Source organism: Bacillus sp. N5-665, from assembly GCF_022637375.2.
Lineage (GTDB): Bacteria > Bacillota > Bacilli > Bacillales > Bacillaceae_G > Bacillus_A > Bacillus_A wiedmannii.
Window position 1 is genome coordinate 1038547 of sequence record NZ_CP093325.1, and the last position, 57671, is coordinate 1096217.

Below are 57671 nucleotides of genomic sequence, written 5' to 3' on the forward strand. Positions count from 1 at the left end.
CGAGGGAACATTTTAAATGGTACTATTCGTTCTTGAGCCAAAAAGCACCATTTTCTTTAAGACAATATGGAGAACAACTATGTCGACATAAAGGTTGGTCAAAAGATACAGTAAATTTCATGACACAGGTGTTTTTTGAGTTAGAATTTGTTACAATAAAAGATGGCGTCATTTTTATGGCAGACAAAAAACAAAAGCGTGATTTAATTGAATCGAACACATATCGTGAGAAAATGAACCACTTACAATTAGAAAAAGAATTGGTTTATAGCACATATCAGCAACTATATACATGGTTTGAAACGATTCGTAATCATAAAGAAGTAGAACAGTTAGGGTAAAGGATTTGTATTTACAAACCTTTTAGATCTGAGGAGGATTCAGAAATATGGATTTCAAGCAACATATCGCAATTGTACCGGATTATCCAAAAGAAGGTATTGTATTTAAAGACATTACACCGTTAATGAACGACGGTAAAGCATACAAAGCAGCAACAGATGCAATCGTTGAGTATGCAAAGAAAAGAGACATTGACGTTGTAGTAGGGCCAGAAGCACGTGGCTTTATTATCGGTTGCCCAGTTTCTTATGCGTTAGAAGTAGGTTTTGCACCAGTTCGTAAATTAGGGAAATTACCACGTGAAGTAATTACAGTTGACTACGGTAAAGAATATGGTAAAGATGTTTTAACAATCCATAAAGATGCAATTAAGCCAGGTCAACGCGTATTGATTACAGATGATCTATTAGCTACAGGTGGAACAATTGAAGCGACAATTAAGCTAGTTGAAGAACTTGGCGGAGTTGTAGCAGGAATTGCATTCTTAGTAGAGCTTACTTACTTAGATGGTCGTAAAATGTTAGATGGTTACGATGTATTAGTATTAGAAAAATACTAATCACTATATAGGTAAAACTACGGTGATAAAAAGTACCCGTGAATCTCTTGGAGAGGAGCGGGTACTTTTGTATAATTGCACAAAAAAATAAGGTGAAATGTCAGTAAAATCTTTTCCTTTTCACAATTCACAATCATTAGGTTATAATGATAGAATATAATTTATTCTACTTAATTAAGATAAAGTCAATTTTCAATAAAAGGTGATTCGATGGCAAATGAGCAGGTACTAACAGCTGAACAGGTACTCGAGAAAGCAAGTCAATATTTAGCAGATGAAGATATTGAGCTAGTGGCACGTGCCTATGAATATGCACGTGATGCGCATAGCGAACAATACAGAAAATCGGGTGAACCGTACATTATTCATCCAATTCAAGTTGCAGGTATTTTAGTTGATTTACACATGGATCCAGCTACAGTATCAGCAGGTTTCTTACATGATGTAGTGGAAGATACAGAAATTACATTAGAAGATATTGAACGGGAATTTAATAAAGAAATTGCTATGCTTGTCGATGGTGTAACAAAGCTCGGAAAGATTAAATATAAATCTCATGAGCAACAACAAGCAGAAAACCATCGCAAAATGTTTATCGCAATGGCTCAAGATATTCGAGTTATTTTAATTAAACTAGCTGATCGTCTTCATAACATGCGTACATTGAAACATTTGCCTCAAGAGAAGCAGCGTCGCATTGCAAATGAAACGTTAGAAATCTTTGCACCTTTAGCACATAGACTCGGAATTAGTACTATTAAATGGGAGTTAGAGGATACGTCACTTCGCTATTTAAATCCGCAACAATATTATCGTATTGTAAATTTAATGAAGCGTAAACGTGCAGAGCGTGAAGAGTATTTAGATGAAGTAATGACTGGTATTCGTGAGAAATTAAAAGAGGTTTCAATTCAACCAGAGATTTCTGGAAGACCAAAACATATTTACAGTATTTATCGTAAAATGGCACTGCAAAATAAACAGTTCAATGAAATTTACGATTTACTAGCTGTACGTGTCGTAGTAAATAGTATTAAAGATTGTTATGCGGTGCTTGGAATTATTCATACGTGCTGGAAGCCAATGCCAGGTCGTTTTAAAGATTATATTGCAATGCCGAAAGCAAATCTATATCAATCTCTTCATACGACTGTAATTGGGCCGAAAGGTGATCCGCTTGAAGTGCAAATTCGTACGAAAGAAATGCATGAGATTGCAGAATTCGGGATCGCGGCGCACTGGGCGTATAAAGAAGGAAAAACAGCAGAAACAACAGGTACATTAGAGAAGAAACTTACATGGTTCCGTCAAATATTAGAATGGCAAAATGAAGCTTCTAATGCAGAAGAGTTTATGGAGTCATTAAAAATTGATTTATTCTCTGACATGGTATTCGTCTTTACACCGAAAGGCGACGTAATGGAATTGCCACTTGGATCTGTTCCGATTGACTTTTCGTATCGTGTCCATTCGGAGATTGGAAATAAAACAATTGGTGCAAAAGTAAACGGGAAAATGGTGACGCTTGATTATAAATTAAAAACAGGTGACATCATTGAAATTTTAACATCGAAACATTCGTATGGGCCAAGTCAAGACTGGGTGAAACTTGCTCAAACATCTCATGCAAAAAACAAAATACGTCAATTCTTTAAGAAGCAACGTAGAGATGAAAATATTGAAAAAGGCCGTGAACTTGTTGAGAAAGAAGTGCGTAGCCTAGAGTATGAGATGAAAGAAGTGTTAGCTCCGGACAATTTAAAACGTGTTGCTGAAAAATTCAACTTTGCAAATGAAGAAGATATGTTTGCAGCAGTTGGATATAGCGGGATTACAGCGTCGCAAATTGTTACGCGACTAACGGACAAATTCCGTAAGCAACGTGAAGAAGAAGAAATCGTTGAAGTTAAAGAAGTTCGTAAACCGATGAAAATTCGAAAATGGGATTCTGGTGTTAAAGTAAGTGGTGCGGATAATTTATTAATTCGTTTATCAAAATGCTGTAACCCGGTTCCAGGTGATGATATCGTTGGGTATATTACGAAAGGCCGAGGTGTATCGATTCACCGCCGTGATTGTGTAAATGTTCATACAGAAGAAGCTATAGAACGTTTATTGGAAGTAGAGTGGGAAGGTAGTCCTGAAAAAGAAATTGAGTATAACGTTGATATTGAAATTTCAGGTTACGATCGCCGTGGCTTATTAAATGAAGTATTACAAGCTGTTACAGAGACGAAAACGTACATTTCGGCAGTTTCTGGTAGAAGTGACCGTAATAAGATGGCGACAATTAATATGTCAATCTCTATTCGTAACTTACAGCACTTGAAAAAAGTAGTAGAACGCATTAAACGTGTCCCAGAAATTTATGCAGTACGACGCATGATGCATTAATAGGGAGTGTAGAAAAGATGAGAGTTGTTTTACAGCGATCAAAAGAAGCGTCTGTCACAGTAGACGGTGAGATCGTAGGACAAATTCCGTTCGGTTTAACATTACTAGTTGGCATTACGCATGAAGATACAGAAAAAGATGCAACTTACATTGCAGAAAAAATTGCGAACTTACGTATTTTTGAAGATGAGAGTGGAAAGATGAACCATTCTGTACTTGATGTAGAAGGACAAGTTCTATCAATTTCGCAATTCACATTATACGGAGATTGCCGCAAGGGAAGACGTCCCAACTTTATGGATGCTGCCAAACCTGATTATGCAGAGTGTTTATATGATTTCTTTAATGAGGAAGTTCGTAAGCAAGGATTGCATGTAGAAACAGGGAAGTTCGGAGCAATGATGGATGTTTCTTTAATCAATGATGGTCCGGTGACCTTAATTGTGGATAGTAAATAGTGTTGCTTAAGAAGAGGGGATTATATAATCCTCTCTTTTTTATACATTGTTGTATGTTTTGTTCATTTATCTCGCTATTTGTGGGAGATCCACTGCCCGTAAAAGCCTGATTAGTGAGGGCTAATAATGAGTGGCAATGGACAAAACCCCTATTCATTAAAGTTACACTTTATTTGGAATCAATAGCTGTTTCAATTATGTATAACTCTTTCATCAATATGGAACAATAAAAAGTAAAACATCTATATTGAATGTGAGGGATATACGTATGCGTATGAATGAAAAAGGGCATTCTGTTACAAATGGTGCAAATCAACTGTTTAACGTAAATTTTCATGATTTTATTTCAAAAGAGCAAAACAATACTTCAATGGAGCTTGCTTCTGAGTTTGGGATTTCTCTTCAAGATGTAAAGCGTCTAAAGAAGCAGATTGAACGCTCTTAGAGTACTTGACAATCCTACTCAACAAACGTATAGTAATTTTATATTTACATATGAATATAACCGTTGATAGAGAAGAGTAAATGAGACACACATGGAAAGAGAAGAAATGTCTTAGGCTGAAAACATTTCTGCATGATGACTGATTGAATGACACTCTAGAGGTTTCAACTTGAACGGCATATATGCTTAGTAGGGATGAACGCACATTTAAGCGTTATTAAAAAAGTGGAAGCATACGTGCTTCAATTAGGGTGGCACCACGGGTATAATACTCTCGTCCCTACTGTTCAAACAGTAGAGGCGGGAGTTTTTTTATTTTTATTAAGATTAAAACAATTTGAGGAGGAACTGAATATGTCTATTCAAATCCCACGCGGAACGCAAGATATTCTTCCAGGTAGCGTTGAGTTATGGCAGTATATCGAAGGGCAAGCACGCGAAATTTGCCGTCGTTACAACTATAAAGAAATTCGTACACCAATTTTTGAACACACGGAGCTATTTTTACGTGGTGTTGGTGATACGACAGATATCGTACAAAAAGAAATGTACTCATTCCAAGATCGTGGAGAGCGCAGTTTAACATTACGTCCAGAAGGTACTGCACCTGTTGTACGTTCTTACGTTGAAAACAAAATGTTCGGTGATGCAACACAACCAACGAAATTATACTATATCGGTCAAATGTTCCGTTACGAAAGACCACAAGCAGGTCGCTATCGTCAATTCGTACAATTTGGTATTGAAGCAATCGGTAGTAACGATCCTGCGATTGATGCAGAAGTAATTGCACTTGCTGTAGAGTTTTACCGCGGCATGGGCTTAAAAAATATTAAAGTTGTATTAAACAGTTTAGGTGATGCGGCGAGCCGTCAAGCGCACCGCGATGCGTTAATCGCACACTTTGAGCCACGTATCGGCGAGTTCTGTTCTGACTGTCAATCTCGTCTAGAAAAGAACCCTCTTCGTATTTTAGATTGTAAGAAGGACCGTAACCATGAATTAATGGGAACAGCACCATCTATTACAGAATACTTAAACGAAGATTCAGCAGTATACTACGACAAAGTTCAAGAACTATTAACGATGATGGATGTTCCGTTTGAAAAAGATCCGAACTTAGTACGTGGTTTAGACTACTATCAACACACTGTTTTTGAAATCATGAGTGAGGCAGAAGGTTTCGGTGCTATCACTACATTAAGCGGTGGTGGCCGTTACAACGGACTTGTACAAGAAATCGGTGGACCGGAAATGCCAGGTATCGGTTTTGCGATGAGTATCGAACGTTTAATTATGGCGCTAAAAGCTGAAAACATCGAATTACCAATTGAACATAGTATTGATTGTTATGTTGTAGCGCTTGGTGAAAAAGCGAAAGACCATGCTGCGAAAGTTGCGTTTGATCTTCGTAAAGCTGGATTATCAGTTGAAAAAGATTATTTAGACCGTAAAATGAAAGCACAATTTAAATCAGCAGATCGTCTAAAGGCGAAATTTGTAGCTGTATTAGGGGAAGATGAGCTAGATAAAGGCATCATTAACTTAAAAGATATGGCAACAGGCGAACAAGAAGAAGTAGCATTAGATGTATTTGCTTCATACGTAGCAGAGAAATTAATATAGGGGGAACTTACAGTGGCTGAAAGAACACATGCATGTGGAAAAGTAACAGTAGAAGCAGTTGGACAAACAGTTCAATTAAAAGGTTGGGTACAAAAACGCCGTGATTTAGGTGGATTAATCTTTATCGACTTACGTGACCGTACAGGTATCGTGCAAGTTGTATTTAACCCAGAAACATCAAAAGAAGCGTTAGAAATAGCAGAAACTATTCGTAGTGAATACGTATTGCACGTAGAAGGTACAGTTGTTGAGCGTGGTAAAGGCGCAATTAATGACAATATGGCAACTGGTCGTATTGAAGTACAAGCAACGAAAGTAAACGTATTAAATGCAGCAAAAACAACGCCAATCATTATTGCTGATGATACAGATGCATCAGAAGATGTGCGTTTAAAATATCGTTATTTAGACTTACGTCGTCCTGCAATGTTTAACACATTCAAAATGCGTCACGATGTAACGAAAACAATTCGTAACTTCTTAGACACAGAAGAGTTCTTAGAAGTAGAAACACCAATTTTAACGAAGAGCACACCAGAAGGAGCTCGTGACTATTTAGTACCAAGTCGTGTACATGATGGTGAATTCTATGCATTACCACAATCTCCGCAATTATTTAAACAGCTTCTTATGGTCGGTGGATTTGAGCGTTACTATCAAGTAGCACGTTGTTTCCGTGACGAAGATTTACGTGCAGACCGTCAACCAGAATTCACGCAAATCGATATCGAAGCTTCATTCTTAACACAAGATGAAATTTTAGATATGATGGAGCGCATGATGACGAAAGTTATGAAGGATGCAAAAGGTGTAGAAGTGAGTGCACCATTCCCTCGTATGAAATATGCTGATGCAATGGCTCGTTACGGTTCTGATAAGCCAGATACACGCTTTGAAATGGAACTAACAGACCTATCTGAATTTGCAGTAGGTTGTGGTTTTAAAGTATTTACAAGTGCTGTAGAAAGTGGCGGACAAGTAAAAGCAATTAATGCAAAAGGTGCTGCGAGCAAATACTCTCGTAAAGATATCGATGCATTAACTGAATTCGTAAAAGTATACGGTGCAAAAGGTCTAGCTTGGCTTAAAGTGGAAGAGGACGGCTTAAAAGGACCGATTGCGAAATTCTTCGGTGAAGAAGAAGCAAACGCGTTAATGGCTACATTAGAAGCTACTGCTGGCGACTTATTACTATTCGTAGCAGATAAGAAGAGCGTTGTCGCAGATAGCTTAGGTGCACTTCGTTTACGTCTAGGTAAAGAGCTTGAGTTAATCGATGAAAGTAAATTTAACTTCCTATGGGTAACGGATTGGCCACTTCTTGAGTACGATGAAGATGCAGATCGTTACTTCGCAGCTCACCACCCATTCACAATGCCATTCCGTGAAGATGTTGAGCTATTAGAAACAGCACCAGAAAAAGCACGTGCACAAGCATATGACCTTGTATTAAATGGTTATGAGCTTGGTGGTGGATCACTTCGTATTTACGAGCGTGACGTACAAGAAAAAATGTTCAAAGCACTTGGATTCTCACAAGAAGAAGCACAAGAGCAATTCGGATTCTTATTAGAAGCATTCGAATACGGTACTCCACCACACGGTGGTATCGCATTAGGTTTAGACCGTCTTGTTATGTTACTTGCAGGTCGTACGAACCTTCGTGATACAATTGCATTCCCGAAAACAGCAAGCGCAAGCTGCTTATTAACAGAAGCTCCAAGCCCAGTTGCAGAAGCACAGCTTGAAGAGTTAAACTTAAAATTAAGCTTAAAAGAAGAGAAGTAAGAATAAAGTCTAGATGGTTATACTATAGCCGTCTAGACTTTTTTTGAGAGGAAATTTAAAAAGTCCGGTTTAGATAACTGTCGCACCTCATCGTTACGTATGCTAGTCCGGTGCTCGAGTAGTACTCCTACACTGTGCTCCTCCTAGCATGCGTGCCTCGATCTGCTCGGTTCTCTAAATCCTCCTTTTTAAATGTATATTGAAAGGGTTATTTAAAAAGTCCGGTTTAGATAACTGTCGCACCTCATCGTTACGTATGCTAGTCCGGTGCTCGAGTAGTACTCCTACACTGTGCTCCTCCTAGCATGCGTGCCTCGATCTGCTCGGTTCTCTAAATCCTCCTTTTTAAATGTATATTGAAAGGGTTATTTAAAAAGTCCGGTTTAGATAACTGTCGCATCTCATCGTTACGTATGCTAGTCCGGTGCTCGAGTAGTACTCCTACACTGTGCTCCTCCTAGCATACGTGCCTCGATTTGCTCGGTTCTCTGAATCCTCCCTTTTAAACGTGTATTTAGGACGAAATAAAATCCGGTTTACACTATGTTTTTATTCTCGAAATATGTATTTTTAGGAATTCTATAACTTTTTCTATACAAATAGTCGGAAAAACGCTAGAATACATGGTAGACCATTTTTGTAATAGGAGTGTAGAGCTGAATGTTACATCAATTTTCACGTAATGAATTAGCCTTCGGTAAAGAAGGACTTGAAATATTAAAAAATAGTACAGTCGGTATTTTAGGAATTGGCGGCGTAGGGTCATTTTCGGCAGAGGCGTTAGCACGTTCTGGCGTAGGACGTCTCGTATTAGTCGATAAAGACGTTGTAGATATTACAAACGTAAACCGTCAAATTCACGCGTTAGTATCTACTGTAGGGCGTTCAAAAGTAGAATTAATGAAAGAGCGTATCGCAGACATTAATCCAGATTGTGAAGTAATTGGACTAGAAATGTTTTATACTGATGAAACATATGAAGAGTTCTTCAAACATGGATTGGATTTCGTAGTAGATGCATCTGATACGATTACGTTCAAAATTCATTTAATTAAACAGTGCTTACGTCGAAAAATTAAAATTATCTCATGCATGGGTGCAGCAAATAAAATGGACCCAACTCGTTTCCGTATTGCGGACATCTCTAAAACACATACAGATCCAATTGCGAAAGTAATTCGTACGAAGCTTCGTAAAGATGGTATTAAAAAAGGTGTAAAAGTTGTCTTCTCTGACGAAAACCCAATCGTAATTCGTGAAGAAGTACGTAAAGAAATCGTACCAGACGAAAATGCAAAAATTCGTAAAGCGAAATTACCACCTTCATCAAATGCATTCGTACCATCTGTGGCAGGCCTAATTATGGCAAGTCACGTTGTACGTGAACGTATTAAAAACGTTGAAGTGAAGCGTGTAGGGCAAGAATAAAAGGAAAGCATATATCCGTCTAGGATATATGCTTTTTCTATTATGTTTTAAAGAATTGCAGATATTTGCAATACTAATAATTCGAATGTAAGTAATCCTAATAAAGAATAATCGTATTTATCCGACTTATAGGCGGAAGTCTTTTTTAAACTCTGAATGGTAAAAAAACCTAATGTTAGAACGAGAATACCGAGTGTTATTTTGAAGACTATTAATGAAATAGCAACCATCTCCTTTCAAACATATATCTTTATAGTAACATTCAAGTAATAAATATCTAATTATTCCCTGATGTTTATTTGTGTGAACTTGAGGTTTATTGTTGTCAATTTTGTTTGTTAATCTATTTAAATTAATTTAGCGATGTGATTTTTACCGGAGAAAAAAGATGCCACACAGTCAGAAACCCCGACTAGGTGACATCCTTTTTAGTTTTCTGCAGAATAAACAATATCTAAATTACCATTTTGATCTGTCTTGAAAATTGGAGCGATCTGTTCTTCTTGTTCTTCAACTGAAACGAGTTTTCGAGCACGGTCCATAATTCTAACAAGCATGGCATAATCTTCTTCGATTGCTTGTTGTTTTTTTGAGAGGACCGCTAATTTTGCTTCAAGTTCATGGTTTGTTTTTTGCAGGGACGTGAGCTGAGCTTGTAATACGTCATTTTCAGTTTGTAACTTTGCGAGTGAAGGGCTATTGTGCTCTAAGTTTTGCAAAAATGAAATGACACTTTGCATTGTAAGTTCTTGTTTATTTGGCGTAATATCTTCTGAAAACTCGGCATCAATTACGAGTTGTTTCGTTTGCGTGAAATGCTCTTTTTCTATTTTAGCCTCAGAGCGTTTTAATTCTTTACGTTGTTTTTTTGCGAGTTGAACCGCATCTTCGTAATTCGGTCGTACTTCAGCATTCCATCTAAATCCGCAAGCTGCGGAAGTGCGGTTCAATGTATCGCCGACTTCATCGAATGCTTTTATTTGTGTGCTACCGCTGCGAATATGTCGTAAAACAGTTTCTGCTAAAAGGAGATCGTCTTCTTTTGTCCATGCATCTTGACGTGTTTTCATAAGCGAAGCCTCCATAATGGTGACGTTTTCGCTTATGTTACCCTTTATTTTTCGTTTTATTCGAACTTTGTAATCTTTCATATACAGTAGAAAGTGCTTGCTCAAATTTCCCTGTCGTTTTCGGTTTATAATATTGTTTGTTTTTTATTTTATCAGGTAAGTATTGTTGTTGTACCCATCCATTTGGATGGTCGTGTGGATATAAGTACCCAATGCCTCTTCCGAGTGATTCTGCGCCTTTGTAATGACTATCTTTTAAATGACTTGGAATGTCGCCTGTCTGACCGTTGCGTAAATCGTGTAATGCAGTATCAAGTGCTTTGTAAGCTGAGTTTGATTTTGGTGATAAGCAAAGCTCGATAACAGCATTTGCAAGTGGTATGCGTGCCTCCGGGAATCCAACTCGTTCCGCTGATTCTATAGCTGCTAGTGTACGCGGTCCGGCTTGTGGGCTAGCAAGTCCGATATCTTCATATGCCATAATAAGAAGACGTCTACCAATGCTTTGTAAATCACCAGCTTCAATAAGACGTGCTAAATAATGAAGTGCTGCATTTACATCACTTCCGCGCACCGATTTTTGAAATGCCGATAATACGTCATAATGAGCATCACCGCCTTTGTCGTGAACGAAGCTCTTTTTTTGCAAGCATTCTTCTGCAATTTCTAGCGTAATTACCGCAGCTTTTTCGTCCGTTGTAAAGCTAGATAAAACAGCTAGTTCAAGTGCATTATAAGCAGAACGCATGTCTCCACCAGATGCATTTGCAAAGTGATGTAATGCTTCAGGCGTAACCGTTACATCATATTCCCCGAGACCTTTTTCTTTATCTTCAAGTGCTCGTTTTAAGCCGATTAAAAGATCATCTTCTGTTAATGCGTGTAATTCGAAGATTTGACAACGACTTCGAATAGCAGAATTAATAGCATGGAACGGATTACTCGTTGTTGCACCGATTAAGGTAAGGAGTCCGCTTTCTAAATGAGGTAATAGAAAATCCTGTTTTGCTTTATCTAGACGGTGTACTTCATCTAAAATTAAAACGAGGTGTCGATGCATCTTTGCTTCTTGTACGACAACTTCCATATCTTTTTTATTATGAGTAACAGCGTTTAATAGGCGAAAAGGGGTTCCAGTACTTCCTGCAATTGCGCTCGCAATGGATGTTTTTCCTGTGCCTGGAGGGCCGTATAAAATCATAGATTGAAAATGATTTGCTTGGACCATTCGCCATAAAATTTTTCCTTCACCAACTAAATGTTGTTGTCCGATAATTTCTTGAATATTTGTAGGGCGCATTCGATGTGCGAGTGGCTGTTTCATTTTTACCGTCTCCCTTAATGTATAATCTCTTTCTATCGTATCATTTTTTTTAGTGGAATTTGAAATAGGATGCTGTTTTGTGGGAAAAATGAATATAAATATTTTCATTTTTCTTTCAATTGTAATAATTGCCGAGTTTTTCAATGTGATTTTATGTTATCATTTTGATACACAAGTTGAAATTTCTTATAATACTATATTATGCTATAATTTCATAGGATTTTAAATTGTGTTCTTTTATAAATAAGATATAACCAATAGAAGTGAAAATTTGAAAAGAGGTGCAAAATAGATGAAGATTTCAACGAAAGGCCGCTACGGCTTAACAATTATGATCGATCTTGCAAAAAAATTTGGTGAAGGTCCGATTTCCTTAAAATCAATTGCGCAGGCACATGACTTATCGGAACATTATTTAGAGCAATTAATTTCACCACTTCGTAACGCTCGTCTAGTAAAGAGTACGCGCGGGGCATATGGCGGATATGTATTGTCAGATCAGCCAGCTAACATTACAGCTGGGGACGTAATCCGTGTATTAGAGGGTCCAATTAGTGTTGTAGAAATGATAGAAGAAGAAGAACCAGCACAACGCCAATTATGGATGCGTGTTCGTGATGCGGTGCAAGAAGTGTTAGATAGTACAACGTTAGAAGATTTAGTACGTTATGAGGAAGAAAATCACGGGGGCTATATGTTTTACATTTAATTCCTTGTGAAACGATTTGGAAAGAAGGAGATTTAATGGAACGCATTTACTTAGATCATGCTGCGACATCTCCGACTCACCCAGAAGTGGTCGAAAAGATGATTCCATATATGACAGAAACATTTGGGAACCCGTCTAGTATTCACTTTTATGGACGTCAAACGCGCCATGCAGTAGATGAGGCAAGACGGGCGGGTGCACGTAGCATTCATGCGAATCCGAATGAAATTATATTTACGAGCGGTGGTACAGAAGCTGATAATTTAGCACTTATAGGTGTAGCACGTGCGAACCGTCATAAAGGTAACCATATTATAACGACGCGAATTGAACATCATGCAATTTTGCATACGTGTGAATTGTTAGAGCGCGAAGGGTTTGAAGTGACATATTTACCTGTTGATGAAACAGGACGCGTTCAAGTTTCTGACATACAAAATGCATTAACAGAAGAGACGATTCTCGTATCCGTTATGTTTGGGAATAATGAAGTTGGGACGATGCAACCAATCGTGGAAATAGGGAAGTTGCTAAAAGAGCATCAAGCTTATTTTCATACAGATGCGGTACAAGCTTACGGATTAGTAGAAATAGATGTGAAAGAGTTCGGTATTGATTTATTATCGATTTCAGCTCATAAAATTAATGGACCAAAAGGTGTAGGGTTCCTATACGCTGGTGCAAATGTGAAATTTGAACCGTTATTAATAGGCGGGGAGCAAGAAAGAAAACGCCGTGCTGGTACTGAAAATGTACCGAGTATCGTTGGTTTGCAACATGCAATTTTGTTAGCTGAAAAAACTCGTGAGCAAAAAAATGCCCAATATGAAGAGTTTAAAGATATAATGGTATCTGTCTTCAAAAATGAAGAAATTACTTTCGAGGTAAACGGAAACTTAGAATATCGCTTACCACATGTGCTTAATATCAGTTTTACAGGAATGAACATTGAACCGTTCCTTGTGAACTTAGATATAGCTGGCATTGCAGTGTCAAGTGGCTCGGCGTGTACAGCTGGTTCGATTGATCCATCACATGTATTAGTAGCGATGTTCGGAAAAGACTCCGATCAAATACGTTCATCCGTACGCTTTAGTTTCGGGCTTGGAAATACGAAAGAGCAAATTGAGAAAGCGGCGTACGAAACAGTGAAAATCGTGAAGCGATTAACACAAAATTAGCATGGGAGGTGACATGATGAACAAACTACCTCAAGAAACACGCGTTGTCATCGGGATGTCCGGTGGCGTCGATTCATCTGTAGCAGCTCTTTTATTAAAAGAGCAAGGTTATGATGTAATCGGAATTTTTATGAAAAACTGGGATGATACAGATGAGAATGGTGTCTGCACAGCAACGGAAGATTACAATGATGTAATTGAAGTGTGTAACCAAATTGGCATTCCATATTATGCAGTAAACTTTGAAAAACAATACTGGGATAAAGTATTTACGTACTTCTTAGATGAGTACCGAGCTGGTCGTACACCGAACCCAGATGTAATGTGTAATAAAGAAATTAAATTTAAAGCATTTTTAGAGCATGCAATTGCGCTTGGTGCTGATTATGTAGCGACAGGTCATTATGCACGCGTTGCTTATATGGACGGCGAATATAAAATGCTTCGCGGCGTTGATGACAATAAAGACCAAACGTATTTCTTGAATCAATTAAGCCAAGAGCAATTATCAAAAACAATGTTCCCATTAGGTGAATTAAAGAAACCGCAAATTCGTGAAATGGCGACAGAAGCTGGTTTAGCGACAGCGGCGAAGAAAGATAGTACTGGCATTTGCTTTATCGGTGAGCGTAACTTTAAAGATTTCTTAAGCAACTATTTACCAGCGCAACCAGGTGTGATGCAAACATTATCTGGTGAAGTGAAAGGGAAGCATGACGGTTTAATGTACTATACAATTGGACAACGTCATGGCCTTGGTATTGGTGGTAACGGTGATCCGTGGTTTGCTGTTGGGAAAAACTTGAAAGAAAACATTTTATATGTTGATCAAGGATTCCATAACGAACTTCTATATGGTGATGAAGTTATTGCTACGAATATCGGCTGGGTAAGTAATGAAGCGAAAGGAAAAGAATTTAAGTGCACAGCAAAATTCCGTTATCGTCAAGAAGACAATAAAGTAACGGTTCAAATCGTTGATGAAAATACAGTTCGTATTCTTTGTGACGAGCCAATTCGTGCAATTACACCAGGACAAGCAGTTGTTTTCTATGATGGAGATGAGTGCTTAGGCGGTGCTACAATTGATGAAGTATATCGTAGTGGTAAGAAATTGGATTATTTAGGATAAAATGAGAAGCCTCTGCCGATTAGCGGTTAGAGGTTTCTTTTACATAAAGCGAATTTTCGTTCGCTTGGAAAATACATTCTTTGTTATAATTTGTTGTAGAGGTGAAGGACATGTCAAACAAACTTGAAACAGGTATTCAATATATGCAAGAAGGAAACTGGGAAGAAGCTGCTAAAAATTTCACAGAAGCAATTGAAGAAAATCCGAAAGATGCGCTTGGATACATTAATTTTGCGAACTTATTAGATGCACTAGGTGATAGTGAAAGAGCAATTTTATTTTATAAACGTGCATTAGAATTAGATGATAAATCTGCGGCTGCTTATTATGGATTAGGAAATGTGTATTACGGTCAAGAGCAATTTGCAGAGGCAAAGGCTGTATTTGAACAAGCGATGCAAGCGGGATTACAATCAGCTGATGTAACATTTATGTTAGGTATTACACATGTGCAACTTGGAAATGATCGTCTTGCACTGCCGTTTTTACAAAGAGCAACAGAATTAGATGAAAACGATGTAGAAGCTGTGTTTCAGTGCGGACTTTGCTTTGCACGTTTAGAACATATTCAAGAGGCGAAACCTTATTTTGAAAAGGTATTAGAAATGGATGAAGAGCATGCAGATGCGTATTATAATTTAGGTGTTGCGTACGTATTTGAAGAAAATAACGAGAAGGCTCTTACTTTATTTAAGAAAGCAACTGAAATTCAGCCAGATCACTTTTTAGCTGGCAATGGTGTTCGTTTATTGGAGCAAGAAGCTGAATAAGATGAAAATATAGTTTAATGGGTAGTTATCCCTCATCTAAATAGGTGGGGGATGTACTGCTCATTAAAGTGAAACGAACCGGAAAGGAGAGGAAAGATGGGAAATCAACATGCAATGGATTTGTTTGAGGAAGAGAAAAAGTTTATAAAAGCGCAAGTTCTTCATACCATTTTCCACAACGAAGAAAACCTCTATTCCGTTGTCAGTATGAAAGTCATTGAGACGAATGAAACGTACGACGAAAAAAAAGTGATGATAAACGGTCATTTTCCCCGCATGCATGAAGATGAAGTGTTTACATTGACAGGGCATTTTAAAGACCATCCGAAGTATGGGAAACAATATTTAGTTGAAACGTTTAAGAAAGAATTGCCGCAAACAAAAGCAGGTATGGTGCAATATTTAGCGAGTGATTTATTTAAAGGGATAGGAAAGCGTACAGCTGAAAAAATTGTGGATCATCTTGGGGAACATGCCATTTCTAAAATTATGGATGATCCGGATGCGTTAAATGGTGTTGTCAATAAGCAAAAAGCGCAAGAAATATATGAGACAATTGTTGAACATCAAGGATTAGAGAAAGTAATGAGTTTTTTAAATGGTTACGGTTTTGGAACGAAGCTTTCTATTAAGATTTACCAGCAATATAAAGAGATGACATTAGAAGTTATTCGTAATAATCCATATAAGCTTATTGAAGAAGTGGATGGGATTGGATTTGGAAGAGCGGATGATATCGGACGGGCGTTAGGGATATCGGGTAATCATGATGACCGTGTACGTGCGGGTTGTTTTTATACGTTAGAGAATGTTTCATTGCAACTTGGTCATGTTTATATGGGGAAAAATCAACTTGTAAGAGAAACGATGTCACTTTTAAATAATCAAGAAGGAAGAGTGACCGAGGAAGACATTGTAGCTTGCGTTGAAATGATGCAAAGTGAAGGGAAAGTTATCATAGAAGAAGAACGAGTGTATTTAGCATCGTTATTCTACTCAGAAAAAGGTGTTGTAAAGTCTATTCGCCGACTTATGAATCAAGAAGAAACACCTTCATTTCCTGAAGCAGAAGTGTTAAAGACGTTAGGTCAAATTGAAGAACAACTGAACGTACAGTATGCACCGCTTCAGCAAGAAGCGATTCAAACGGCACTTCATAAGCCGATGATGTTATTGACAGGTGGACCAGGAACAGGGAAGACAACAGTTATTAAAGGAATTGTTGAAATGTATGCATCACTGCACGGATTATCGTTAAATCCGAATGAATACAGTGATGATAATCCATTTCCGATATTATTAACGGCCCCAACAGGAAGAGCAGCGAAGCGAATGAGTGAATCAACGGGGCTTCCAGCTTGTACAATTCACCGTTTACTTGGCTGGACGCCAGAAGGGTCTTTCCAGCGTAATGAAACGGATCCAGTACAAGGGAAATTGCTCATTATTGATGAGTTTTCAATGGTTGATATTTGGCTTGCAAATCAGCTGTTTAAGTCATTGCCGACTAACATTCAAGTTATCGTTGTAGGCGATGAAGATCAATTACCATCTGTAGGACCTGGGCAAGTGTTGAAAGATTTATTGAATGCAGGTGCAGTTCCAACAGTAAAGCTTACTGAAATTTATCGTCAAGCGGAAGGCTCATCTGTTATTCAACTCGCCCATGCTATAAAAAATGGAACGCTCCCGCCAGATTTAGCGCAAAATCAAAAAGATCGTTCATTTATCGGCTGTACAGGAGCTCAAATTGTTGAGGTTGTTAAGAAGGTTTGTGAAAATGCTAAGACAAAAGGGTTTAGCGCAAGGGATGTACAAGTACTGGCCCCGATGTACCGCGGACCTGCCGGTATTAATGTGTTAAACGAAGCGTTGCAAGAAGTGTTTAACCCGAAAAGGGAAAAGAGTAAAGAAATTGTTTACGGTGATGTTGTATACCGACGAGGCGATAAAGTACTACAACTCGTTAATCAGCCGGAGAGCCAAGTGTTTAATGGTGATATCGGAGAAATTGTTTCGGTGTTTTATGCGAAAGAAAATGTTGAACAACAAGATATGATTATCGTTTCATTTGATGGAATTGAAGTAACGTATACAAAGCCAGACTTAAATCAAATTACACATGCCTATTGCTGTTCGATTCATAAGTCGCAAGGTAGTGAGTTCCCAATCGTAATTATGCCGATAGTAAAAAGTTACAATCGGATGTTACGTCGTAATTTAATTTATACTGGCATTACAAGAAGTAAGAAGTTCCTTATTATTTGCGGAGAGGAAGCCGCTTTCCAGTCTGGTGTAAATCGCCTTGATGATGCAATGCGCCAAACGACTTTAGCTGGTCGTTTGCAAGAATCACAAGGAGAAGTACAGATGGTAACAGTTAATGGCGAAGAAATGGACGTGGAAAACATTTCACCGTATGATTTCATGTAACAAGGTGAAATTATATAGTGAAACTTTCAAACGTATAACGTTGAAAGGCTCCAGCAATGTATAAATGAATGCGGTTTGGACATAATGGCGAATAGAATCTGGGAGACTGTAAGGAGATGAAAGCCATATGTTCATTTGTCCAAATTGCAAAGGGAAAGACATTGGGAAAATAGGTGTCAACCAATTTTATTGCTGGAATTGTTATATCGAATTATCGGTTTCAAAGGGGAAAATCCATACGCATCAAGTAGAGGAAGATGGTTCATTAAGCTCTCTTGATGATTTATTTGATGAGAACGAAAGAACGATCGGATAACGAAAAGGGGGATTTACTTTGAATCTACGCAATTCATTAATCGCATTAGGTGTTGGAGCTGCAGCATATCAATATGCTCGCAAGCAAGAGGTATTTTCAAAACGCAATATGAAAAAAGCACGTAAGATGATTAAATCTTATTTATAAGCGCAAAAAACTCCCTTCATCAAGGGAGTTTTTTTATGCACTTGTATGTAAATATAAAAGTCCAATTTCAGAGAAGAGATACGATAGGCCGTAACATCCAACGCCAAGCATTCCGTAATGAAATAATTGCTTCGCTCTTTCTTTTCGTGAGGAACGAATAAAGAAACCTTTCCAAATACCAAACCCGATACAAACCCATTCAAGAATCATAAAAAGTGCTGATAATACGAGCATAAATAAAACCATTATGAGCCCTCCTGATTATATTGTTTCATGCTGCATTCTCAGGGGTGGTTGTCCTTATTATGTTATGTATATGTACGTCTTTACAAAACAGTATGGTCTGCACGAAAAGATTTTAAAACTTTCGCACATAACCTACCCTATTTATTTTCAAAATAAAGGTGGAGGAGGTTTTTCATGTGAAGAATCTTAAAATCATTTGGATATATCGTTTAGGGTTATTGTTACTTGTATTTCTTTGTTTGCTCGTCTTTTTAAAAATTAAGCCGCTATGGGCACCGATTATTTTTGTATTTAAAGTGGCAATTACACCGTTTCTTATTGCGTGTTTTATTGCGTATTTATTGCATCCTTTAATTGAAAAAATTCATAAAGAAGGGATGCCACGTACACTTGCTATTTTGCTCATTTACATCCTTTTCTTTGGCGGAATTGGTTATGGGATTTATAAAGGAACGCCAATTGTTATTAAGCAATTACAAGAGATTAATGAGCAATTTCCGCAGTTTACAAAAATGTATGATTCTTGGATGGATGGCGTTACGGAACAAACAGCGAACTTCCCGTCCTTTATTCATGAAAAGGTGAAACAAATTTTTGGTGGAGTAGAAACGAAGATACAATCACTTTTAAATAAAGTGATGAGCACAGCCCGTGGCGTATTGGACTCGTTGCTTATTATTTTCTTAATACCGTTCATTGTATTTTACATATTAAAAGATTACGGTGAATTTTATCATATCTTTTGGAAACTAGTCCCGAGTAAGTGGCGTAGTACAGGGCAAATGCTGGCGAAAGAAATTGATAAGTCACTCGGAAGTTATATTCGAGGACAGTTATTTGTTTGCTTAGTATTAGGGGGCGTATCTGTTCTTTCTTTTTGGTTTATCGGTATGAAATATCCATTATTACTCGGCATTATTATTGGGGTAACGGATATAATCCCGTACTTCGGTCCTATTTTAGGGGCGATTCCGACATTGATGATTGCGGCAACGGTATCAACGAGTTTACTCATTAAGGCGGGAATTACGATTGCTATTTTACAATTTTTGGAAAGTAACATTTTATCACCTTACATCGTTGGTAAGTCACTTCGTATGCATCCTGTTATTATTATGCTCGCATTACTAGTTGGGGGAGAAGTGGCAGGAATTGTAGGGTTATTAATATCAGTTCCTGTTTTAGCGGTCATTCGTACGGTGATCGTTCATGTAAGGCCTCTTTGGAAAAAAGAAAATGTGTAATATGATAGCCCTCTACTTATAAAAGTAGAGGGCTATCATTATTTAGAGAGTTGCTCGTGTATTTGTTGAACGAGAGAGCTTACATCATTTGTTTGAATATGTTTTATTTTTTTCCATTCATTATCGTACATAAATATAATTTGATTGCTGAAAAGACGCTTTTGCTCTTTTAGATTAGAAATGTTTGCAAAAGAGTACTCTTCAAATATTGGGTTCTTACTTACATCTGGTCCATAAAAGAAGAGCCGTTTGTTCGTTAAAATCAATAGGCCTGGCCTTGCGACGGAACGATAAATAAATATGTCTAATGAACATGCTACATAAAACAATATTGTTTCGTCAGTCATTAATATGTTTTTAGCTTTGCTTAATAAGGTTGTCATTGTAATCGCCCCTTTATTATTGATAATTTAATCATAACAAAAATATAATATTCTGAAAAATATAGAGATAGTACAATTTATTAATAAATGCATAATATATTGAAAGGCTGTTAAGAATGAATAGTAGAATAACTATGGTTAATGCAATATAAATGATTATCTACATTGACAAACTTAAGAGAATTCTATTATATTTAGTCATATAATACATTAAATCAATGACGGAAAAAGTACGTTACAGTCCATTTATAGAGAGAAGCTTCCATATGGCTGAAAGAAGCTTTAAATGAAGGGTAACAGAAAGCTAATCCTGAGAGCAGCTAATCACTGCCGTCTTGCCACGTTACGGCACCATGAGGTGATGAATTGATTGTTATAATAATCAATTCATAATTAGGGTGGTATCGCGAGTTAACTCTCGTCCCTTTTATAGGGGCGGGAGTTTTTTATATTTAAGGAGGAAAATACAATGAAACAACTAACAGGCGCACAAATTCGTCAAATGTTTTTAGACTTTTTCCAAGAAAAAGGACATGCAGTAGAACCTAGTGCATCACTAGTTCCGCATGAAGATCCATCTCTGTTATGGATTAACAGTGGTGTAGCGACATTAAAAAAATATTTTGATGGACGTGTAATCCCGCAAAATCCACGTATTACAAATGCTCAAAAATCAATTCGTACAAACGATATTGAAAACGTAGGGAAAACAGCTCGTCACCATACATTCTTTGAAATGTTAGGAAACTTCTCAATCGGTGATTACTTTAAAGAAGAAGCAATTACTTGGGCTTGGGAATTCTTAACGAGCGACAAATGGATCGGATTCGATAAAGAATTACTATCAGTTACAATCCATCCAGAAGATGAAGAAGCATTCACAATTTGGAATGAAAAAATGGGTGTTCCAAAAGAGCGCATCATCCGTTTAGAAGAAAACTTCTGGGATATCGGTGAAGGACCAAGCGGACCGAATACAGAGATTTTCTATGACCGCGGAGAAGCTTATGGTAATGACTTTAGTGACCCAGAATTATATCCAGGCGGAGAAAACGAGCGTTACTTAGAAGTATGGAACCTTGTATTCTCTCAATTTAACCATAATCCAGACGGTTCATATACACCGCTTCCTAAGAAAAACATCGATACAGGGATGGGTCTAGAGCGTATGACATCTATCGTTCAAGATGTACCTACAAACTTTGACACAGACTTATTCATGCCGATGATTGGCGCAACAGAATCAATTTCTGGTGAGAAGTATCGTAATGGTGACTTAGAAAAAGATATGGCGTTTAAAGTAATTGCTGACCATATCCGTACAGTAACATTTGCTGTAGGTGACGGTGCTCTTCCATCTAACGAAGGCCGTGGTTATGTATTACGTCGTTTATTACGCCGCGCGGTTCGTTATTCGAAGAAATTAAACATCAACCGTCCATTCATGTTTGAATTAGTGCCGGTTGTTGGAGAAGTAATGAAAGACTTCTACCCAGAAGTACTTGAAAAGAAAGATTTCATAGCAAAAGTTGTGAAAAACGAAGAAGAGCGTTTCCATGAAACACTTCATGATGGGGAAGCAATTTTAGCTGAAGTTATCACAAAAGCAAAAGAAGAAAAAACAACTGTTATTTCTGGAGTAGATGCGTTCCGTCTATATGACACATATGGTTTCCCGATTGAATTAACAGAAGAATATGCAGAAGAAGCTGGTATGACAGTTGATCAGGAAGGCTTTGAAAGTGAAATGGAAAAACAACGTGAGCGCGCACGTGCTGCTCGTCAAGACGTTGATTCTATGCAAGTTCAAGGCGGTGTCCTTGGAGAAGTGAAAGTAGCGAGCGAGTTCGTTGGTTACGGTACAGTTGCAACAGAAAGTAACGTTGTTGCACTTGTGAAAAACGGCGAATACACAGATAGCTTACAAGCTGGTGAAGAAGGGCAATTAATGCTTGATGTAACACCATTCTATGCTGAGAGCGGTGGACAAATTGCAGACCGTGGTTACCTTCTTGCTGACGGCGTGAAAGTGCTTGTAAAAGACGTACAAAAAGCACCAAATGGCCAAAACTTACACAAAGTTGTTGTTGAAGAAGGTACATTAACGAAAGATGCGGCTGTGAAAGCTATTATCGACACGAAAAACCGTAGTAGCGTTGTGAAAAACCATACAGCAACTCACTTACTACACCAAGCATTAAAAGACGTACTTGGAACGCATGTTAACCAAGCAGGTTCTCTTGTAACTTCTGAACGTTTACGCTTTGATTTCTCTCACTTCGGTCAAGTACAAGCTGACGAATTAGAAAAAATTGAGCGTATGGTAAACGAGAAAATTTGGGAAAGTATTGATGTTGAGATTTCTCAAAAAGCAATTGAAGAAGCGAAAGAAATGGGCGCAATGGCATTATTCGGTGAAAAATACGGTGATGTTGTACGCGTTGTACAAGTAGGCGATTATAGCTTAGAGCTTTGCGGTGGTTGTCACGTTGATAACACAGCTTCAATTGGTATTTTCAAAATCGTTGCTGAGTCTGGTATCGGTGCAGGAACGCGTCGTATTGAAGCAGTAACTGGTAAATCTGCATACGAATTAATGAACGATCAAGTAGGTTTATTAAAAGAAGCAGCAGGAAAAATGAAAACAAATCCGAAAGATATTTTAACAAGAGTGGATGGTTTATTTGCTGAAGTAAAACAACTTCAAAAAGAAAACGAATCTCTTGCTGCAAAATTAAGCAATATTGAAGCTGGAAACTTAACTGATTCAGTAATGACAGTTGATGGCGTAAACGTATTAGCAGCGAAAGTAAACGTTGCAGATATGAACAACTTACGTACGATGATGGATGACCTGAAAAATAAATTAGAGTCTGCAGTTGTCGTATTAGCGTCTGTAAATGATGATAAAGTAAACATCTTAGCTGGCGTAACGAAAGATTTAATTAGCCAAGGTTACCATGCTGGTAAACTTGTGAAAGAAGTAGCTTCTCGTTGTGGCGGCGGCGGTGGTGGCCGTCCTGACATGGCTCAAGCAGGCGGTAAAAACCCAGCGCAAGTTGAGGAAGCTTTAGCATTTGTACAAGAGTACGTTAAATCTGTTTCAAAATAAAGAGATAGTAGTGTACAATGGTAGGGAGAGGAGAAGTTCTTCTCCCTATACTTACTATATAAGTGAGGTGCTTGAAATGGACGGTTTTGATAAAACAATGAAGTTTAGCATTCAAGATGAAAAACAGAGTGTCCATGTAAATGATGTACTTTTAACTGTGTATGATGCACTTCAAGAAAAAGGCTATAATCCGATTAACCAAATCGTCGGTTATTTATTAAGTGGAGACCCAGCATACATACCTCGCCATAAAGATGCACGAAGCATCATTCGCAAGCTTGAACGTGATGAGTTAATTGAAGAGCTTGTGAAGTCGTACTTGAAACATCATCGTGAGGAGTAGTTTATGCGGATATTAGGTTTAGATGTAGGTACAAAAACAGTCGGAGTTGCAATGAGCGACGAAATGGGCTGGACAGCGCAAGGGCTGGAAACAATCAGGATTAACGAAGAACGAGGCTATTTTGGTTTTGACCGTATTTCTGAGTTAGTAAAGCAGTACAATGTGGACAAAATAGTAGTAGGTTTACCTAAAAATATGAATGGTACAATTGGCCCACGTGGTGAAGCGTGCCAGCAATTTGCAGAAAACCTGCGAAATCTGTTACAATTAGAAGTTGTAATGTGGGACGAGCGTTTGTCAACGATGGCAGCGGAACGTCTGCTCATTTCAGCTGATGTAAGCCGTAAGAAGCGAAAACAGGTAATCGATAAGATGGCTGCAGTCGTAATCTTACAAGGATTTTTAGATAGTAAATAAGAGGTGACCAAAATGGAAGAAAATCAAATTACAATTGTAGACGAAAAAGGTAACGAACATTTATGTGAAATTATTTTCACTTTTGATGCTGAAAAATTTGGCAAAAAATCATACGTAGTCTTCTCTCCAATCGGTGAAGTAGACGAAGATGGAGACCCAATTTATGATGCAATGGCTTATGAGCAAAATGAAGAAGAGGGCGGAAGTTTACTTCCAATCGAATCTGAAGAAGAGTGGGAAATGGTACAAGAAATGTTCAACACTCTAGCTGATGAGCAAGAAGCTGAATAATAAGTACTGAAAAGATGGACGACATATAGTCCATCTTTTTTTATATGTAAAATGAAAGATTTTTTGTCGAAACTGTGTAAACCTTTGTAGTATAATGAGACGGATTGTAGAAAAATAAAGTGTCTATCTAAAAAAGATAAATAAATTTATTGTGTTTTTATATCGTGTTGTATAGAAAGATATACATACGGTCTACAATTTAATTAAGGAGGAAGAGTGTTGATAGAGAATCAAGTGAAAAAAAAGCGTAGACGTCTTTTTTTATTTTCAATTATTGCACTGCTTTTAGTTTGTGGGTCAGTCTATGCGTATATTTCATCCGCATTAGGGCCAGTTGATAGCGGGAATAAAAAAGAGATTGAAGTAGAAATTCCAAAAGGATCATCTACTAGTAAAATTGGTGAGATTTTAGAAGAAAAAGGTGCTGTGAAAAACGGTACAGTTTTTAGTTTTTATACAAAGGCTAAATCGAAAAATTTACAAGCGGGTACATATTTATTAAATCCTTCAATGAGTGCCTCAGATGTTATTGAACAAATGTCATCTGGTAATGTACATCGTCCAGCTCTTTATAAAGTGACGATAAAAGAAGGTGCACAAGTAACTGAAATTGCAGAAACGGTTGCAAACGAATTAAAGTGGAATAAAGATGATGTCGTACGTCAATTAAACGATAAAGCATTTATTCAAAAAATGCAGCAAAAGTATCCGAAGTTGTTAACGGATAAAATCTTTGATAGCAATATTAAATATCCATTAGAAGGTTATTTATATCCTGCGACGTACTCTTTCTATAAAAAAGATACGACGTTAGAAGAAATTGTAATTCCAATGCTTGAGAAAACGAATGCAATCATTGTTCAAAACGAGGCAAAAATGAAAGCGAAAAAATGGGATGTTCATCAGCTTTTAACATTGTCTTCACTTATTGAAGAAGAGGCAACAGGCTTTACAGATCGTCAAAAAATCTCTAGTGTCTTTTATAATCGTTTGGAAAAAGGTATGCCCCTGCAAACTGATCCAACGGTATTATATGCACTTGGAAAGCATAAACAACGTGTATTATACGAAGATTTAAAGATAAACTCACCGTACAATACGTATGTTGTGAAAGGATTGCCGGTTGGTCCGATTGCAAACTCTGGTAAACATTCAGTGGAAGCGGCGTTAGAGCCTGCGCAAACAGATTATTATTATTTCTTAGCTGCACCAACTGGTGAAGTGTACTATGCGAAAACATTGGAAGAGCATAATGCATTAAAGCAAAAATATATTACGAAAAAACAGTGAAATGGGGAGGGATAGCGAAAAAGGTCGCACATCCCTCTTTTTTGTGGTAAAATATATCGGGTTAAAAACTGGCAGAAGAATCGTTTTTAATATCAAAACGGGACGTACAAGCTAAGGGTGAAACTGGCTTGTATTTTTATTGCATTCTATGTGTGAAAAGACGTCATAGAGGCACTTCTCCATGTAAATAAGGAGGACCATTATGGAGGATGCAGTTAACGAGTACCTATTATCATTTATTGATCCAAAAGATAAATTAATTCTTGAAATGGAAGATTATGCGAAAGAAAATCATGTGCCGATTATGGATCGACTTGGAATGGAATTTATGTTGCAATTTTTACGTTTAATTGGACCAAAAAGCATTTTAGAGCTTGGTACAGCAATTGGTTATTCTAGTATTCGTATGATGCAAGCTATTCCAAATTCTCACATTGTGACAGTTGAACGCAATCGCGAGCGATATGAAAAAGCACTTGAATATATAGAATGTTCACCAGTTAAAGAGCGTATTTCCGTTATTTACGGTGATGCGTTAGAAACAGGCGAGCAAGTAGAAAAACATGGAACGTTTGACGTTATTTTTATTGATGCAGCAAAAGGACAATATCGTCGCTTTTTTGACTTGTATGAACCGTTATTAAACCCTGGTGGTGTAATTATTTCAGATAATGTTATGTACCATGGCCTTGTAACGACAAAAGAGAAAATTGAAAACAGACGTACACGTGGTTTAATTCGTCGTATTAAGACGTACAATGAATGGCTTATGAACCATGAAGGATATGATACAACGATTTTCCCAATTGGTGATGGAGTAGCTGTTAGTAAAAAGAGAGGGTGACCAAGGTATGAAGAAACCTGAATTGTTAGTAACGCCAAAAGCAGTAGTGGATATCGAACCTCTTGCGAAAGCAGGAGCAGATGCGGTAATGATCGGTGAGCAAAAGTTCGGTTTACGTTTAGCAGGGGAATTTTCACGTGAAGATGTGAAACAAGCTGTGAAGATTGCACATGAAAATGGTGTAAAAGTATACGTAGCAATGAATGCTATGTTCCACAATGATAAAGTAGACGAATTAACAGATTATGTTGCATTTTTAAACGAAGTAAGTGTAGATGCAATTGTTTTCGGAGACCCAGCAGTATTAATGGCGGTCCGAGAAGTAGCGCCAAATATGCAATTGCACTGGAATACAGAAACAACAGCAACAAACTGGTTTACTTGTAACTACTGGGGACAAAGAGGAGCAAAACGAGCTGTATTAGCTCGTGAGCTTAGCTTAGATGAAATTGTTGAATTAAAAGAAAATGCTGAAGTGGAACTTGAAGTACAAATTCACGGTATGACTTGTATGTTCCAATCGAAGCGTTCCTTAGTAGGAAACTACTTTGAGTATCAAGGACGTAATCTTGACATTGAAAAGAAAAAATATGAAGAGAATATGTTCTTATATGACCCAGAGCGTAACAATAAATATCCAATTTATGAAGATGAAAATGGTACTCACATTATGAGTCCAAACGATATTTGTTTCATCGATGAGTTAGAAGAACTAATTGACGCTGAAGTCGCTAGCTTAAAAGTTGATGGTGTACTAAAAAGCTCTGCATACATTATTGAGGTAACGAAGAAATATCGTAAAGCAATTGATCTCTGTGTAGAAGATCGTGATGCGTATTATGACGTGAAAGACGATTTATATAAAGAGATAGAAGAAATGCAACCAGTAAATCGTCCGTTAGATACAGGATTCTTCTTTAAAGAGACGGTTTACTAAACGAGGAGGGTGTAGGAAATGACTGTACAAGAAATTTCACGAGTAATCGATGGCAAGCGCGTTATTGTGAAGAAACCTGAACTGTTAATCCCTGCGGGTAACTTAGAAAAATTAAAAGTAGCTATCCATTACGGGGCAGATGCTGTATATTTAGGTGGACAAGAATTTGGTCTTCGTTCGAATGCAGGTAACTTTACACTGGAAGAAATGGCAGAAGGTGTTGAATTTGCAAAGAAATATGGAGCAAAAATATATGTAACAACAAATATCTTTGCACATAATGAAAATATGGACGGGCTAGAGGAATATTTAAAAGGGATTGAAAAAGCTGGCGTAACGGGAATTATCGTTGCTGATCCGCTTATTATTGAGACTTGTAAACGTGTAGCGCCTTCTGTTGAAGTGCATTTAAGTACACAACAATCACTATCCAACTGGAAAGCAGCACAGTATTGGAAAGAAGAAGGTTTACATCGTCTTGTATTAGCTCGTGAAGCAAGCTATGAAGAAATGAAAGAAATTAAAGAAAAAGTGGATATTGAAATTGAAGCATTCGTCCATGGTGCAATGTGTATCGCATATTCAGGCAGATGTACGTTAAGTAACCATATGACAGCACGTGACTCTAACCGTGGTGGTTGTTGTCAATCTTGCCGTTGGGACTATGATTTAGTTCAAACAGTATCACAACATAAAGATGCAAAAGAGCTGCCTCTATTCCAAGAAGAAGATGCTCACTTTGCAATGAGTCCAAAAGACTTAAATTTAATTTTATCAATTCCGAAAATGATTGAAATTGGAATTGATAGCTTAAAAGTTGAAGGACGTATGAAATCAATCCATTACGTAGCGACTGTAGCAACGGTATACCGTAAAGTAATTGATGCTTATTGTGCGGATCCGGATAATTTTGAGTTTAAACAAGAATGGTTAGATGAGCTTGATAAATGTGCAAATCGTGATACAGCTCCCGCATTCTTTGAAGGGGTTCCAGGACATCAAGAGCAAATGTTTGGAAATCATAGTAAGAAAACAACGTATGATTTCGCTGGTTTAGTGTTAGATTATAATGAAGAAACGGGCATTGTAACGATTGAGCAACGTAATCATTTCAAACCAGGACATGAAGTCGAGTTCTTTGGACCAGAAATAGAAAACTTTACGCAGACGGTGGAGAAAATTTGGGATGAGGATGGAAACGAATTAGATGCAGCGAGACATCCGTTGCAAATCGTGAAATTCAAAGTGGATCAACGAGTGTATGTGAATAATATGATGCGCAAAAGCATACTTCAATAAGAAAGAGTGATAGTCGAATGGGGACGAATAAGCCTGTTGTAATTGGAATTGCTGGTGGTTCGGGATCAGGTAAAACGAGTGTAACGAAAGCGATTTTTGACCATTTTAAAGGTCATTCTATTTTAATCTTAGAGCAAGATTATTATTACAAAGATCAAAGCCATTTACCAATGGAAGAGCGTTTAAAAACAAATTATGATCATCCGCTTGCGTTTGATAATGATCTGTTAATTGAACATTTGCAGCAGTTGCTTGCATATGAGCAAATTGATAAGCCTGTATATGACTATACATTGCATACGCGTTCAGAAGAAGTTATTCCAGTTGAGCCGAAAGATGTAATCATTTTAGAAGGAATTCTTATTTTAGAAGACCCACGTCTTTGTGAGTTAATGGACATTAAGCTATTCGTTGATACAGATGCAGATCTTCGTATTTTACGCCGCATGCAGCGTGATATTAAAGAACGCGGTCGTACGATGGATTCAGTTGTTGATCAATACGTAAGTGTTGTGCGTCCAATGCACAATCAATTTATTGAGCCTTCTAAGAAATTTGCGGATATTATTATCCCTGAAGGTGGACAAAACCATGTTGCAATTGATATTATGGTGACAAAAATTGCAACAATTCTTGAACAAAAAGTAAATTTGTAATAGCATAGTAAAAGATATACGATAGGAAGGGATTTTTTCCCTTCCTATCGAATACAATGAAACATGCAACCTCATCTATATATAGGTGAGGGCATATTTATATCAACTTTCCATACATATCTTCTTTATATAAAGAAGAATTGGGAATACGGGGTTGTATGTGACAACTCCGCTAGTACAGGCGTGCTAGAAACCTCCGCTATACATATAAGTGGGGGAGTTTTCATATGGAACTCCTCTTTTTTTTCGGGGGATTGGTATATAAAAGGAGTGGAAAATATGGCAACAGAAAAAACATACCCTATGACGCAAGAGGGTAAGCAAAAGCTAGAGAACGAACTTGAAGATTTAAAAACGGTAAAACGTAAAGAGGTTGTAGAGCGAATTAAGATTGCACGTAGCTTCGGAGATCTTTCTGAGAACTCTGAGTACGATGCAGCAAAAGATGAGCAAGCGTTCGTAGAAGGACGTATTACACAATTAGAAAACATGATTCGTAACGCAGTTATCATCACAGATAACGGCGAAGAATCTACAGTTGTTACATTAGGTAAAACAGTAACATTTAAAGAGTTACCAGGTGGAGATGAAGAATCTTACACAATCGTAGGTAGCGCAGAAGCAGATCCATTTGAAGGAAGAATTTCTAACGATTCTCCAATTGCAAAAAGCTTATTAGGTAAGCAAATTGGTGAGAAGGTAGCAATCCAAACTCCAGGTGGAGAAATGCAAGTAGAGATTATCTCTGTAAAATAATAAAAAATCACTCGTGTAAAAGCGAGTGATTTTTTATTTGTATAAAAGATGAAACACTCCGTCCAAACTATAATAGACGAGGTGTTTTTTTATGAAAATAAAACGGAGAATTACAATTGTTTTAATTTGTTTTATATGTATTATGTTTATTTTACTTTGTCGTTTAATTCAAATACAAATTATAGATACAGAATCATTTACAGATCGTAAGATAAATTTAATTGAAAAAAGTGTTACACAACGGACGCAGTCCATTACGGTAGATGATGGGCGAGGCCATTTTATAGATCGGAACGGTAATGGAATAGGTGAGAAAAAGTATCCTGTTTTAATTGTTTTTCCATTTCTACAAATAAAAAATGACATGTTAGAGAAAATTGCGCATATCATTGGTGTGTCGAGACAAGAGATTGAAAGTCAAATGAAAGACAAGAAAAGTGCATTTATCATGCAAAGGGGAAATGGTCCATTTCGCTTGGCACGAGAGCAGATGGAGAAGGTAAATCAATTAAATGTATTAGGTATTGTAGCAGCTGAAGTTCGTTTACGGCAAACTGGCGCGATGAATCATTTAATTGGCGATGTGGGGGAGAATGAACGAGAATTTCAAAAACGATACGGAGAAGTAAGAAAAATTTCAAGGCAAACGCCAATTGGCATTTCAGGATTGCAGCAATCATTTGATGAATTTCTTTTGACCGATGGAGAGGCAAAAGTATTGTATCAAGTGGACCGACAAGGAGAACCGATTTTTGGAAAACAAGCGAAATATACTGCGCCTGGCAATCCGTTTTATCCAGTGACGATTCAAACTACTTTACATAATGGGATACAGCAAAAAGTAGAAGAAGTGGTTGAAGCAAGCGGAATAAAGAAGGGGGGATTAGTATTACTTGATGTAAAGAAAAATGAAATTTTAGCGATGGTCAGTAAACCATCTGTACAGGTGAAGGATAAGCGTTTATATACAACTACACTTGAAAATCAAATGTTAACACCACATTTTCCCGGTTCTGTTTTTAAAACAATAGTTGCAGCGGCAGTGATTGATCAAAATGAAAATGTGTTTAATCGTATATTTAATTGTAATCAAGATTTATATGGTGAAGAACACCCACAAGTTATGATGGGTACACTTAGTTTTAAAGAGAGCTTTGCTAGAAGCTGTAACAGGACATTTTCAGAGTTAGGTAATGAGCTAATACAAAAGGATAAGATGGTATTAGAAACTTACGTAGCAGCTTTAGGAGGCGCTGGTAAGGTTGGATGGAAAGGTTCTGTATTTCATACAACTCATTTTGAGCAAATGCCAGAGGAGAAGAGTGTTACGATTTGGGAAAGTGAAGGAAATAAGAATAATAAAAAGGCGGTAGCGCAAACAGCAATTGGACAGAAAGATGTCCGCATGTCACCTCTAGCGATTGCAAATATAATGGCGACGATTGCTAGGGATGGAGAAAAGATGGAAGTGAAAGCTGTTGAAAAGATAATGTATAAAAATGGAACGGACTTTTATACATTTGAAGACCATACAATAGGCGGGAAACAGCTTTCGTATGAAACAGTGAAAACATTACAAGAGTTATTAAGGGGCGTTGTAACAACGGAGAAAGGAACAGGAGCAGCATTCAGGTCGTTACCACTAAGTGTCGCCGGAAAATCTGGGACAGCGCAAACAGGAAAAGGGACGAAAGTGAATCGTTGGTTTGCAGGTTATTTTCCATATGAAAATCCAAGATATGCTTTAGTTGTCGTGGATATAGAAACGAATAGTAATGTAAATGAAGTTACACCTATTTTCAAAGCTATCGTAGAATCAATCTATCGATTAGAGAATGAAAAGTAATCTTGCAATTCATATTGAAATGTTTTCATTTCGTGAAAATATTATTGTAAATGTTCAACCTTTCTAGATTTAATGTTACAATAGCAAGTATGAAAAACTGCATGGAGGTTTGAAGAATGGCAGGAGGATCTAGATTCCAACAGAAACAACAAAAACGTCGTCAAAACGGTGTTTTAAATATTGCAATTGCAATTGTATTAATATTAGTAGCTATTGTATCATATCAATTGTTTGTTCCTGAAAGAAAAGAGCAAGCGTCTTCTAGTGATAAAAAAGTAGCTCAGCAAACAACGAAAGAGAATAAAGCTGAGAAAGCTAAAGGCAAAGAAGAGACGAAGAAGAACGAGCAAGATAAGACAGAGGCTAAGAAGCAGGAAGAAGAAGAGAAGCAAAAGGCTGAGGAAGAACAGAAAAAAGCTGAAGAAGAAGCGAAAGCTAACGAGAAAGCACCAGCTGAAAAAACACAGTCACAGGCAACAGATGCTTATACGAAATCTTCTTGGAAGCCAGTAGGTACAGAGCAAGGTGCAACACCTGCGATGACGTTTAAAAAAGGTACAGCAGATTGGAATGAGATGAATCAAGCGATTTCAGCTGCAATTGACGTTCCAGTAAATCAATTAGTTATCCATAGAATTGGAAATAACGGTAAGAATAAAGCTTACGGTAACGTACAAGATAAACAATCAGGTAAAAAATATTATGTGAATATTGATTGGGTAGAAAATGAGGGCTGGAAACCAGTACTTGTTCAAACTCTAAACTAAAAAAGAGAAGCTCCTTAGGAGCTTCTCTTTTTTAGTTAGCGTAATTTCTTTAATTTAAAATGAACAACCGCGCTATAATATGGTCTTTTGCTTTCGGGATCCATAACCATTTGATGCGAGATGTGATGAACTTCAAGCATAAGTGCTTTATTATTATCGATTTGTTCGCTAATTTTTCGTTCCAAAGAAGCTAAGTCTCCTGCTTCGAAAAACTCTACTTTATCTTCTAACATTTCAAAGGTAAATGACACGAAGACGACCCCTCTCCTATGTAATCAACTATAGTGTAACAAAGAAAAGAATGAAATACCATGTACATTTCAATTGACATTTTTAGCAAGAGGGCATATCATACTGATAAAACCGATAAGAAAAAGGGGAATTTTTATGGGGACAGAATTTAATGGTTTATTTGATGAGTGGGCTCATACGTACGACTCATTCGTACAAGGCGAAGATATACAATATAAAGAAGTTTTCGCTCGTTATGAGGATATTCTAGAGGATGTAGTTAACAAGTCATTTGGTAATGTATTAGAATTTGGTGTTGGTACTGGAAATTTAACAAATAAATTATTACTTGCTGGCCACACAGTTTACGGTATAGAACCGTCACGTGAAATGCGCATGATTGCAAAAGAGAAATTGCCGCAAGAGTTTTCGATTACAGAAGGTGATTTTCTTTCGTTTGAAGTTCCAAATTCAATTGATACCATTGTAAGCACCTATGCATTTCATCATTTAACAGATGATGAAAAAAATGTAGCGATTGCGAACTATAGTCAATTGCTAAACAAAGGTGGTAAAATAGTGTTTGCTGATACGATATTTGCAGATCAAGATGCATATGATAAAACTGTTGAAACAGCAAAACAAAGAGGTTTCCATCAGTTAGCGAACGATTTGCAAACGGAATATTATACACGTATTCCAATCATGCAGTCTATTTTTGAAAACAATGGCTTCCATGTAACGTTTACGAGATTAAATCATTTCGTTTGGGTAATGGAGGCAACTAAGCAATAGAAAGAGGGATTAGATTGAGAATTGCTGTAATTGGAGCAATGGAAGAAGAAGTACGTATTTTACGTGACAAATTAGAACAAGCAGAAACAGAAACGGTTGCGGGTTGTGAATTTACGAAAGGACAATTAGCAGGACATGAAGTAATCTTGTTAAAGTCTGGTATTGGTAAAGTAAATGCAGCGATGTCAACGACAATTTTATTAGAAAGATATAAGCCTGAAAAAGTAATTAATACTGGTTCAGCTGGTGGCTTCCATCATTCTCTAAACGTTGGAGATGTAGTTATTTCAACAGAAGTTCGTCATCATGACGTAGATGTAACAGCATTTAACTATGAGTATGGTCAAGTACCAGGAATGCCTTCTGGATTCAAGGCTGATGAAGCATTAGTTGCATTAGCTGAGAAATGTATGCAGGCAGAAGAAAATATTCAAGTTGTAAAAGGTATGATTGCAACAGGTGATTCATTTATGAGTGATCCGAACCGCGTTGCAGCAATTCGTGATAAATTTGAAGACCTTTATGCAGTAGAAATGGAAGCAGCAGCTGTTGCACAAGTATGCCACCAATATGAAGTTCCGTTTGTTATTATTCGTGCACTTTCTGATATTGCTGGTAAAGAATCAAATGTTTCATTTGATCAATTTTTAGATCAAGCAGCTCTTCATTCTACAAACTTTATCGTAAAAGTACTAGAAGAGTTAAAGTAATGTAACAAAAAGGCAACTGTCTCATATAAAGAAAATACATACAGTTGCCTTTTCTTTATTGGCAAATAAGGGGGAGAACACGATGAATGTATATCGTGGAGTTCATGAGTTGATTGGTCATACGCCAGTTGTAGAAATTACTCGTTTTTCACTTCCAGAAGGGGTCCGTTTATTTGCAAAGCTTGAATTTTATAACCCAGGTGGAAGCGTTAAGGACCGTTTAGGAAGAGAATTAATCGAAGATGCGCTAGAAAAAGGGCTTGTTACCCAGGGTGGAACAATTATTGAACCGACCGCTGGAAATACTGGTATTGGACTGGCACTTGCAGCGTTACAACATGATTTACGCGTTATTGTTTGTGTACCAGAGAAATTTAGTATTGAAAAACAAGAATTAATGAAAGCGCTAGGCGCAACGGTCGTGCATACACCAACTGAGCAAGGAATGACCGGTGCAATTGCAAAAGCAAAAGAATTAGTAAATGAAATACCGAATTCATACTCTCCAAGTCAGTTTGCGAATGAAGCAAACCCGCGTGCTTATTTCAAAACACTAGGTCCTGAACTTTGGGATGCACTGAACGGAGAGATTAACATATTTGTTGCAGGAGCAGGAACTGGTGGTACATTCATGGGGACTGCATCTTATTTGAAAGAAAAAAATGTAGATATAAAAACGGTTATTGTGGAACCAGAAGGATCCATTTTAAATGGTGGTAAAGCTGGTTCGCATGAAACAGAAGGGATCGGCCTTGAATTCATCCCGCCATTTTTGAAAACATCTTATTTTGATGAAATTCATACAATTTCTGATCGAAATGCATTTTTACGAGTAAAGGAATTAGCGCGAAAAGAAGGACTGCTTGTTGGGAGCTCTTCAGGAGCGGCATTTCATGCAAGTTTACTTGAAGCAGAGCAAGCGGCGCCAGGTACAAATATTGTAACGATTTTTCCTGATAGTAGTGAGCGTTATTTAAGTAAAGACATATACAAAGGATGGGAATAAAAAATGAGAGCAAAGACAAAGTTAATTCATGGTATTCGCATAGGAGAACCTTCAACTGGATCTGTAAATGTACCGATTTATCAAACAAGTACGTACAAACAAGAAGCAGTTGGTAAGCATCAAGGATATGAATATTCACGTACAGGCAACCCAACACGTGCAGCTTTAGAAGAAATGATTGCAGTATTAGAAAACGGTCATGCTGGTTTTGCATTTGGTTCAGGAATGGCAGCTATTACAGCTACAATTATGTTGTTCTCAAAAGGTGACCACGTTATTTTAACAGATGATGTGTATGGTGGAACGTACCGCGTTATCACGAAAGTATTAAATCGCTTCGGTATTGAGCATACCTTTGTAGATACAACCAACTTAGAGGAAGTTGTAGAAGCAATTCGTCCAAACACGAAAGCGATTTATGTGGAAACACCAACGAACCCATTATTGAAAATTACTGATATTAAGAAAATATCTACTCTTGCTAAAGAGAAAGATTTATTAACAATTATCGATAACACATTCATGACGCCATATTGGCAGTCGCCGATTACTTTAGGAGCAGACATTGTACTTCATAGTGCAACGAAATATTTAGGAGGTCATAGTGACGTAGTTGCAGGCCTAGTAGTTGTGAATAGACCGCAATTAGCAGAAGACCTTCACTTTGTACAAAACTCAACAGGAGGCATTCTTGGCCCACAAGATAGCTTCTTACTACTTCGTGGCTTAAAAACATTAGGAATTCGAATGGAAGAGCATGAAACGAATTCACGCGCAATTGCCGAGTTTTTAAATAATCATCCAAAAGTAAATAAAGTATATTACCCAGGTCTTGAGTCACATCAAAACCATGAACTTGCAACAGAACAAGCAAATGGATTTGGTGCTATTATCTCATTTGATGTAGATAGCGAAGAAACATTAAATAAAGTACTTGAGAAATTACAATACTTTACACTTGCTGAAAGTTTAGGGGCAGTAGAAAGTTTAATTTCTATCCCATCTCAAATGACACATGCATCAATCCCAGCAGATCGCCGCAAAGAATTAGGAATTACAGATACATTAATTCGTATTTCTGTCGGTATTGAAGACGGTGAAGATTTAATTGAAGATCTAGCACAAGCGTTAGCATAATAAAAATGCACTGCTAATATAAGGCAGTGCATTTTTATCACATCATTTTGTGAAATATTTCACAAAAAAGACATACACAAATGAAATTATTTCATGTATATTAAGTTCATGAAATGTTACTCACGAACAATCTTGTGAAATGTTTCACAAACAATGAGGTTCATGTAGGAAAGCAACTCTATTTTTTTTACGCTAATCGGGACTTATTATGACCTATAGGGTCTCATTTAGTCCACGATAGCAGAATAGGAGGAATTTACATGGTAGTCAAAGAGAAAGTTGTAAATGAAATGCAGGAAGTAAAAGAGATGATTGATACGTTAGTGAATAACGGTCGAAAGGCTTTACAAGCATTAGAAGGTTTTACACAAGAGCAAATTGACAACATTGTTCACGAAATGGCATTAGCAGGTGTGGATCAACATATGCCGCTTGCGAAGTTGGCTGTTGAAGAAACGGGTCGTGGTGTATATGAAGATAAATGTATTAAAAATATTTTTGCTACTGAATATATTTGGCATAGCATAAAAAAAGATAAAACAGTAGGGATTATTCACGAAGATCCTCATGAAGAAATAATAGAAATTGCAGAACCTGTCGGTGTAGTAGCTGGGGTAACGCCAGTAACGAATCCAACGTCGACAACAATGTTTAAAGCATTAATCGCGATAAAAACGAGAAATCCAATTATTTTCGCATTTCATCCTTCAGCACAAAACTGTTCCATTGCAGCGGCGAAAACAGTATATGATGCAGCGGTGAAGGCGGGGGCACCAAAACATTGTATTCAGTGGATTGAAAAACCTTCTGTCGAAGCAACAAAACAATTAATGAACCATGAAGGTGTTGCGCTTGTTTTGGCAACTGGAGGAGCAGGTATGGTGAAATCAGCTTATTCTACTGGAAAACCAGCGCTAGGTGTAGGTCCTGGTAATGTACCATGCTATATAGAGAAATCAGCGCATATAAAACGAGCTGTTAATGATTTAATTTTATCAAAAACATTTGATAACGGTATGATTTGTGCATCAGAACAAGCAATCATTATAGACAAGGAAATTTATGATGATGTGAAAACAGAAATGATTGCAAACAATTGTTACTTTGTAGCAGAAGAAGAGAGAAGAAAATTAGAAAAGCTAGTTATTAATGAAAATACATGTGCAGTAAATAGTGATATTGTAGGGAAATCAGCGCAGTACATTGCCGCATTAGTTGGAATTACTGTGCCTGAAAATACAAAAATGCTTGTAGCTGAAATACAAGGTATCGGAGCAGCATATCCACTATCTCGTGAGAAACTGAGTCCAGTATTAGCGTGTGTAAAAGCAAATTCATTAGAAGAAGGATTTACATATTGCGAAGAAATGTTAAACCTTGGTGGTTTAGGACATTCAGCAGTCATTCATTCTACAAATAAAGAAGTACAAAAACAATTTGGATTACGTATGAAAGCTTGCCGTCTTATTGTAAACGCCCCTTCATCACAAGGTGGAATCGGTGACATATATAATGGATTTATTCCATCACTTACGCTTGGTTGCGGCTCGTATGGGAAAAACTCAGTTTCTCAAAACGTAACAGCGACGCATTTATTAAATATAAAAAGGTTGGCAAATAGAAAAAAGAATATGCAGTGGTTCAAATTACCACCAAAAATTTATTTTGAAAAACATGCGACAGCATATTTAGCAAATATGCCTAACATTTCACGTGCATTTATTGTAACGGATCCAGGAATGGTTGAGCACGGATATGTAGATACGGTTACGCATTATTTACGTAAACATGCAAATGATGTAAAAGTCGAAGTTTTCTTTGAGGTCGAGCCAGATCCATCAGATGAAACTGTGTTTAAAGGTGCGGAAATGATGAGAAGTTTTAAGCCAGATGTAATTATCGCACTTGGTGGTGGTTCAGCTATGGATGCAGCGAAAGGGATGTGGCTTTTCTATGAGCACCCAGAAACAACATTCTATGGAATTAAACAGAAGTTTTTAGATATAAGAAAACGTACATGTAAATATCCGGAATTAGGAAGTAAGGCGCAGTTTGTTGCCATTCCAACAACATCAGGAACAGGATCAGAAGTGACACCATTTGCGGTTATTACAGATAAGAAAAATAATATAAAGTATCCGCTCGCGGATTATGAATTAACACCAGATGTAGCAATTGTTGATCCACAGTTTGTAATGACAGTACCACCACATGTAACAGCAGACACTGGGATGGACGTATTAACGCATGCAATCGAGGCGTATGTGTCTGTTCTAGCAAATGACTATACAGATGGATTAGCATTAAAGGCCATTGATCTCGTATTTAAATATTTACCAAGAGCATTTAAAGATGGAAATGACGAAGAAGCGCGAGAAAAAATGCATAACGCTTCTGCAATCGCTGGGATGGCATTTGCAAATGCTTTCTTAGGTATTAATCACAGCTTAGCACATAAAATTGGACCGGAATTTCATATTCCGCATGGGCGTGCCAATGCAATTCTTATGCCGCACGTAGTTCGCTATAATGCTATTAAGCCAAGAAAACACGCGTTGTTCCCAAAATATGAGCACTTTGTAGCTGATGAACGCTATGCACATATTGCGAGAATGCTCGGGCTTCCAGCAGGCTCGACAGCAGAAGGTGTGGAATCACTCGTCCAAGCAATTATTGAGCTTGGAAAAAGCTTAAATATAAATATGAGTATTGCAGGACAAGGAGTTGCTAAAGACCAATTTGAAGAGGTTGTTGGATTATTAGCAGAAAGAGCTTTTGAAGATCAATGTACAACAGCTAATCCAAAATTACCTCTCATTTCAGAGTTGAAAGAAATTTATATGGAAGCATATAAAGGGGAGTAATGGTTATGAAAGAGTCGCAATAAAGCGGCTCTTTTTCATTTGGAAAACATCTCCCAGAATGGCTGTATTTACTGGTCTTTAAGTTTAATAGAATATGATACAGTGAAATAGAGGAGTGAGAATTTAATGAAAGAATTACAAGGAAAAATAGAAGATTATACTCGGTTCGGACAAATCCTTCTCGCTGTAAGTACATTGTTAATGGTTGGCTTATTGATTCCGAATGGAGCAAAAGAAACAATACAATCTTTTGTTATGATGGGGAGCACCATTATATTTTTAAGTTTATCATTCTTTTTCTTTCAGCGTGTGAAAGTGATGCGAGATCAGTTAGAGGGAAATGAATGTGAGTAATATTATGAAATAGAGCACTACGAAAAGAACGAATCTTTTTGTAGTGCTTTTTGTTTTTGAAAAAAATGTATGCGGTTTATATTGACAATGATAATCCTTATCAATTAAAGTAGAATAGTAGTTAATGATTATCATTATCAGTTAGAGGTGAAAGAATGAAAAAATCTATTACGCTATTCACAGCGATTTTATCTATTTTTTTCTTGTTAATAGGTTGCAATGCAAAGGGAGACGAAAAAGCATCTGCAACAAAAACAGAAAAAGGAAAAGAGAAAATCGAAGTTACCGACCTGTCAGGAAGAAAGGTAACATTCGATAAAGTGCCAGAGAGTTTTGCAACATTAAGTATGGGAGACATGAATATTATTCATGCTTTAGGCGGAAAAATAGTAGGTCGTCCGGATGCAAAAATAACTCTTCCAGAGGATTTAAAGAAAGTACAAGTAATCGGGAATGCACATCAACCGAATTTTGAGCAAATTGCTAGTTTAAAACCGGATGTACTTATTGCTAACAATGGGTTTCAAAAGAATGTTCCAACGGTTGAAGGACAAGGAACGAAAGTAATGATTTCTTCTGCGAATTCTGTACAAGATATTCAAAAGAATATTGAACTATATGGAACGATAATGAAGAAAGAAGATAAAGCAAAAGAACTTAATCAAAAAATTAATGATCAAATGAAGACATATGAGAAAAAGAGTGATGTGAAAGCACTGTTAGTATACGGAGCACCAGGTACTTATTTAGCAGCATTACCAACATCTTTATCAGGCGATATTTTAGAAAAAACAGGCGGGAAAAATATTGCAGCTGATTTTCCGGAAATGAAGGAATATCCGCAATATGCGCAGCTAAGTGTAGAACGTATTATTGAGGCAAATCCAGATGTGATTTATTTAATTACACATGGAGATCCAAATAGCGTTAAAAAAGCATTTGAAGGCGAAATGATGAAAAATGCAGCGTGGAAAAATTTAGATGCAGTAAAACAAAATCGTGTAGTTATTTTGCCACCAGACTTATTTGGATCAAATCCTGGAACAAAAGTTACAGAAGCAATGGACTTTATGTATAAAAGTATACAAGATGTAAGGAAATGATACGTATGGAAAGTAGTGAAGTAGTAAGGGAAAGGGAACATCCTTTTGCGAAAAAAAGGTGGATCATAGCAGTTACTTTAGTTGTATTAGCGATTTTAGGTCTTTTTTACGGTCTTTTCGCAGGAAGCCTATCCTTTTCTTTACGAGATATTCTAACAGGGATACAAGATGAAGGTTCGACGGTTCATCGAATTGTATGGGACCTTCGTATACCGAGAGTGCTCGTTGGATTTATAGTAGGAACATGTTTAGCAGCATCTGGTGCACTGCTGCAAGGGGTTATGAGAAATCCTCTTGCAGACCCTGGTATTATCGGGGTTTCATCTGGAGCAGGCCTTGTAGCAATTGTAATTATGATTTTATTCCCTCAGCATATGGCATTTTTACCGCTCGGGGCGTTTATAGGAGCTTTCATAACGGCGATGGTCATTTATGCTTTATCATGGCAAAAAGGGGCGCCGCCTTCAAGGATTGTCTTAGTAGGTGTATCAATCAATGCATTAATTGGTGCAGCGACGTCAGCGTTAATGTTATTACATAGTGACAAAGTACAATCGGTGTTACCTTGGTTAGCAGGTGGCATTGGTGGTGTAAGTTGGGCACATTTAAACATGATTATTTATTATGCAATATTCGCTATTATATTAGCCTTCTTTGGTATAAAGCATATTCGAGTATTAATGCTTGGAGATGAAATGGCGAAATTATTAGGTCATAACGTGGAGAGAAGCCGGTTTTATTTAATAGTAGTAAGTACACTATTAGCTGGAATTGCAGTTAGTGTTTCTGGTCTTATTGGATTTGTCGGTCTTGTTGTACCACATATGTTACGTTTATTAGTTGGAAATGACTATAAATATTTACTGCCATTATCATGCCTTGGCGGAGGGATATTACTTGTTTTCGCGGATGCGATAGCTCGAAGTTGGTTCGATCCAATTGAATTGCCTGTTGGTATTTTATTATCCTTCTTAGGCGGTCCGTTCTTCTTATATTTAATTCATAGAGGAGGAAGACAACGTGATTTCCGTTAATAAAGTGTTTTACGCACATTCTGAAAGATTTCAAATGCAAAATATGAATGTACATATTAAAGCTGGAGAGGTCGTTAGTTTAATTGGACCGAATGGATCAGGGAAATCTACTTTGCTTCGTTTAATGGCAAGACTACTTAAACAAAGCGAAGGGGATATCATTTTAGATGGAAAAAGTATTCATACGATGAAAAGTACCGATGTAGCGAAGCAATTAGCGATGTTACCACAAATGCATGATCATCAATTAGATTTAACAGTGAAAGAATTAATCGAATTTGGAAGGGGACCTCATAAATCATGGAGAGGTGGCTTAAATAAAGACGATGAAGAAATTGTTGATTGGGCATTGTCTGTTACAAATCTTGAAGGGTATGAATATCGTCTTTTACAATCTTTATCAGGAGGAGAAAGACAACGTGCCTGGATTGCAATGACGCTAGCACAACGTACAAATGTCTTATTATTAGATGAGCCAACAACCTTTTTAGATATCGTTCATCAGTTGGAAGTAATGGAACTTGTGAAACGATTAAACGAGGAGTTTGGCATGACAATTGTAATGGTTTTACATGATATTAACCAAGCGGCTCAATATAGTGATCGTTTACTCGTATTAAAGCGAGGGCAGCTTCAGTATGACGGTATACCAGAAGAAGTGTTATGTCATGAAATGTTTCAACGTGTGTTCGGCATAGAGGTAGATATTTTTCAAGGAAGTGACAAGCCATTTTTCACACCAAAACGAATTTCTAAAAAAGGAGGAGCAAGATGCGAACAGAAGAATGTATTACCACTGAGTTAGTAAGAGAATTTGTTATGGCAGCTCACGGAGATTTAGAAAAAGTACAAGAACTGTTGGCTGAATCGCCAAGCTTACTTCATGCCTCTTACAATTGGGGCGGATCAGATTGGGAAAGTGCGTTAGGAGCAGCGGCACATGTAGGTCGTAAAGATATTGCTCTCTATTTACTAGAAAAGGGTGCTCGAATGGACATTTTCGCGGCCGCGATGCTTGGAGAATTAGAAGTTGTACAAGCTATTTTAGTAGCACAACCAGAAGCATTGCGTGCATCGGGTCCACATGGTATTTCCCTTCTTCAACATGCACGAATGGGTGGAGAAAAAGCACAGCGTGTATTTGAGTACTTAACGGTGCTCTCTTAATGACCGCAAAGGTTCTTATGTGCGGTAAACTTTTCACTTTCATATAATTGAAAAGTTTACCGCCCGTTAGAACGGGATAAGTATCTAGTATATTTGAAAATCCTACACCCCCCTCAATTGTAGTTTTCTTTATGCTAGTTATGATATGGATGCAGTAGACAATATTTGTCTACTGTCTTTTTTTAATTCTTTAGAGATTGAATATTCTGTATTTAGTCATTAGTTCATTTATCCCACTATTTGTGGGCAGTAAGACTCCCACCTCAAAATTCAGCTAGGGAAAAGAAGTTAGGCGGGAGGTTCACTGTCCGTAAATATTCGATTGGTGAAGGCTAATAATGAGTGAGGATGAACAAAACCGCCCCACTGATTAAAGTTTCACTTTATAATGGATAGTAACAATTCATATACATACAAAACATGGTCGTGTAGTTAAGTACAAATTCGAGGGAAGGAGTGCAGAGATGTTTCATACAGATCGTTTACAAATTCGCAAATATACAATGGATGATTTGCAGTTCTATGCTTCGCTATGGGGAAATGAGAAGGTAATGCGCTATATTGGAAATGGGACGTTAAAAACATATATGCAATGTAAAAAAAGTTTGGAGGAGTGGGTGATTCCTAGCTATAAAAACGGTCTTGGTTTATTTGTATTGATTGAAAAGGAAACGGGAATACGAATTGGTCATGCAGGGTTAGTAAAGCAGCAGATAGATGGAAAAGAAGAAATTGAAATTGGTTATTGGTTATTACCTCAGTATTGGGGAAAAGGGTATGCGAAAGAAGCAGCGGCAGCATTTCGAGACTATGGTTTCCAAGCGTTACGAATGAATAAATTAATTTCTCTTATTAATCCGGATCACCCCGCCTCAATCTTTGTTGCTAGAAAAACAGGGCTTAGTTATGAGAAAACAACTTCATTTCATGGGATGGACGTTCTCGTTTATTCCATTAAACGCGTTGGATGAAAAAAGGTAAATTGCATCTTTTGAAGAATGGTATATAAAAATAAAGGGGGGATTACATGTATATTTATCATAATGGCCTTATTATTCGTGAGGGAACGAATGGTGTGCCAGCATATGCAATTAAAACCTTATTCGAAGATGCTGGTTGGAGTAATGATAATATCCCTTCTTGGCAAATTGAAAAATTCACGATAGCATTTGAAAATTCAACATGGGCATTCACAATTTGGGATGAAGAAGAGATGATTGCGATGGTTAGAGTCATTTCTGATGGAATTATGATCGCGAACATAGTAAATTTAGTTGTGAAATGTGAATATAGAGGGAAGGGATTAGGTAAGAAACTTGTCGCTCTTTGTTTGCAAAAGTTGCCACATGGAGACTGGTTTGCACATACATCTGCGAGTAATTTTGATTTTTATAGAAGTTGTGGTTTTGAGGTGAGAGAGTTATCGAGAAATGGAACATGTGCGTACTACGGGTATCAAGTTGCGAAAAGAGATGGTCATCGGTAAATGAGCGAAAAGCAAAGAAATAGTACAGTTATAAGCATTTCTAATTCTTTTGTAATAGAAAATGAATTGAGACTCATTTTATGGTAAAATGAAAGAAAATTCTGTTTATTATTAGGGGGATAAAAATGAGTATAAAAGTTGGGGATGTATTTAAATACGAAAGAAGATTTACTGAGGAAGAGGTTTTTGAATTTGCAAATAGTACAGGAGATAAAGGTAGGCATCATATGGAATATGATGAAAATGGACGTTTAATGGTTCATGGTTTATTAACTGCTAGTATTGGAACGAAAGTAGGAGAAGAATTACATTACATAGCAAGAGAATTAGTAAGTGAGTTTATTAGACCGGTTTTTACAGGAGATACGATCACTTGTGAACTAACTTTAACAAATATTGAACAGATGGAAGGATATAAAAAGGTTTCAATCGAGTCAGTTTATCGCAATCAACATGAAAAGACTGTACTAGTTGGGACAAGTTATGGAGTTATAAGGGGATAAAAAAGAAGCCTGATTTACAGGCTTCTTTTTTATTTAATAAACACGTTTTCGATTTTCTGCATGACTAGAGATGAGTAATAATGCAGTTTCTTCTCCTATATTACGAACAATATGAGGAACACATGCATTCCAAGAGAAAGAATCACCTTCTTCTACAATTGCAATATCTTCTCCATGTTGAACTTCTAGTTTTCCGCGTAATACAAGGTGACATTCTTCCCCTTCATGGGCATTTGGTATATTTTCTTTCGGAAACCCAGCAGGAATTTCCACAAGATTTAGGCGAAGGCCACCTTGCTCTGCAACATGTTCAATTCTTTGTTCATCTTTTCCGTATACACTGTATTTACGCTCTACCTTTTTGACAACTTTCAGCCGATCTTTTTGTTCTAATAATAAATAGGGAAGGGGAACGTTTAAAAAATTGGAGATTGTTTCTAAAGTTGAGATAGATGGTGATGTTTTATTATTTTCAACCTGACTCATAAATCCTTTAGAAAGACCTGTTCCCTCACAAATTTGTGCAATTGTTATGCCTCTACGTTGACGAATTTCACGTATTGCAGAACCAATATTCATAAAATCAAGCTCCTTTTTGTAAACAACTATTTGTATCATAGCAAAAAAAATATATTTTTTCCCAGTGAAAATGAATTGACGAATAAAAAAAATTAGTGTATGTTTTGTATTGTAAATAAAAGTTTTGTATAAGAAAACTATAAAGGAGAGAATGAAATGAATCAACATATCGGTAACTTAATTATTCGTATCGTGTTAGGGGTAACATTCTTTATGCACGGTTTAACAAAATTCCAATCGGGGATTGACAATATTGCAGGGTGGTTTACAAGCATTGGTTTACCAGGAGGTCTTGCATACGGTGTAGCAACAGCGGAAGTAGTTGGTGGTATATTGTTAATTCTAGGTTTAGGTGTAAGATATATTGGATTATTATTTGCACTTGTAATGGTTGGAGCAATTGTAAAAGTAAAATGGTCAGCTGGTTTATTAGGAGATGGAAAAAATCCTGGCTTCGAATTAGAACTTGCATTGTTAGCAATGGGTGCGTACTTATTTGTTGCGAAAGCAGACGGTTTTGTAGATAATTTCTTAAAAGAGAGAATGTTAAAGAAGAACTAAATTAAATGGGGGGCTAACAAGATGAGTTTTCAACTTCATCCCGACACAACACTTGATGTTGTTCATTTATATGTATCAAATATAAAGAAATCACTAGAGTTTTATACAGAAGTACTAAGTATGAAAGTACTAAAAGAAGATGAAATGGTTGTTACATTTGGGAATGAAAATAACGAACCACTCCTTATCATTGAAGAAAAGAAAGAAGCTTTACCAAAGCAAAGAGGGAGAACGGGGTTATATCATTACGCAATCTTATTACCAAGCAGACAGGATTTAGCGAATATTCTTCGTCATCTTGTAGAAATGGTATATCCACTGCACGGCGGAGCCGACCATTACTTTAGTGAGGCCCTTTATTTAGCTGATCCAGATGGAAACGGGATTGAAATTTATCATGATCGCCAAAAAGAAGTTTGGCGTGATGAGAATGGAGAACTACCATTTGTTAGTAACCCGTTAGCTGGTGAAGAACTATTACAGCAAGGAAGTACATGGAATGGATTTCCGGCGGGTACTGTAATGGGACATATTCATCTCCATGTAGCTGATTTGGAAGAAGCGAAACGTTTCTATGTGGATGGTCTTGGTTTTGAAGTAACAATCCCAGCTCGTAATGGAGCGTTGTTCGTATCGGCAGGTGGCTATCATCACCATATCGGTTTAAATACGTGGCAAGGTGAAGAAATACCGCCGCAAATGCCAAATTCCGTCGGCTTGAAATATTTCACAATTGTACTAGCGGATGAAAAACAAAAAGAGCAAGTATGTGAAAGCTTAAAAAATATTGGCAAAGTCGCTACGTACAAAGATGGAATATTACAAGTTGAGGACCCATTTGGACATTGTATTCATTTCAAAATAAAAGGAGAAGCCTAAAAAAGGCTTCTCTTTTTTTACTTTCTTATAATTGCTTTTTCGTTTTGTAAAAATAGTTCATCAAACTGCTTTGCAAGCTCAAAATCTAGTTTCGTTAAACCTTTTGCATTCCAAGATGACAAAGTAATAATGACTGCTTTATACTGGATAAGGATAAATGGATGGTGATTACGTTCTTCTGATAGTTTGGCGGCTTCAGAGACAAATTCGACTCCTTTTAAGTAGTCGGAAAACATATATTTTCGTTCAATCCATTTTTCATCTTTTACTATCCATTTATCCACCTTGAATAATTCCCCTTGAACTTCTTCTTCAGTTAATCGCAGCATCATTTTTCACATCCTTTACATGCAGTAGTGCAAGACCATTGTTAATAAGGCGTGTTACAGCTTCGTCAGTTGTGAAAGTAGAAAGTTGTTGTAATAATGCTGCTGATGTTTCGTGCCCTTTGTTATGCTCTAAAAGTAATTCTAATATTTCAAGGCGAAGCAGCCATTCTTTCGGATAAAATTTATTTAATACCTCTTGAATTGCTACTAATTGATCGACATGTGCGTCGTGTAAAATACCTCCACCTCGAATATCACGAACTGTTTGATACATACGATCCAGCTTAGTTAATGCAAGAGGTGCTGGAGTTTCCTCTGTTTCTTCATCAATTGGGAAAAATGATGCTGCATCTGCTGCTCCTGGGAATACTGAAATGATTTGTGAGCCAACAGCCATATCAAATGCACCCCATGAAGCATCAAATAATACGCGGGCGTTATAAGTAACTGTGCAATCGATAAAGGAAATAAGAGCAATTTTCTTATCATTTTTTATAATATCTGTTACTTTTCCTTTTACATGAATACCACTTGCAAAAGTAAACTCAGCAATATTTCCAATTGTAATTCCTAATGATTGTAGTTGTTCATCTGTACAATTTTCTAATGCAATATTTTCAGTGAGTAATCCAGTTGGTGTTCCAAAGCCGTCACTGTGTATAGATGTAGAATGATTCGCTAGTTGTTTATTATGAATTGCTAATGCAGTTGGCGAATTTGTTCGCATGTAAATCACTTTACCTGCATCGTTTTCAATTGTCTCGCTGAATGTACCTGTAATCTGTAATCCACTAGTTAGTTCAGCAGTTGCATAGTTTTCAGAGCGAATCGCTTTTTCTAAACCTTCCTTTCCACCTGTTTTAAAGGCCATCGTTTCAGCAAATGTCTCAAGTGCTTCAGTCAGCTCTTCAAATGAGTCACAAACAAATAGTTGTGGTTGCATTTTTGTTACGTCATAAGTTGTACCTGTACATGCCTCGATAGAGAATGGAACCTTTTCTACAGCGTCTGTTAAGCAATGTTTGCTTTCGCCAACAGAAGAAAGGAGACCAGCACCATATATTTTTGGAGCATCTATATTTCCGATTAACCCATATTCTACTGTCCACCAGAAAAGACGTGAAATTTGTTCAGCTTCTGATAAACCAGAAACTAACTTTTGTTTTTCAATTACAGTATTTTCAGCAGCGGCAACTTCGTCAGGAGTAGAAGTAGGGCTTTCTTTTACGATTGTTAATGTACGAACAGCTTCAAAAGCATCATGTTCTTCTTTTGTAGAGAAAGCTTTCGCACCAATTTGTCCAAAGCGTTTCACATAATTCGCATATGTAGGATCCAGTAAAATAGGTGCGTGTCCTGCTGCTTCGTGTACGATATCTGGAGCTGGTGTGTACTCGATATTTTCTACTTTGCGAATATCTGTTGCGATTGGTAGTAAGCCGTGTCCTTGGAAGTCAAAGAATGCTACGCCGGGAATAAGTCCATCAATTGTTACAGCTCCCCATCCGCTTGGTGCTAAACAGTCATTCATTTCTTCTACCTTTGGAATTGCATCTATATTTATACCAGATGATTGTAGTCCGTTCACATAGGCTGGATGAGCAACGTCTTTTAAGAAACTATGATTTTGTCTCATAATGTAACGCCAAACAGCGTGATTCACCGGTGTATATTGATCATAATGCTGCGTGGATACGAATGGTTTTAAATGCGATGGAATTTCTGTTTTCTTTGTCATTTAGACATCCTCCTTGTTTTCTATAAAATTGAATATTGGTTGGGTATAGCTGGAACCACCACCTTTCAAAATTGTAAGCGCTTATAAAATTTTATCATAAGATTCGGAATTATTTAACATTTGTTTCTGTGAGAAATAGAAAAAGCCCCTATCGGAAAATCCGATAGGGGCGAAAGAATCGCGGTACCACCCTATTTGTAAGTGAAAACATACTTACATCTCAATTAATGATAACGGAAAAACTCCGTCTTTTCCTTCATGCGTACAAGCACTACGAAAAAGAAGCTCCAGAATTGTAATTCATACTTATATATGTGCTAATTTCCACCGACCATTAGCTCTCTGTAACAGGGATATAAGATATTACTGCGATTCTTTCAACGCGTATATATGAAATTGTGCAAAAGGGAAGGACGCAAAAAAGCCCCTATCGGAAAATCCGATAGGGACGATAAAAATCGCGGTACCACCCTAATTGTAAACAGAAAAATTGTTTACCACTCACTTTAAGATAACGGAAAGCTCCGTCTTTCTCTTCATGCATTATGTGCACTACGGGAAAGAAGCTCCAGAATTGTAATTCACGCTTGTATATGTACTGATTCGCACCAACCATCAGTTCTCTGAGACAGGGATATAAGTCGCTACTAGTATTCCTTCAAAGCCGATATATAATTCGTTCAACTAAACTATGTTTTGTATTATAAAACTATTTTTAAAAGATTGTCAACAATAATTTTATCCCGCTATTTGTGGGCAGTAAAACTCCTACCTCAAAATTTGGCCGGAGCAAAGAAGTTAGATGGAAGCCTTACTGCCCGTAAAAGTCCGATTGGTGAGTGCTGATTAAAGTTTCACTTTATTTCACTTCTAAATCAACATTTAAATTAGTCGTATTTCCAGCTGCATCGGTTGCTACAATATGAATAGTATTTTTTCCTTCTTGTAATTGATTACGATCGAAATAAATTTCGTAGTTTTTCTCCCAAGTGTTTAGGAATGCACTCTCCCATACACCATTTCCGTTAATTTCATATTGCATTCTTACTGGAATACCAGGTGCAATCCAACCAGATTCTGTCATCCAATCTAGTAGAATATCATCAACTTTTCCTCTAATTCTGAGATTTTCTTGATCAATTTCGTGTGTTAACTTAGGTGCTGTTCGGTCGATAAATACAGCTCCTGTTTGTTTTGTTTCTCCACCAGAGTTAGAAGCAACAGCTTCGATTTGGTATAAGCCATGAGGCAACGGAGATCCGTCCTTTCTTGTACCATTCCATTTGAAAGATTTATAACCAGGTGTTTCGTTTTTGCCTTGATATACCATGCCTTGATATGTCACACGGTCTTTCGTAATTAAATTAGCATGAAACGCTATATCCTCAACAGGTGTAACTAAATAGTAATTGATTAGGTTGTCATCTAGTATGTTGTCATTATTTGGACTGAAAGTAGAATTAACGATTTCAACGCCATCGATACGCTTGTATTCTTTCGGATCAATACTAAATGTAAATGGGATACGCATTTCTTCAGTTTTACCTTGTTCTTTTACATACAGATTTCCTGTATATACACCTTGTGGTAAGGAGCTATCCACAGTAATAGTAAAAGGCTTTTCGATGTTACTATTTGGTTTTAAACTAATTGAAGAAGGGAAAGAAGTCTGGATTTTTGTTTTTGTATCTAGTAATTCAATACGAGTTGAAAAGTTTTTCTTTTTGTTAGAAAGATTTTGTAACGTAATATTTTGTGTTAGTTTCACTTTGCCACTATTTGGCTTAATAAGACCGAAACTTACATTGTTCGGTTTCACTAATGCATCTGTTTGGGCTGCTTTTGGAATGTTAATTAAACCTGATCCTTGGGCCATGACAGGATATGTATTTTCATTGACATCCTTTAATGTTTTTGCAGTATTGGCAAGAGCTGCTTTTAATTGTTCTGTCGTCCAATCAGGATGCATTTGACGCAGTAAGGCAACGGCTCCCGCTACTTGCGGAGCAGCCATACTTGTTCCGTTGTGGGATTCATAGCCACCCCTTGGTACCGTACTAGTAATTTGTACGCCAGGTGCAACAACATCAGGTTTTATGAGCCAACTTTCTTGTGATGGTCCTCTTGAGCTGAAGTTACCAATCAGTTCGGTTTTGTTCGGTTGTCCAATCTTTATATTTTTCTTTCTTTTTGTAATTAAATTTTTCAATTCTTCGCCATTTGTATTTGATAGTTGCATAACTGGAAGAGCTATCTCTTCACGGCCAAAATATTCAGGCGTAATATTAATTTCTTTTTCATTAGAAATTAGTAGCACCCCGATAGCTCCAGCTTGTTTCGCTTGTTCTGCCTTTACTAACGTGCTTGAAGTTCCTTGTAAAACAAGGGCGAACTTCCCTTTCACATCTTGTTTAGCGTAATCGCTTGAATTACCGTAGCCAACATAGACAAGCTGAGCATCGTTTCCTACTTGGAAATCTGCTTTTGATAACGGTAATCCTTGGTAAGATTTATTAGAACCAGCTATTTGGAATGTTGGGAATGGAATAGAAACAGTCGATGCACCAACAGAGATGACACTACTTGCGTTACCAGGAGCATCAACAGACCAAGGTTTTGGTCCATCATTTCCATTTGAAACGACTGCAGTAACACCAAGTTTTGCTGCGCGTTCTAACGTCATTGTTACAGGTTGATCAGGGACATTCAAATCTTGACCGAGAGATAAATTTAAAACGTCAGCACCATCTTGAATAGCGCGCTCAATAGCTTGAATAATATCATCGGTCGTACCAGTTCCACCATCGTTCATGACACGGTAAGCGAGTATAGAAGCATTCGGAGCAACGCCTTTAATTTTTCCGTTACCAGCAATAATGCCAGCTACATGAGTACCGTGTACGTTATACCATCCATCGGATCGTTATCCTCATCGACTGTATCGTATCCACCGATATAGTTTGCTTGTAAGTCGGGGTGTGTATAGTCTACGCCAGAATCAATAATAGCGACTTTCATACCTTTTCCATCAAGCGGTTTTCCAGATGGATCTTTTAAATTCCATGCTTCAGGTGCACCGATTGTCGGTCCACCGATATTTGGCGCTTCTTCTTTAGTAGCGCTTTTTGCTGTTTCATGCAATTTATATGTTAAGTTCGGATAAACAGCTTTTACTTCGGGTAAAGAAGCTAAAGCAGCAACTTGATCTCCTGGGATAGAAATAGAGAATCCAGAAAATAACGTGCTATACGTTTCTTTTATCTTTGCTTTTGGTGCTTTTTCTTTAATTTTCTTTGTTGTATCCTCTTGCGCTTTTTTTAGTTGTGCATGGTATGATTGCACATTTTCATTTTTAAAATCTGGAGCATGCTGAATGTTACTTTGTGAAGCGAGCGGAGCATGTTGCAATTCTACAATGACTGAAATTTCTTTTGATGTTTTTGTTTCAACATTTTGCGCGATTTTGTTTTCTCCCCATTGCTCAATATTCGCTTTTAACTGTGGACTAAATTGCTTCTCCTTTTGCAGCGATTCAGCATGCGCGCTTAAAGCTCCAAAACTAGAAAAGACAAGCGCCATACTTAATAGTGCAGATGTAGTTTTTTTCATTGAAACTCCCCCTGATAAAAAGTGCTAATATTCCGAAAAGTTATCTTGCATTTTTGTTCTGAAATATAAAATCGAATGTTGGCTAAACTATACTTCCGACATAATTCATACCAATCCTCTTTGAATTAAAAATTTCTTGGGAAATTTTTTGGAATTATGTCGAATGGCTCATCCACAGTGGGGGAAGCACATCCTTACTGAGTATAAATCCACAACAATTGTGCAATTAATATGGAGCGAAATTAGGATATAGTAAGCGGAATATGAGGAATGCTATAAGAAAAATGGAGGGACGTATGAAAAAAAATATCGTGAGTAGTAGTGTGGTTTTGTTTATTTTTTTATTTTCAATTTTTAGTACTAGTGCGGAACATAATGGGGTGAAAGTTGCTTTTATTCGTCATCATGACCTTTGGATTAAAATTGATGGGAAAGAAAAACAAATAACAAAAGGTGAGTACATAACAGGGCCGAAATGGTCCTATGATGGAAAATGGCTTGCCTATGCTAAAGGAAAGAAGCAAAACACCTTGGAGTTGTACCAACTGGAAGATGGAAAGAAAGTTAGGCCATTGCAATCTGAAGTATCGAATTATCAATGGTCACCGAAAGAGAATATAATTGCATTTGTATTTGCGAATACATTAAATACGTTTGATGTCAAAAAAAAGAATACAGATTTTGAAAATGTATCGGCTGGTGTAGGTGATTATGCATGGTACCCTGATGGAAAGAAGTTTCTTGTATCCTCTGAAGCACACTTAATTCCAACAGGGTGGACAGGAGCTCAGCTATATGAAGTGCAAAAAGATGCACATATGAATCCTCACAAAATGAAGCATTTGTATGCATTACCAAATGAACATGATGATTTTCTAGCGCTAGTTGCAAGTGGGTTTGAGTGGTCACCAGATCAAAGGTGGATTTCATTTTTAGCGGTACCGACAGCTTCATGGTCAGCTGATAGTAATACGCTTTGCTTAGTTCGAGCAGATGGAAGTCGATTTGAAAAGGTAGATCAAATGTTATTAAACCCACAATGGTTCAAATGGGCGCCATCCAACAATATATTAGCTTATATTGAAGGGAGCGGGAGAGTTGCGTTAGAGAATAAACATTTAAAAGTAAAAGAACTGCCAGCACTTCAGCAGAATACATTTACGCCGAAAGGATATGTCGATTGGGATTTTGCATGGAAGAATGATAAAGTAATAATCGTTTCACGAGCAAAAGAGGCAGGGATAGAAACTCCGCCAGAAAAAAGGCCACTACCATCTTTATATGAGATCGATAGTACAAGCGACGAACAACATCAAATCACAAAGCCACCTCATAAGCAAGGTGACTATCATCCCATCTTTATGAAGAAGAACAATCAATTAATATGGATACGTTCAGACCGTAAGAAAGCCAATGTATGGGTTTCCGATAGTGATGGAAAACAGGAAAAGAAGTGGATTGAAAATATAGATGTACCAGAATGGTATTATGAGAAATGGAACTGGGAAAATGTCATCTCGGTAAAAGAAGAATAAAAAACGTGCCTAAAAGATAATTTTAGGCACGTTTTTTATTGTTATTTATGTGTTTTATTTGGCTTTTTTTTTGCGGGGTTTCCGTTCCCCTGACGCTTTCTGTTTTGTTCATCTTTTGCTTGTTTTTCATGTAGTGTATCTAAAAAGTCATTCGAGTTACTCATTTTTATATCGCTCCTTTCATTTCGTCCTAATTACTATAACCATTTAGGCGGATAATCATGAGATAAAAGTTAAGCACTTAGTTTTCTTCGATAATATACGTAAAATATGCCATACGTAATAAATAGCATAAATAAAATTTGTAACTCTACATTTTCTTTTAAAATAGTTGCGACAGAAGACGGTAAGTAAGGTGATGTATTGCTTGTTCCTACACCTAACCATTTGTTTAAGAGGTTAATGGTACAAAATATAAAAACACCAGACCAGCTTGCTGTAATTGCTTTCTGTTTAATTTTTGTTTCACGTTCATCATCTGTAATCCAAGGATTAGCAGTTTTATCACTACTAAAAAATCCGTTTATATATCCCCATATAATCATTCCAATTAAGATGGTTATCCATTTCATATTTGTGATTCCCCTCTTTCTTGTAAAAAGTATTTTACATATACAATTGTAATGTTTTCCAATTTATTGTGTCAAATATTTTTTACATCGCGATTTTTCATATAGAAGGAATAAAGGATGATATAGGGAAGAAATATGTAGGAGGATTTCATAGCGAGAGGAGGGTGATTATGAAATTAATCTTTGTTCGGCACGGTGAAGGTGAACATACAAAAGATTTGCCGTCAAGTTTACAAGTGTTGCATCCATCATTAACGGATGAGGGAAAGAGTCAGGCTAAATTACTTCAATGCAATGTGCCATTGCAAGAAACGGATATATTAATTGCTAGCCCTACACTTAGAACTTTACAAACGGCGGCAATATGGAGTGCGAAAGTATCTTGTCAAACAATCGTCCATCCATATGTATCCCCACGTATTTTTCCTTATCGAGATGGAGCGAAAACATTGCCATGTGATCACATAGTAGATCAGGGAATGATAACAAATTTATTTCCACATTTTTCGATAGAGAAAAATACAAATAAGCAGTTATGGACGGAAGGTATAAATACTGTTTCAGAGAATAGATGTCAGCAAATAGTAGATGAATTTCTTCTTTGGTGTTATGAGCTAGGTGCTGAAAGGATTTGTATTGTATCTCACGACGGGACAATTACAGCGTATCGGCAATATGTACAGAAAGTCGTTTTAACTAGATCTGATTTTTTGCAAGAAACGGGTATATATGAAATGGATCTATCGCTTAAAAGTTTGATGGATGAGATCTAATGATAGGATGGAGGGTGTATGTTGAATGTTGCATTAGTAGTTGGTTTTAATTCGGATTTAGAGGCGCAATCAATCCGAGCATCGCTTGAATATTTTGGGGCAAAAGTTGTAACATACTGGATTGGTAGACCGAGAGAGTTCATTAATATTCTTTCTGGAAAGGGTTTATATAACGATATCGATTATGTTATTTTTTGCTTTCATGGTGAGGAAGGAAAGTTTGTCATGGAAGAGTTAGGTGAAGATATATATGAACAAGATGAACCGAGGGGATACTTTGGTGCAGCAGAAATTTATAAATATGCAAAATTGCATAATACACATATTGTAAATAGTGGGTGTACGTTAGGGGAGAGAAAACTAGCAGAATCTTTCTTACGTAGTGGGGCGAAATCGTATATTGGATCGATAGATTATGTAGATGGGAATGCAGCACTTATGCTTACAATACGCTTATTTTATGGGCTTATTAACCATGAAAAAACGTTAGAAGATGCTTTTCAAGAGGCGAAATTAATCGATGAGGAGACACATACATTTCAATTCTATAAATAGTGAAAAACGCCTTTATTCTATATTCGAATATAGGCGTTTCACATTTAACTCACATTTTTTTTACATTTTCTTCAATGAAAATGATTATCACCTATGGTATGATATGTTCAAGTTTTTATAGGTAAAAAAAGTTACTATATAAACGTTAGTTTTTAATGTTTCATACACATGTCACGAATTATTCATAATTAACGTTTTAAAAATAAGTAACTAATGTTATTATATTATCTGTAACTAACTTAATTACAACTTTAGGAGGAAGATATGGTTATTCAATTTTTAAGAGAAAACAAAGCAGTTTCTTTTGTGTTGGCAATAATTCGAGTGTATCTTGGTTACACATGGTTAATGGCTGGAATCGGTAAACTACAAGGAAAAGGATTCGATGCAACTGGTTATTTAGAAGGTGCAATTGAAAAATCTAAAGGAGCACAACCGGCTGTTCAATCTTGGTGGGCATCATTTTTACAAGACTTCGCAATTCCAAACGTTGATCTATTTAATACACTTGTAATGTGGGGAGAGATTTTAGTCGGGATTGGTTTAATTGTAGGCTGTTTAACAAAAACAGCGGTCTTTTTCGGTCTTTTAATGAACTTTTCCTATATGTTTAGTGGGTCAATTGGTGTAAACCCTGAAATGGTTATCCTATCAATGTTTGTTCTAGTCTCTGGTATGAACGCTGGTAAATTTGGAATAGATGGTTTCGTTATTCCGAAAGTATTAGGATCAAAAACTCAAAAACGCCAAAAGCAAGCTGCTTAATATATGAAAGCGGGTATCTCAAAATGAGATACCCGCTTATTTTATTTTTCAACTTTATTGTTCTTAAAGAAGTCTTTTACATACCCTACAAATTCTTGTGGCTCTTGACGAAATGGTGCATGATAACCTTTTTCGATAATATGGAAAGTACTATTTTTTAAGAATTGATGATACGTTTCTCCTTCTTTCCAAGAAACGCTACTATCATTTCTTCCCCATATAATTAAGGTTGGTTGTTTAATTTCATTTGCATTGATTTGAAGACGTCTAGGCCATAATTTCATTTTATTGTAATGCTCTTCATCATTACGCTTGGATTTCACTTTGCTCTCATCATAATCTGCAATAGTAGAAACGGTATTTAAATCAGTCGATAACTGTGGTTTTGATGAACCTTGTTTATTAACGAATGTATGAGGGCCGCCTGTAGCGTCGGTTAAAATAAGGTGGGTAACGGCTTCAGGATATAAATACGTTAAATTAAGAGAAATTTCTCCGCCCATTGAGTGTCCCAGTATTGCAAACGAATCATAACCTAGTTTTTTCATTAGTTTATAATACAAATTTGCATGGGTTGGGAAAGAATAGTGAAAATCCATTGGCTTAGATGAGCGCCCGAATCCTAAAGCATCTACAGAAATAATTGTATGATCTTTTGCTAAGTCTGAGTAAATTTTTTGAAAACCATCTGACGATCCTCCAAATCCATGGATCATAAGTAAAGGTGGTTTTTCATTACCAATCTTTTTAAAGTAAATGGTTTGACCATCTATTTCTACCATTTTTTCCTCGGTAGCTAGCTTCGCTGTAAGTGTATTTTTTACTTGTTTTAC

58 protein-coding genes, 1 pseudogene and 4 other annotated features (2 of these 63 only partly in view) are annotated in these 57671 nt (G+C 37.0%); of the genes and pseudogenes, 47 read left to right on the plus strand and 12 right to left on the minus strand.

The window, feature by feature from the left end:
- The 8 genes from recJ to MNO09_RS07790 all read left to right on the plus strand — a co-directional run.
- Positions 1-341, plus strand: the final stretch of a protein-coding gene (gene recJ, locus MNO09_RS07755) for a single-stranded-DNA-specific exonuclease RecJ (protein WP_000941274.1). 1999 nt of this gene lie to the left of the window's left edge; only the last 341 of its 2340 coding nucleotides appear in the window; its start codon lies off the left edge, out of view; it ends in the stop codon at positions 339-341.
- A gap of 47 nt (positions 342-388) precedes the next feature.
- On the plus strand, positions 389-901 hold the full coding sequence (locus MNO09_RS07760; RefSeq protein ID WP_000346221.1) for an adenine phosphoribosyltransferase: 513 nt from the start codon (positions 389-391) through the stop codon (positions 899-901).
- Between the two features lie 210 nt (positions 902-1111).
- Complete coding sequence (relA, locus tag MNO09_RS07765; RefSeq protein WP_001262801.1) at positions 1112-3295, plus strand: GTP diphosphokinase; 2184 nt, start codon at positions 1112-1114, stop codon at positions 3293-3295.
- Positions 3296-3312: 17 nt separating this feature from the next.
- A complete protein-coding gene (locus MNO09_RS07770; RefSeq protein WP_001266952.1) occupies positions 3313-3753 on the plus strand; it encodes a D-tyrosyl-tRNA(Tyr) deacylase in 441 nt (146 codons plus the stop codon).
- Between the two features lie 268 nt (positions 3754-4021).
- Positions 4022-4198, plus strand: coding sequence for a hypothetical protein (locus MNO09_RS07775; protein WP_001242605.1), 177 nt, complete (start codon positions 4022-4024; stop codon positions 4196-4198).
- 54 nt (positions 4199-4252) lie between these two features.
- Positions 4253-4483: a binding site (T-box leader), on the plus strand.
- Between the two features lie 69 nt (positions 4484-4552).
- Complete coding sequence (hisS, locus tag MNO09_RS07780) at positions 4553-5824, plus strand: histidine--tRNA ligase (RefSeq protein WP_000027073.1); 1272 nt, start codon at positions 4553-4555, stop codon at positions 5822-5824.
- Positions 5825-5836: 12 nt separating this feature from the next.
- Positions 5837-7612: an aspartate--tRNA ligase gene (gene aspS, locus MNO09_RS07785; RefSeq protein WP_000840884.1), complete on the plus strand. Its 1776-nt coding sequence runs from the start codon at positions 5837-5839 to the stop codon at positions 7610-7612.
- A 660-nt stretch (positions 7613-8272) separates the two neighbouring features.
- Positions 8273-9040, plus strand: coding sequence for a tRNA threonylcarbamoyladenosine dehydratase (locus MNO09_RS07790; protein WP_000903180.1), 768 nt, complete (start codon positions 8273-8275; stop codon positions 9038-9040).
- Positions 9041-9468: 428 nt separating this feature from the next.
- On the opposite strand, the gene MNO09_RS07795 is transcribed toward MNO09_RS07790, so the two are convergent.
- Together MNO09_RS07795 and MNO09_RS07800 are read right to left on the minus strand one after the other, a co-directional pair.
- Positions 9469-10110 (minus strand): RsfA family transcriptional regulator, encoded by a 642-nt coding sequence (locus MNO09_RS07795; RefSeq protein ID WP_000857721.1) that lies wholly within the window; start codon positions 10108-10110, stop codon positions 9469-9471.
- A 37-nt stretch (positions 10111-10147) separates the two neighbouring features.
- Positions 10148-11434, minus strand: a complete 1287-nt coding sequence (locus MNO09_RS07800; RefSeq protein WP_000812941.1) for a replication-associated recombination protein A — start codon at positions 11432-11434, stop codon at positions 10148-10150.
- 292 nt (positions 11435-11726) lie between these two features.
- Between MNO09_RS07800 and cymR the strand changes: the two genes are divergently transcribed.
- The 7 genes from cymR (at position 11727) to MNO09_RS07835 (ending at position 18122) form a co-directional block, all read left to right on the plus strand.
- Positions 11727-12143 carry a cysteine metabolism transcriptional regulator CymR gene (cymR, locus tag MNO09_RS07805; protein ID WP_000704116.1) on the plus strand — a complete coding sequence of 139 codons (417 nt, stop codon included), beginning with the start codon at positions 11727-11729 and terminating at the stop codon, positions 12141-12143.
- A 35-nt stretch (positions 12144-12178) separates the two neighbouring features.
- Positions 12179-13324 carry a cysteine desulfurase family protein gene (locus MNO09_RS07810; protein ID WP_078182768.1) on the plus strand — a complete coding sequence of 382 codons (1146 nt, stop codon included), beginning with the start codon at positions 12179-12181 and terminating at the stop codon, positions 13322-13324.
- Positions 13325-13340: 16 nt separating this feature from the next.
- Positions 13341-14456: a tRNA 2-thiouridine(34) synthase MnmA gene (gene mnmA / locus MNO09_RS07815; RefSeq protein ID WP_078182767.1), complete on the plus strand. Its 1116-nt coding sequence runs from the start codon at positions 13341-13343 to the stop codon at positions 14454-14456.
- A 110-nt stretch (positions 14457-14566) separates the two neighbouring features.
- Positions 14567-15226, plus strand: coding sequence for a tetratricopeptide repeat protein (locus tag MNO09_RS07820; protein ID WP_000066386.1), 660 nt, complete (start codon positions 14567-14569; stop codon positions 15224-15226).
- 96 nt (positions 15227-15322) lie between these two features.
- The gene (gene recD2 / locus MNO09_RS07825) at positions 15323-17659 is read left to right on the plus strand and encodes an SF1B family DNA helicase RecD2 (RefSeq protein WP_000528064.1); all 2337 of its coding nucleotides are present in this window, start codon (positions 15323-15325) and stop codon (positions 17657-17659) included.
- Positions 17660-17786: 127 nt separating this feature from the next.
- Positions 17787-17975 carry a YrzR-like zinc ribbon domain gene (locus MNO09_RS07830; RefSeq protein WP_000469281.1) on the plus strand — a complete coding sequence of 63 codons (189 nt, stop codon included), beginning with the start codon at positions 17787-17789 and terminating at the stop codon, positions 17973-17975.
- A gap of 18 nt (positions 17976-17993) precedes the next feature.
- Positions 17994-18122 carry a YrzQ family protein gene (locus tag MNO09_RS07835; protein ID WP_088107376.1) on the plus strand — a complete coding sequence of 43 codons (129 nt, stop codon included), beginning with the start codon at positions 17994-17996 and terminating at the stop codon, positions 18120-18122.
- A 33-nt stretch (positions 18123-18155) separates the two neighbouring features.
- On the opposite strand, the gene MNO09_RS07840 is transcribed toward MNO09_RS07835, so the two are convergent.
- A complete protein-coding gene (locus MNO09_RS07840) occupies positions 18156-18368 on the minus strand; it encodes a hypothetical protein (RefSeq protein ID WP_000242555.1) in 213 nt (70 codons plus the stop codon).
- A 176-nt stretch (positions 18369-18544) separates the two neighbouring features.
- Between MNO09_RS07840 and MNO09_RS07845 the strand changes: the two genes are divergently transcribed.
- On the plus strand, positions 18545-19612 hold the full coding sequence (locus MNO09_RS07845; protein ID WP_000793122.1) for an AI-2E family transporter: 1068 nt from the start codon (positions 18545-18547) through the stop codon (positions 19610-19612).
- Positions 19613-19650: 38 nt separating this feature from the next.
- Here MNO09_RS07845 and MNO09_RS07850 read toward each other — a convergent pair whose 3' ends face one another.
- On the minus strand, positions 19651-19995 hold the full coding sequence (locus MNO09_RS07850) for a PH domain-containing protein (protein WP_000209591.1): 345 nt from the start codon (positions 19993-19995) through the stop codon (positions 19651-19653).
- Positions 19996-20204: 209 nt separating this feature from the next.
- Positions 20205-20424: a binding site (T-box leader), on the plus strand.
- A gap of 40 nt (positions 20425-20464) precedes the next feature.
- Here MNO09_RS07850 and alaS point away from each other — a divergent pair.
- From alaS to MNO09_RS07910, 12 genes are all read left to right on the plus strand, one after another.
- A complete protein-coding gene (gene alaS, locus MNO09_RS07855) occupies positions 20465-23107 on the plus strand; it encodes an alanine--tRNA ligase (protein WP_000811817.1) in 2643 nt (880 codons plus the stop codon).
- A gap of 76 nt (positions 23108-23183) precedes the next feature.
- The gene (locus MNO09_RS07860; RefSeq protein WP_000348590.1) at positions 23184-23450 is read left to right on the plus strand and encodes an IreB family regulatory phosphoprotein; all 267 of its coding nucleotides are present in this window, start codon (positions 23184-23186) and stop codon (positions 23448-23450) included.
- Between the two features lie 3 nt (positions 23451-23453).
- Positions 23454-23867, plus strand: coding sequence for a Holliday junction resolvase RuvX (ruvX, locus tag MNO09_RS07865; protein ID WP_001221205.1), 414 nt, complete (start codon positions 23454-23456; stop codon positions 23865-23867).
- A gap of 12 nt (positions 23868-23879) precedes the next feature.
- Positions 23880-24158, plus strand: a complete 279-nt coding sequence (locus MNO09_RS07870) for a DUF1292 domain-containing protein (protein ID WP_000392245.1) — start codon at positions 23880-23882, stop codon at positions 24156-24158.
- A 219-nt stretch (positions 24159-24377) separates the two neighbouring features.
- On the plus strand, positions 24378-25448 hold the full coding sequence (mltG, locus tag MNO09_RS07875; protein ID WP_000572147.1) for an endolytic transglycosylase MltG: 1071 nt from the start codon (positions 24378-24380) through the stop codon (positions 25446-25448).
- Positions 25449-25650: 202 nt separating this feature from the next.
- The gene (locus MNO09_RS07880) at positions 25651-26292 is read left to right on the plus strand and encodes an O-methyltransferase (protein WP_000389088.1); all 642 of its coding nucleotides are present in this window, start codon (positions 25651-25653) and stop codon (positions 26290-26292) included.
- Between the two features lie 7 nt (positions 26293-26299).
- Complete coding sequence (locus tag MNO09_RS07885) at positions 26300-27229, plus strand: peptidase U32 family protein (RefSeq protein WP_000742789.1); 930 nt, start codon at positions 26300-26302, stop codon at positions 27227-27229.
- An 18-nt stretch (positions 27230-27247) separates the two neighbouring features.
- Positions 27248-28528, plus strand: a complete 1281-nt coding sequence (locus tag MNO09_RS07890; protein ID WP_000217970.1) for a peptidase U32 family protein — start codon at positions 27248-27250, stop codon at positions 28526-28528.
- 17 nt (positions 28529-28545) lie between these two features.
- Positions 28546-29184 (plus strand): uridine kinase, encoded by a 639-nt coding sequence (gene udk, locus MNO09_RS07895; RefSeq protein ID WP_000537083.1) that lies wholly within the window; start codon positions 28546-28548, stop codon positions 29182-29184.
- 279 nt (positions 29185-29463) lie between these two features.
- Positions 29464-29940: a transcription elongation factor GreA gene (greA, locus tag MNO09_RS07900; protein WP_000179964.1), complete on the plus strand. Its 477-nt coding sequence runs from the start codon at positions 29464-29466 to the stop codon at positions 29938-29940.
- Between the two features lie 91 nt (positions 29941-30031).
- Positions 30032-31786 carry a peptidoglycan D,D-transpeptidase FtsI family protein gene (locus MNO09_RS07905; RefSeq protein WP_088107374.1) on the plus strand — a complete coding sequence of 585 codons (1755 nt, stop codon included), beginning with the start codon at positions 30032-30034 and terminating at the stop codon, positions 31784-31786.
- 116 nt (positions 31787-31902) lie between these two features.
- Positions 31903-32553, plus strand: a complete 651-nt coding sequence (locus MNO09_RS07910; protein ID WP_000897090.1) for a YrrS family protein — start codon at positions 31903-31905, stop codon at positions 32551-32553.
- Between the two features lie 35 nt (positions 32554-32588).
- Here the strand turns inward: MNO09_RS07910 and MNO09_RS07915 are convergent, their stop codons facing one another.
- Positions 32589-32804 (minus strand): YrzA family protein, encoded by a 216-nt coding sequence (locus tag MNO09_RS07915; protein WP_000010984.1) that lies wholly within the window; start codon positions 32802-32804, stop codon positions 32589-32591.
- A gap of 136 nt (positions 32805-32940) precedes the next feature.
- Here MNO09_RS07915 and MNO09_RS07920 point away from each other — a divergent pair, with 136 nt between their 5' ends.
- The 13 genes from MNO09_RS07920 (at position 32941) to MNO09_RS07980 (ending at position 44943) form a co-directional block, all read left to right on the plus strand.
- The gene (locus MNO09_RS07920) at positions 32941-33579 is read left to right on the plus strand and encodes a class I SAM-dependent DNA methyltransferase (RefSeq protein WP_088082370.1); all 639 of its coding nucleotides are present in this window, start codon (positions 32941-32943) and stop codon (positions 33577-33579) included.
- Positions 33580-33593: 14 nt separating this feature from the next.
- On the plus strand, positions 33594-34289 hold the full coding sequence (mtnN, locus tag MNO09_RS07925; RefSeq protein ID WP_241950109.1) for a 5'-methylthioadenosine/S-adenosylhomocysteine nucleosidase: 696 nt from the start codon (positions 33594-33596) through the stop codon (positions 34287-34289).
- A gap of 82 nt (positions 34290-34371) precedes the next feature.
- Positions 34372-35295: an O-acetylserine dependent cystathionine beta-synthase gene (locus tag MNO09_RS07930; RefSeq protein WP_088107373.1), complete on the plus strand. Its 924-nt coding sequence runs from the start codon at positions 34372-34374 to the stop codon at positions 35293-35295.
- Between the two features lie 3 nt (positions 35296-35298).
- Positions 35299-36432: a bifunctional cystathionine gamma-lyase/homocysteine desulfhydrase gene (locus MNO09_RS07935; RefSeq protein WP_088107372.1), complete on the plus strand. Its 1134-nt coding sequence runs from the start codon at positions 35299-35301 to the stop codon at positions 36430-36432.
- 260 nt (positions 36433-36692) lie between these two features.
- Positions 36693-39296: a bifunctional acetaldehyde-CoA/alcohol dehydrogenase gene (gene adhE / locus MNO09_RS07940; protein WP_064474732.1), complete on the plus strand. Its 2604-nt coding sequence runs from the start codon at positions 36693-36695 to the stop codon at positions 39294-39296.
- A gap of 126 nt (positions 39297-39422) precedes the next feature.
- The gene (locus tag MNO09_RS07945) at positions 39423-39650 is read left to right on the plus strand and encodes a YrhC family protein (RefSeq protein WP_000661459.1); all 228 of its coding nucleotides are present in this window, start codon (positions 39423-39425) and stop codon (positions 39648-39650) included.
- Between the two features lie 155 nt (positions 39651-39805).
- Positions 39806-40753 carry an ABC transporter substrate-binding protein gene (locus MNO09_RS07950; RefSeq protein ID WP_000748444.1) on the plus strand — a complete coding sequence of 316 codons (948 nt, stop codon included), beginning with the start codon at positions 39806-39808 and terminating at the stop codon, positions 40751-40753.
- Positions 40754-40758: 5 nt separating this feature from the next.
- Positions 40759-41787 (plus strand): FecCD family ABC transporter permease, encoded by a 1029-nt coding sequence (locus MNO09_RS07955; RefSeq protein WP_002096299.1) that lies wholly within the window; start codon positions 40759-40761, stop codon positions 41785-41787.
- Entirely contained in the window at positions 41774-42592 is an 819-nt protein-coding gene (gene fpuC, locus MNO09_RS07960; RefSeq protein WP_061672377.1) for a petrobactin ABC transporter ATP-binding protein FpuC, read from the plus strand. The genes MNO09_RS07955 and fpuC overlap by 14 nt, the downstream gene beginning before the upstream one ends.
- On the plus strand, positions 42559-42954 hold the full coding sequence (locus MNO09_RS07965) for an ankyrin repeat domain-containing protein (RefSeq protein ID WP_001258431.1): 396 nt from the start codon (positions 42559-42561) through the stop codon (positions 42952-42954). Before fpuC ends, MNO09_RS07965 begins: the two co-directional genes overlap by 34 nt.
- 392 nt (positions 42955-43346) lie before the next feature.
- Entirely contained in the window at positions 43347-43925 is a 579-nt protein-coding gene (locus MNO09_RS07970) for a GNAT family N-acetyltransferase (protein ID WP_098098261.1), read from the plus strand.
- 56 nt (positions 43926-43981) lie between these two features.
- Positions 43982-44440: a GNAT family N-acetyltransferase gene (locus MNO09_RS07975; RefSeq protein ID WP_000276113.1), complete on the plus strand. Its 459-nt coding sequence runs from the start codon at positions 43982-43984 to the stop codon at positions 44438-44440.
- A 125-nt stretch (positions 44441-44565) separates the two neighbouring features.
- A complete protein-coding gene (locus MNO09_RS07980; protein WP_241950110.1) occupies positions 44566-44943 on the plus strand; it encodes a hotdog family protein in 378 nt (125 codons plus the stop codon).
- Positions 44944-44976: 33 nt separating this feature from the next.
- Here the strand turns inward: MNO09_RS07980 and MNO09_RS07985 are convergent, their stop codons facing one another.
- On the minus strand, positions 44977-45522 hold the full coding sequence (locus MNO09_RS07985) for a helix-turn-helix domain-containing protein (protein ID WP_001020697.1): 546 nt from the start codon (positions 45520-45522) through the stop codon (positions 44977-44979).
- A gap of 156 nt (positions 45523-45678) precedes the next feature.
- On the opposite strand from MNO09_RS07985, the gene MNO09_RS07990 reads away from it, so the two are divergent.
- Together MNO09_RS07990 and MNO09_RS07995 are read left to right on the plus strand one after the other, a co-directional pair.
- Positions 45679-46083, plus strand: coding sequence for a DoxX family protein (locus MNO09_RS07990; protein WP_001071551.1), 405 nt, complete (start codon positions 45679-45681; stop codon positions 46081-46083).
- Positions 46084-46104: 21 nt separating this feature from the next.
- Complete coding sequence (locus tag MNO09_RS07995; protein ID WP_000009828.1) at positions 46105-46962, plus strand: VOC family protein; 858 nt, start codon at positions 46105-46107, stop codon at positions 46960-46962.
- Between the two features lie 17 nt (positions 46963-46979).
- Here the strand turns inward: MNO09_RS07995 and MNO09_RS08000 are convergent, their stop codons facing one another.
- The 3 genes and pseudogenes from MNO09_RS08000 to MNO09_RS08010 all read right to left on the minus strand — a co-directional run bounded on the left by MNO09_RS08000 (position 46980) and on the right by MNO09_RS08010 (position 52638).
- Entirely contained in the window at positions 46980-47294 is a 315-nt protein-coding gene (locus tag MNO09_RS08000; RefSeq protein ID WP_000979547.1) for a 4a-hydroxytetrahydrobiopterin dehydratase, read from the minus strand.
- Complete coding sequence (locus MNO09_RS08005; protein ID WP_088107371.1) at positions 47275-49029, minus strand: aromatic amino acid hydroxylase; 1755 nt, start codon at positions 49027-49029, stop codon at positions 47275-47277. The genes MNO09_RS08000 and MNO09_RS08005 overlap by 20 nt, the downstream gene beginning before the upstream one ends.
- A 162-nt stretch (positions 49030-49191) precedes the next feature.
- Positions 49192-49419: a binding site (T-box leader), on the minus strand.
- 51 nt (positions 49420-49470) lie between these two features.
- Positions 49471-49700 (minus strand) — a binding site (T-box leader).
- A gap of 188 nt (positions 49701-49888) precedes the next feature.
- Positions 49889-52638: pseudogene (locus MNO09_RS08010) on the minus strand (S8 family serine peptidase).
- A gap of 296 nt (positions 52639-52934) precedes the next feature.
- On the opposite strand from MNO09_RS08010, the gene MNO09_RS08015 reads away from it, so the two are divergent.
- Positions 52935-54173 carry an eIF2A-related protein gene (locus MNO09_RS08015; protein ID WP_088107369.1) on the plus strand — a complete coding sequence of 413 codons (1239 nt, stop codon included), beginning with the start codon at positions 52935-52937 and terminating at the stop codon, positions 54171-54173.
- 41 nt (positions 54174-54214) lie between these two features.
- Here the strand turns inward: MNO09_RS08015 and MNO09_RS08020 are convergent, their stop codons facing one another.
- The gene (locus MNO09_RS08020) at positions 54215-54337 is read right to left on the minus strand and encodes a DUF4023 domain-containing protein (protein ID WP_000071861.1); all 123 of its coding nucleotides are present in this window, start codon (positions 54335-54337) and stop codon (positions 54215-54217) included.
- 69 nt (positions 54338-54406) lie between these two features.
- The gene (locus MNO09_RS08025; protein ID WP_070169126.1) at positions 54407-54745 is read right to left on the minus strand and encodes a phosphoglycerate mutase; all 339 of its coding nucleotides are present in this window, start codon (positions 54743-54745) and stop codon (positions 54407-54409) included.
- 170 nt (positions 54746-54915) lie between these two features.
- On the opposite strand from MNO09_RS08025, the gene MNO09_RS08030 reads away from it, so the two are divergent.
- The 3 genes from MNO09_RS08030 (at position 54916) to MNO09_RS08040 (ending at position 56838) form a co-directional block, all read left to right on the plus strand.
- Positions 54916-55518, plus strand: a complete 603-nt coding sequence (locus MNO09_RS08030; protein WP_078182761.1) for a histidine phosphatase family protein — start codon at positions 54916-54918, stop codon at positions 55516-55518.
- An 18-nt stretch (positions 55519-55536) separates the two neighbouring features.
- Positions 55537-56073, plus strand: coding sequence for a hypothetical protein (locus MNO09_RS08035; RefSeq protein WP_000935629.1), 537 nt, complete (start codon positions 55537-55539; stop codon positions 56071-56073).
- Between the two features lie 264 nt (positions 56074-56337).
- Positions 56338-56838 carry a DoxX family protein gene (locus MNO09_RS08040; protein ID WP_088107368.1) on the plus strand — a complete coding sequence of 167 codons (501 nt, stop codon included), beginning with the start codon at positions 56338-56340 and terminating at the stop codon, positions 56836-56838.
- A gap of 41 nt (positions 56839-56879) precedes the next feature.
- On the opposite strand, the gene MNO09_RS08045 is transcribed toward MNO09_RS08040, so the two are convergent.
- Positions 56880-57671: the 3' portion of an alpha/beta fold hydrolase gene (locus MNO09_RS08045; RefSeq protein WP_088107367.1), read on the minus strand. The gene runs 87 nt beyond the window's last position; only the last 792 of its 879 coding nucleotides appear in the window; the start codon falls outside the window, past its right edge — the gene reads right to left on this strand; it ends in the stop codon at positions 56880-56882.

Excerpts from the sequence above, each read along its gene's own strand:
- MNO09_RS07760 (WP_000346221.1), top strand. The coding sequence starts at position 389 with ATGGATTTCAAGCAACATATCGCAATTGTACCGGATTATCCAAAAGAA.
- relA (WP_001262801.1), top strand. The coding sequence starts at position 1,112 with ATGGCAAATGAGCAGGTACTAACAGCTGAACAGGTACTCGAGAAAGCA.
- MNO09_RS07770 (WP_001266952.1), top strand. The coding sequence starts at position 3,313 with ATGAGAGTTGTTTTACAGCGATCAAAAGAAGCGTCTGTCACAGTAGAC.
- MNO09_RS07775 (WP_001242605.1), top strand. The coding sequence starts at position 4,022 with ATGCGTATGAATGAAAAAGGGCATTCTGTTACAAATGGTGCAAATCAA.
- hisS (WP_000027073.1), top strand. The coding sequence starts at position 4,553 with ATGTCTATTCAAATCCCACGCGGAACGCAAGATATTCTTCCAGGTAGC.
- MNO09_RS07790 (WP_000903180.1), top strand. The coding sequence starts at position 8,273 with ATGTTACATCAATTTTCACGTAATGAATTAGCCTTCGGTAAAGAAGGA.
- MNO09_RS07795 (WP_000857721.1), bottom strand. The coding sequence starts at position 10,110 with ATGAAAACACGTCAAGATGCATGGACAAAAGAAGACGATCTCCTTTTA.
- MNO09_RS07800 (WP_000812941.1), bottom strand. The coding sequence starts at position 11,434 with ATGAAACAGCCACTCGCACATCGAATGCGCCCTACAAATATTCAAGAA.
- cymR (WP_000704116.1), top strand. The coding sequence starts at position 11,727 with ATGAAGATTTCAACGAAAGGCCGCTACGGCTTAACAATTATGATCGAT.
- MNO09_RS07810 (WP_078182768.1), top strand. The coding sequence starts at position 12,179 with ATGGAACGCATTTACTTAGATCATGCTGCGACATCTCCGACTCACCCA.
- mnmA (WP_078182767.1), top strand. The coding sequence starts at position 13,341 with ATGAACAAACTACCTCAAGAAACACGCGTTGTCATCGGGATGTCCGGT.
- MNO09_RS07820 (WP_000066386.1), top strand. The coding sequence starts at position 14,567 with ATGTCAAACAAACTTGAAACAGGTATTCAATATATGCAAGAAGGAAAC.
- recD2 (WP_000528064.1), top strand. The coding sequence starts at position 15,323 with ATGGGAAATCAACATGCAATGGATTTGTTTGAGGAAGAGAAAAAGTTT.
- MNO09_RS07830 (WP_000469281.1), top strand. The coding sequence starts at position 17,787 with ATGTTCATTTGTCCAAATTGCAAAGGGAAAGACATTGGGAAAATAGGT.
- MNO09_RS07840 (WP_000242555.1), bottom strand. The coding sequence starts at position 18,368 with ATGGTTTTATTTATGCTCGTATTATCAGCACTTTTTATGATTCTTGAA.
- MNO09_RS07850 (WP_000209591.1), bottom strand. The coding sequence starts at position 19,995 with ATGACAACCTTATTAAGCAAAGCTAAAAACATATTAATGACTGACGAA.
- alaS (WP_000811817.1), top strand. The coding sequence starts at position 20,465 with ATGAAACAACTAACAGGCGCACAAATTCGTCAAATGTTTTTAGACTTT.
- MNO09_RS07860 (WP_000348590.1), top strand. The coding sequence starts at position 23,184 with ATGGACGGTTTTGATAAAACAATGAAGTTTAGCATTCAAGATGAAAAA.
- ruvX (WP_001221205.1), top strand. The coding sequence starts at position 23,454 with ATGCGGATATTAGGTTTAGATGTAGGTACAAAAACAGTCGGAGTTGCA.
- MNO09_RS07870 (WP_000392245.1), top strand. The coding sequence starts at position 23,880 with ATGGAAGAAAATCAAATTACAATTGTAGACGAAAAAGGTAACGAACAT.
- MNO09_RS07880 (WP_000389088.1), top strand. The coding sequence starts at position 25,651 with ATGGAGGATGCAGTTAACGAGTACCTATTATCATTTATTGATCCAAAA.
- MNO09_RS07885 (WP_000742789.1), top strand. The coding sequence starts at position 26,300 with ATGAAGAAACCTGAATTGTTAGTAACGCCAAAAGCAGTAGTGGATATC.
- MNO09_RS07890 (WP_000217970.1), top strand. The coding sequence starts at position 27,248 with ATGACTGTACAAGAAATTTCACGAGTAATCGATGGCAAGCGCGTTATT.
- udk (WP_000537083.1), top strand. The coding sequence starts at position 28,546 with ATGGGGACGAATAAGCCTGTTGTAATTGGAATTGCTGGTGGTTCGGGA.
- greA (WP_000179964.1), top strand. The coding sequence starts at position 29,464 with ATGGCAACAGAAAAAACATACCCTATGACGCAAGAGGGTAAGCAAAAG.
- MNO09_RS07905 (WP_088107374.1), top strand. The coding sequence starts at position 30,032 with ATGAAAATAAAACGGAGAATTACAATTGTTTTAATTTGTTTTATATGT.
- MNO09_RS07910 (WP_000897090.1), top strand. The coding sequence starts at position 31,903 with ATGGCAGGAGGATCTAGATTCCAACAGAAACAACAAAAACGTCGTCAA.
- MNO09_RS07920 (WP_088082370.1), top strand. The coding sequence starts at position 32,941 with ATGGGGACAGAATTTAATGGTTTATTTGATGAGTGGGCTCATACGTAC.
- MNO09_RS07930 (WP_088107373.1), top strand. The coding sequence starts at position 34,372 with ATGAATGTATATCGTGGAGTTCATGAGTTGATTGGTCATACGCCAGTT.
- MNO09_RS07935 (WP_088107372.1), top strand. The coding sequence starts at position 35,299 with ATGAGAGCAAAGACAAAGTTAATTCATGGTATTCGCATAGGAGAACCT.
- adhE (WP_064474732.1), top strand. The coding sequence starts at position 36,693 with ATGGTAGTCAAAGAGAAAGTTGTAAATGAAATGCAGGAAGTAAAAGAG.
- MNO09_RS07945 (WP_000661459.1), top strand. The coding sequence starts at position 39,423 with ATGAAAGAATTACAAGGAAAAATAGAAGATTATACTCGGTTCGGACAA.
- MNO09_RS07950 (WP_000748444.1), top strand. The coding sequence starts at position 39,806 with ATGAAAAAATCTATTACGCTATTCACAGCGATTTTATCTATTTTTTTC.
- MNO09_RS07955 (WP_002096299.1), top strand. The coding sequence starts at position 40,759 with ATGGAAAGTAGTGAAGTAGTAAGGGAAAGGGAACATCCTTTTGCGAAA.
- MNO09_RS07965 (WP_001258431.1), top strand. The coding sequence starts at position 42,559 with ATGCGAACAGAAGAATGTATTACCACTGAGTTAGTAAGAGAATTTGTT.
- MNO09_RS07975 (WP_000276113.1), top strand. The coding sequence starts at position 43,982 with ATGTATATTTATCATAATGGCCTTATTATTCGTGAGGGAACGAATGGT.
- MNO09_RS07980 (WP_241950110.1), top strand. The coding sequence starts at position 44,566 with ATGAGTATAAAAGTTGGGGATGTATTTAAATACGAAAGAAGATTTACT.
- MNO09_RS07985 (WP_001020697.1), bottom strand. The coding sequence starts at position 45,522 with ATGAATATTGGTTCTGCAATACGTGAAATTCGTCAACGTAGAGGCATA.
- MNO09_RS07990 (WP_001071551.1), top strand. The coding sequence starts at position 45,679 with ATGAATCAACATATCGGTAACTTAATTATTCGTATCGTGTTAGGGGTA.
- MNO09_RS07995 (WP_000009828.1), top strand. The coding sequence starts at position 46,105 with ATGAGTTTTCAACTTCATCCCGACACAACACTTGATGTTGTTCATTTA.
- MNO09_RS08000 (WP_000979547.1), bottom strand. The coding sequence starts at position 47,294 with ATGATGCTGCGATTAACTGAAGAAGAAGTTCAAGGGGAATTATTCAAG.
- MNO09_RS08005 (WP_088107371.1), bottom strand. The coding sequence starts at position 49,029 with ATGACAAAGAAAACAGAAATTCCATCGCATTTAAAACCATTCGTATCC.
- MNO09_RS08015 (WP_088107369.1), top strand. The coding sequence starts at position 52,935 with ATGAAAAAAAATATCGTGAGTAGTAGTGTGGTTTTGTTTATTTTTTTA.
- MNO09_RS08020 (WP_000071861.1), bottom strand. The coding sequence starts at position 54,337 with ATGAGTAACTCGAATGACTTTTTAGATACACTACATGAAAAACAAGCA.
- MNO09_RS08025 (WP_070169126.1), bottom strand. The coding sequence starts at position 54,745 with ATGAAATGGATAACCATCTTAATTGGAATGATTATATGGGGATATATA.
- MNO09_RS08030 (WP_078182761.1), top strand. The coding sequence starts at position 54,916 with ATGAAATTAATCTTTGTTCGGCACGGTGAAGGTGAACATACAAAAGAT.
- MNO09_RS08035 (WP_000935629.1), top strand. The coding sequence starts at position 55,537 with ATGTTGAATGTTGCATTAGTAGTTGGTTTTAATTCGGATTTAGAGGCG.
- MNO09_RS08040 (WP_088107368.1), top strand. The coding sequence starts at position 56,338 with ATGGTTATTCAATTTTTAAGAGAAAACAAAGCAGTTTCTTTTGTGTTG.